The sequence below is a fragment of the Limnohabitans sp. genome (genome assembly GCF_031539175.1).
Lineage (GTDB): Bacteria > Pseudomonadota > Gammaproteobacteria > Burkholderiales > Burkholderiaceae_C > Limnohabitans.
On record NZ_JAVKLQ010000060.1, the window covers coordinates 1 to 56621 of the forward strand.

Genomic DNA, 56621 nt, shown 5'->3' on the forward strand with positions numbered 1-56621 from the left:
GACGGATGGCACGGGTGGCTTGGCCTCGAACTACACGTACACGACGCTGCGTGGCACAGACAACAGCGTGAGCTTGAGCCGAGCCAACTTGACGTTGGCTCCCGTCACGGACACCAAGATTTACGACGGCACACAAACCTCCACGCAAGCGGTGGTGGTGACCAACACCAGCGGCAGCGGTGATGTGGTGGTGGCGCAGCAGGAGTTTGCAAGCAAGAACGCCTTGGGTTCTGGCGGCAGCACGCTGCAAGTGAAATCGGGCTACAGCGTTGTTGATAACCAGAGTGCCGACATGAGCGGCAACTATGTGATCACAGCCAACGGCGCAGCCGCTGGGACGATCACGCCCAAAGCGCTGACGGTTGCAAACACCAGTGTGGCAAACAAGGTCTATGACGGATCAACTACGGCCACGTTGAGCAACGGCATCTTGGTCGGCGTGATCAGCACAGACGCAGCGAACGTGACGTTGACGCAAGCAGGCGCATTCGCAGACAAGAACGTGGGCATGTCCAAAACGGTGAGCGCTGCGAACACGATTGCGGGCAGCGAAGCCAGTAACTACGTGTTGACGCAACCCACAGGACTGATGGCTGATATATCGCAATTGACTCCGACCACTGGGACAGGAAATACAGGAAGCACAGGCGGCAATTCGATCGACTCGGGTATTACGGCTGTGACAGCGTTGACGCCTTCACAAGTCAGCGCTTTGAGCGTGACGCAATTGGCGGCGCTGTCTGTGACGCAAACGCAGGCGTTCACGCCAAGCCAAATTGCAGCACTGAGCGCAGCTCAAATTGCGTCTATGCCTACGGCTAACTTGACCGCGCTCACCCCCGCTCAGTTGGCGGTCTTGAGTGCGAATCAATGGATGGGCATACCGTCGTCATTGATGTCGAGTTTCAGTACCCAGCAACTGAGCGCATTGTCTGCGTCGCAATTGGCCGGTTTGAGTAACAGCCAGTTGTCTGGCATGACCTTGCAACAAGCGGCTTCTTTGTCGGGATCGCAATTGAGCGGATTGACATCCGCGCAAATCACGTTGCTGTTGAAAACTGAAGTGACTTCGCCCAATCCACCCGTAGTGCTGCCACCCGCAGTGCCCACACCCACGCCCGTTGTGCCAGTTGTGACTGCGCCAGCGTTTACAGCGCCGGTTTCGACCGCTGGTTTGACATTGAATCCAAGTCCCGTGACGGTTGATGTTGCGCCTATGGCTGTGCCAGCACCCGCACCAAGTGCGGCGACGGTGACGCCTAGCAAGGATGCAACAGCGCCTAGCGACAGCAGCAAAGACGCTGTGGTGGCCTTGTCTGTGCCTACCTCTCTCGCTGCAACGCCAGTGCCCGCTGTGACCTCGGTGAACAGCAGCAGTGTTCAGATCACACCTGTTCCTGTGGCCGCTGCCGCGACCAGTGCCAGTATTGAAAAGAGTGGCAGCTCTTCTGGCGGCGAGGTCGCTGGCTCCACAAGCTCGAGCAGTGGCGTGGTGGTGAACACCATTCGCGTCCCCAATCGTCAAACCACGGGTGTAGTGGCTGTGTTGGTGCCCAAGGGCAGTTCAAGCAGTGGCTCAGGCATGGTGATTTCGTTGCCAGAAGAAACCACCACGCTGTCCAACGCCACGCAAGAGACGGTCAAGGTTTCGCTGGTTAACGGCGCAGCCTTGCCGTCGTGGATCAAATATGCACCAGCCGAAAAAGGCTTGGTGTTGGGGGCCGTTCCTGAAGGTGGGTTGCCTGTTCAGGTCATGTTGATGGTCGGTAATCAGCGCACCATCGTGCAAATTTCAGAGTCTCAAATCGCCAAATGACAGAGGCAAACGAAATGATTTGATGACTGTGTCAGAAAAAGGGTCTTTGTAAGCACACAGTTATGATGACCTTTATATATAGGGAAATCAAATGTTTGCATTGATTCAGTCTTTGAAAATTCGAACCAAGCTCATGCTTTTGGTGCTGCCCTTGTTGGTGGCTTTGGGATGTTTGTCGTTCAGCAAGGTGTGGGACTTTTGGACGGAAAAGAACCAATACGAGGCCAGTGCTGCGGTGGTTTCAGAGGTGGCCGTTTTGGGTCAATTGGTGCATCAGTTGCAATCTGAGCGCGGCATGTCTGCTGGCTTCTTGGCTTCGGGCGGCAGTGAGGCTGCTGCGAACGCGCTGAAAGAACAACGTGTCAAAACAGACGCCACGCTGACGCGGGCGACCAGCACGGTGCAGCGTTTGATGGCGAGCAGCCCCGAGGCTGGCAACAGTGCGCAGCCTGTGGCGAAGTTGCCTGCGTTGCGCGAAGCTTTGATGGCGCAACGTCAAGCGATCGATGCCAAGGCCATGTCGGGTGGCGCCGCGATCAAGTGGTATTCGGAGCGCATCAATGCCTTGGTCGAGACTGTCTACAGTGCCGTGGCGCTTTCGCCTTCGGTGGATTTTGCGCAACGCATCCGTGCCTACGCTTACTTGATCAGTTTCAAAGAATATGCTGGACGTGAGCGTGCAGCGGTGAACGCGACCCTCTCGGCTGACAAAGCGCTGGACTCAGCGACTCAAGCGCAACTCATTGGCAACATTGCACGTCAAGATAACTTTGACGCGCTGTATCGCCAGACAGCCAGCGCCTCTGACGTGCAAGCGTTGACCTTGGCGTTAGACAAGCCTGCGGTGAAAGAGTCTTTGCGCATGCGCAATGAGGTGTTGGCTAAGGCCGCGCAAGGCGGCTTTGGCATTGCCCCCACCGATTGGTGGTCAGCGGTTTCCGAAAAGATGAACATCCTCAAAGCACACGACGACAAGTTGTCGAGTCAGTTGATTGAGAACGCACGCAGCCTGTCTGACGAGGCCAGTCAGAGTTTTGTGATCGCCAGCACCTCGGTGTTGGTGCTGACACTGCTTTTTTTGACCTTGACGTTGTGGATCACGCGCAGCATTCAGATGCCGTTGCAGGCCTTGCAAACATCGATGAATCAGATTGCCAACAGTTTTGATTTGTCGCAGCGTGTGAGTGTGCACGGGTCAGACGAAATCGCACTGACTTCGGCGTCTTTCAACCGCATGATGCAAGTCATTGGGGATGCTTTGAGCGAAGTGAATGCTGTGATGGCATCTCTGGCTGAGGGCGATTTTTCTAAGCCCGTGCAGGCTTCGCTCAAAGGCGACATGGACACTCTTAAAAACTCGGTCAATGCGAGTTTGGCGCGTGTTGAGGCCACCATTGCCACGTTGAACAGTGCCATGTTGGCGTTGCACGAGGGCGACTTCTCCTACAAAGTGGAAGTCAACGCGCAGGGCGAGTACCGCAAGGCGCTCACCAGCGCACAGCGTGCGATGGCTTCATTGCAGAAGATGTTGGGTGATGTGGGGCAGGTCATGCGTTACGTGGCAACCGGTGATTTGAGTCGTCGCGTGCACGAGACTGGGTTGGGCGATTTGAATGTGCTGCGAGAGAACATCAACGCATCGTTGGATGCCATGGTGAAGTCACTCAAAGAAATCAACGTCAACACCCGCCAGCTCGCCACGGCCTCGAATGAAACCTCGTCCGCCATTGGCCAAATTGCCGATGGTGCGCAAAATCAGACCGTGGCCATCAGCCAAGTTTCGACTGCGGTGCGTCAGACCAGCGTTGCGATTTCGGATGTGTCTAAGAACACCGAAATGGCGTCGCAGAAGTCACGCGAGTCGGTGCAAATTGTTCAAGCTGGTGTAGAAAAAATGGCCGTCATGGTCGAGGTGGTCAGCGCGATTGCGAGCAACTCAGAAAAGATCAGCAAGATCACCGAGGTGATTGAAAAGATTGCCAACAAAACCAATTTGTTGTCACTCAACGCGGCCATTGAAGCCGCCCGCGCAGGCGAGCATGGCAAAGGCTTTGCCGTGGTGGCTGATGAGGTGGGCAAGTTGGCGATCAGCAGTGCGGCCAGTTCGCAAGAGATTGCGATCTTGGTGCAAGAGGCGGCCAGCGAAACGGCCAAAGCCGTGTCAGCGGTGAAGGCCGTCAGTGAGGACATGGCGCATGTGGGTGAGAGCGCACAAGTGACCGACAGCTTGCTGCAACGCGTGTCGGCTTCTCTGGAAGAGCAAGCCAGCGCGATCGAACAAATCAATGCCAATTTGTCAGAGCTGGACCGCATCGCGCGAAGCAACGCGGCCGCATCCGAGGAAATGACAGCCAGCGTGATGGAGTTGTCGAGCACCGCTGACGCCACGCGCCGTGAGGTGGCTCACTTCACGTTGGCAGCTGCTTAAGGCGGATCAAGGCTCAATGCTTGGGCGTGGTGCCTTGCACCCAATCTAAGCCTTGTGCCATCGAGAAGTTGGCAGCCGCTTCATGGGTGGCGAAGTCGTCGGTGAAGCAAATCACGCGGTCTGTACTGGCACTGCCGCGTCCGCTGGCGACCGAGACTTGGGCGGCAAAGCGACCGCTGGGCAAAGCACGCGGGCAAGCGGCAATGCGGTATTTGCCAAATGTGATGGCATGGTTTTGGAGTTGAATAGCTGGAATCATGGATAGCTCAAAAATAAAACGACACAAATTGACCCTGTGTATGGGCCAATGAAATACGCGAAGAAGTGGGAATTTACTTAAACACCCTCTCTGCTGAGAGGGCTGCACGCGCGTTGTAGAGGCGCGTGCTAGAAGTCGACTAAAGCGATCGACTATTGTATCAGCATCAGTCCACCTTGCCAATGCGCTGCACAAGTGCTGCCATGTCTTTGGCGTCGGCTTGCACATAACGCTCGAACTCGGGCATGTCTTGAAACATGAACGAAGTGCCTGCAGCAACCAGCGCTTGGTTCGCACGTGGATCAGCGGCTGCAAATTTGGCGGCTTGACGCAACTTCTCGACCACCGCAGCGGGGGTGTTGGCCGGCACAAACATGCCCGACCATTGTGCGTAGCTGATGGGCACGCCGAGTTCTTTCAAGCTCGGCACATCGGGCATAGCAGTCAATCGGCCATCGCCCCAGTGGGCTAAGGCGCGCAGTTTGCCTGCTTTGATTTGTTGCGTCACGCTCGCAGGGCCTGTCGACAAAGCTTCGATTTGCCCTGACAGCAAGGCCATCACCGCAGGGCCTGCGCCTGTGTAGGGCACATGGAGCATGTAGCTCGCGGTGGCGGCCTTGAGTTGCTCCATGGGCACGTGCATGGTGCCGTAGTTGCCTGATGAACCAAACGACACCTTGGCGGGGTTGGCTTTGACGTAGGCCATGAACTCAGCGTAGGTTTTCCAAGGGCTCTCGGCTTTCACCACCAACACGGTGGGGTCGGCGCTGAAGCGTGCGATGGGTTTGAGCTGGTCGAGCTGAAACATGGGGGCCCGTTTGAGCACTTTGTCCGCTTCAGGCAACACCACCAATGACGACAGCGCCATCAACACGGTGTAGCCGTCTGCTTTGGACTTGGCGACTTGTGCCATGCCAATGCCGCCGCCCGCACCGCCTTTGTTTTCAATGACCACGGCTTGTTTGAGGTAGCGACCCATGGCTTCGGCCACAGGACGACCCACGGTGTCCGCCACGCCGCCGGGTGGGAAGGGCACCAGCATCGTGATGGGCCTTGAGGGGTAGTCGTCCTGTGCGAACGCAGGCCATGCAGCGGCGGATGCCAGCAAGCCCGCGGCCAGCCCACGAAGCACGATGTGGCGGCGTATGGTCATGTGTATCTCCTGTCTTTGGGCGTGACGTGGACGCTCAGACGAATTTGTTTTCGATGTGGCCGATGCCGTCAATCTCGACGCGCACCACGTCACCGGCTTTCAAATAGCGCGGTGGCTTCAAGCCCATGCCCACACCGGCTGGTGTGCCCGTCGCAATGATGTCGCCAGGGTAGAGCGTGATGCCGCGAGAGATGGTTTCGATCAGCGTCGGAATGTCAAAAATCATGTTCTCGGTGGGACCATCTTGGCGTTGTTCGCCGTTGATGATGCCGCGCACGCGGGTGTGTGTGCCGTCGAGTTCGTCGGCGGTCACCAACCAAGGGCCCATGGGGCAGAAGGTGTCGAACGACTTGCCCATGTCCCATTGCTGGTGGCGCATTTGCACATCGCGTGCCGTCACATCGTTGACGATGGTGTAGCCGTAAATGTGTTTCATGGCGTCAGCCGCAGCGATGTTTTTGCCGCCGTGGCCGATGATGACGGCCAACTCAGATTCGTAGTCAATTTGGTCTGACACCGCAGCGCCTGGCAGCACCACGTCGTCAAATGGACCCACCACGCATTCGGGCACCTTGGTGAACACGATGGGCCATGCTTGCGTGTTGGTGTTGCTGTCTTTGAAGACCGAGGTGGACAGCTCTTTTGCGTGCTCGTGGTAGTTGCGGCCCACGCACCAAATGTTGCGGCGGGGCAGGGGAATGGGGGCTTCGAGTTTCACATCGGCCACAGCCACCGTTTGGCGAGTCAATGCGGGCAAGGTGCCGCCGGCCATCAACGTTTCGATCAAGCGCAGTGCGCCGTGCTGGGCCACATCGGCAGGCACGTCAAAGGCGGTGACGGTTTGACCATCGGCAGACACTTGGCCCACATGGCGTTGATCTTGATAGCGGTAGGTGGCAATGCGCACAGAAAACTCCTTGTTCAAATTGAATGGTTAGCATGCTAATGCTTACCCAGCCATTTGAAAACTAGGGTTTGTCTTGTGCGAGTCAGTGCATAGTGTGACTCAGTCGGCGCGGCGTTGAATCCATCCCGAAGCCAAAGCGGTGCCCAGCACAATAACCAGGCCGCAACCCAGCATCCACGGTGTAACGACCTCATCTAAAAAGACCACGCCCACCAGATTGGCAAAAACGGGAATGAGGTAGGTCACGGTCATCGCGCGTGCGGGGCCTGTGCGCGTCATCAGGCGGAAATACAGCACATAGGCGAAAGCGGTGCACATCAAGCCTGCAATGGCCAGTGCCGCCCAAGCGCGCAGGGGTGGCCACACCTCCGGCCAAGTGAGCAAGGCAGGGACGCACAGTCCCACGCTCACGCCCCACAAGCTGCCGCTGGTGGTCACCATGGAGGGAATGCCTTGCAAGTAGCGCTTGGTAAAGCTGCCCGCCAAGCCATAGCAAAACGTCGCCACCAAACAAGCGACCACCGCCAGCCCCGAGCCGCCCGCTTTGAACGAGATACCGCCCGGCACGCCGAGTGCCAGCAGCACCACGCCACCAAACCCAAGGGCCAATCCGAGCGCACGCAGTGAGTTGAGTTTGTCGCCCAGCCAAAACCAAGCGATCACCGCGCCAAAGAGCGGCGTGGTGGCATTCAAGATGGACGACATGCCCGTGCTGATGTGCAACAGCGCGTAGGCATATAGCGCGAAGGGAATGCCTGAATTCAGCATGCCCACGATGAACGTGGGTCGCCAATGCTGGCGCAGCAGCCCCGCCTCGCCACGCCACACCAACACGGGCGTGAGCATGAGCGCCGCCATGCTGATGCGCACCCACGATGTCGCAAACGGGCCGAAGGCGTGTGCGCCTTCACGCATGAACAAAAAGGAGGTGCCCCACAGAATGGCAAGCAACACAAACTCAGGCACCCATTGGCGCCAAGGCAACACGGTTTCGGTCATCGGATGGGACTGTTCATGCGGGCTTCTAAGGCCAACAGGTGTTCTTTACGATCCAGCCCACCCGCATATCCGGTGAGTGAGCCATTGGCCCCCACCACACGGTGGCAAGGCACCACCACGCTCCACGGGTTGCGCCCAATCGCCGCGCCCACCGCCCGCACAGCTTGGGGGTTGCCGATGCGTTGGGCGATGTCGCCATAGGTGGTGGTGTGGCCGAAGGGGATGTTTTGCAGCGCTCGCCAGACCGCTTGTTGGAAGGGCGTTCCTTCGACGAATTGCAAGGGCAGATCAAAGGTTTGAAGGTCGCCCTCGAAGTAGGCCGTCAACTGCGCATGCGCCTCGTGTAGCACGGGGTGTGCGTCATCGTGTGTCCAATCCGCGGGGTCTGGAAAGTGTTGTTGACCGACAAACCAAATGCCACTCAAGCCTTGTGGTCCTGCGGCTAAAAGCACAGGCCCTAGCGGGCTGGGGCGCACGGTTTGAACGAGTCGTGGCAGGAGTACGCGGGGGTTCATAAGAATTGATCATAGTGCGGACTAATTACAATCTGTTCATGCAACTCAACGCCTCCATCTTCAAAGCCTACGACATCCGTGGTGTCGTTCCTTCCACCCTCAACACCGATGTGGCTGAAGCCTTGGGTCGTGCCTTTGGCACCCATGCCGCAGCGTCTGGCGAAACCACGGTGGCGGTTGGCCGCGATGGCCGTTTGAGTGGACCTTCATTGGTTGACGCGTTGATTCGCGGCTTGGTCGCTGCGGGTGTGCAAGTGATCGATGTGGGCGCAGTCACCACGCCGATGCTGTACTTTGCAGCCAGCACCTTGTGCAAGAGTGGCATTCAAGTCACAGGCAGTCACAACCCCAAGGATTACAACGGGTTCAAGATGGTCCTCGGCGGCCGCGCCATCTATGGCGACGAAATTCAAGGTTTGCGCCACATCATGGCGCTTGAGAGCTGGACACTCAAAGCAGGCGGCAGCGTCAAGCAGGTGGATGTGACTGCCGATTACGTGGCCCGCATCGTGGGCGATGTGCGTTTGAGCCGCCCCATGAAAGTGGTGGTCGATTGCGGCAACGGCATTGCGGGTGCCACGGCACCCACCATCTTCCGTGCGTTGGGCTGCGAGGTGGTGGAACTGTTCAGCGAGGTGGACGGCAACTTCCCCAACCATCACCCTGACCCCAGCAAACCTGAAAACCTCAAAGACTTGATCGCTGCCCTGAAAACCTCCGGTGCTGAGTTGGGCTTGGCCTTTGACGGCGATGGCGACCGTTTGGGCATCGTCACCCAAGGCGGCAACAACATTTACCCCGACCGCCAAATGGCCTTGTTCGCCCGCGATGTGCTGTCGCGTGTGCCAGGCGGTGCGATTGTGTTTGACGTGAAGTGCTCGCAGCGTTTGGCCCCCGCCATTCGCGAAGCCGGCGGTCAAGCGCTGATGTTCAAAACGGGCCACTCGCTCATCAAAGCCAAGATGAAAGAAGTCGATTCACCTTTGGGCGGTGAGATGAGCGGCCACATCTTCTTCAAAGAGCGTTGGTACGGCTTTGACGACGGCACTTACGCCGGTTGCCGGTTGCTCGAAATCGTGAGCCGCAGTCCCGATGCCAATGCGATGTTGGACGCGTTGCCCACCAGCTTCTCCACGCCTGAGTTGAACGTGGGTTGCGCTGAGGGCGAACCCCACCGCTTGAGCGCGGAGCTGCAGCAGCTGGTGTCTTCTGGCGAACTGCCTTCGCCTGAGTTCAAGCCCGAAGCCTGTGTGATTGACGGCCTGCGCATCGACTGGGCCGACGGTTTTGGTTTGATCCGCGCCTCCAACACCACACCGGTGTTGGTGTTGCGCTTTGAAGGCCAAACGCAAGAAGCGCTGACGCGCATTGAGCACGACATGTTGGCGCTGTTGCGCCGTGTCAAACCTGATGCGGCGTTTCAAGAGGCGGCGCATTGAGCTTGCCTGATGTATTTTTAGAGATTGATCGTCAAGCACCCATCAAGGTGCTGATCGTCAAGCTCTCGTCCTTGGGCGATGTGGTGCACACCATGCCCGCCGTGATGGACATTCAAGCCGCGTTCCCACATGCCCAAATCGACTGGGTGGTTGAGCGTGGCTTTGCTCCTTTGGCCGCACGTTGTGCCGCTGTGCAACGTGTGATTCCATGTGAGTTGCGTCGCTGGCGCAAGGCATTTCTCAAGTCAGACACGCGCGCGCAAACCCGTGCCGAGTGGCAAGCGTTCAAAGCCGATTTGCAGCGCGATGCCTATGACGTGGTGATCGATCTGCAAGGCCTCACCAAGTCGGCGCTGGTGGCTTGGTTGGCGCGAACGACACCGACCGGCAAACGCGTTGCCATGGCCAATCGCACCGACGGCTCGGGCTACGAGCGCCCCACGCGTTGGGTGGCCGATGTGGCCATTCCCATCACGCCGCACATTCATGCGGTCGAGCGCGGGCGTGTGCTGTGTGCGAAAGCGTTGGGCTATGCGGTGCCCACGGCGGTGAACTACGGCTTGGGTCAAGCCGCTGGCCAACGCAAGCCTGTGGTGGTTTTGGTGCATGGCACCTCGCGCGCTGACAAAGAATGGCCGTTGTCACACTGGTATGCCTTGGGACAGCGTTTGAAAGAAACCGGCTTAGACGTGGTGCTGCCTCACGGCAACGAAGAAGAGCGTTTGCGCAGCGAGGCCTTGGCGGACATGTTGCCGGGTGCCGTCGTGTGGCCCCGCCTGTCGTTGGACCAACTCACGACCGAGATGGCGCAATGCATTGGCGTGATCGGGGTAGACAGCGGCCTGAGCCACATCGCGGTGGCCCTTGACTTGCCGCATGTGCAGATTTACAACTTCGACACCGCTTGGCGCACCGGCCCTGAAGGCTTGCGTCGCCAAATTAGCGTCATGGACTGCCCCACCCCCACGGTCGATGCGGTGTGGCGAGCTTGGCAGCAATGCCTCCAAGCCTAAGAGGTGTGTTGTGACAACACGGACGTTTTACAGCTGGGTTCTGCACGCATTGCAGCCCTTTTTACGCCGCAAGCTCCAGCGCCGTGGCGTGGAAGAGCCCGGCTATCTCGAGGCCATCGACGAGCGTTTTGGGCACTACACCCAAGCGTGCGCAGCGCAAAGTGGCGTGGCTTATGTGTGGGTGCATGCGGTGTCGCTGGGCGAGACCCGTGCGGCCGCCGTGCTGCTGCAGGCCTTGCGCGAGGTCATGCGTGATGCACAGCTTGACCTGAAAATCTTGCTGACCCACGGCACGGCCACGGGGCGTGCTCAAGGCCAAAGTCTGCTGCACGATGGTGATGTGCAGGTCTGGCAACCGTGGGACACGCCAGCGGTGGTGCAGCGGTTTTTGCAGCATTTCCAGCCCCGTGCCGCCATTGTTTTAGAAACAGAGGTCTGGCCCAATTGGGTGGCCTTGTGCCGTCAAGCGCAGATACCCATGCTGTTGGTCAATGCCCGCATGAGCGAGAAGAGCATGCGCCAAGCCCAGCGTTTGGCTTGGCTCTCGCGTCCGGCCTACCAAGGCTTGACCGCGGTGTTCGCCCAAACCCAAGCCGATGCCGCACGTTTACGGCAATTGGGTGCCAACGTCGACGGCGTGTTGGGCAATTTGAAGTTCGATGCCAAACCCGATGCGCAGCAACTGTTGCAAGCCACGGCGTGGAAGCAAAGCCTCACGCGTCCGGTGGTGTTGCTCACCAGCTCACGCGAGGGAGAAGAGGTCATGTGGCTCGACACCTTGCAGGCGCTCAAAGATGCGCCGCTCGATGCGCAGCACCATTTCCATGCGGTGCATTGGCTGGTGGTGCCCCGTCACCCGCAGCGCTTTGACGAGGTGGCAGCGCTCATCACGCAACGTGGTTTTGCCTTGTCACGCCGCAGCGAATGGGCGAATGGCCCTGAGACTGCCCCAGCCGATGACACCATTTGGCTGGGCGATTCGTTGGGCGAAATGGCGCTGTACTACGGCTTGGCCGATGCCGCGTTGTTGGGCGGCAGTTTTGCGCCATTAGGCGGGCAAAACTTGATTGAAGCCACGGCATGCGGTTGCCCCGTGGTGATGGGCCCGCACACGTTTAACTTTGCCGAAGCGGCTGACTTGGCTGAAGCCGCGGGGGCTGCGTTACGCGTGGCCGACATGGCGGAGGCCGTGGTCACCGCTTTGCAAATGGTCGGCTCAAGCGCCGATGAAAACGCACATGTCCAAGCATGTTGGACGTTTTCACAAGAGCACAAGGGGGCAGCGCTGCGCACGGCACAGGCGCTGCTGCCTTACCTCAAGACGTGATTAAGGTGCCAACAAGGCGTTGATTGGCTGCAAGTCTTGTGGCGTCAAGGTGCCGCTGGCTTGGCGCAGCTTGAGGTTGCCCACCAACACGTCGTAGCGTGCTTTGGCCAAGTCGCGCTTGGTTTGGTAGAGCTGGCTTTGTGAGTTCAGCACGTCGATGTTGATGTTCACGCCCACTGAGTAACCCAGTTTGTTGGCATCCAACGCGCTTTGTGTGGAGGCTTCTGCCGCCTCTAGCGCTTTGACTTGGCTCAGGCCCGCGACCAAACCGAAGTAAGCCGTGCGCGTGGCTTGGGCGGTGTTGCGGCGTGCGTTTTCGTAGTCAGAGCGGGCTTTGTCTTCTAAGGCCACCGTTTCTTTGACGCGGTATTGCGTGGCAAAGCCCGCGAAGATAGGCACGTTCAAGACGATCGCAGCGGAGGGGTTCATGATGTGTGAACTGGTGCCGCTGGTGGGGTTTGTGGATGAGCCAGACACGTTGCGCACGCCTTGGTAGTTCAGCTGTGCATCCAGTGTGGGCTTGTGTCCGGCGGTTGCTTTGTCCACTTCGAGGTTGGCCACTTCCAAGCCCAATCGGGCCTGACGTACGGCGGGACTGGCAGATTCAGACTGAGACACCCAGCTGTCCACACTGTCGGCAGGAGGCTCGATGAGTTTGGAGTTGTCCACCAAGCGTTTGGGTTGGGTGTTGCTCATGCCGACGGCCAAATCAAGGGCCAAGCGCTTGATGCGAAGGTCGTTAGCTGCTGCAATTTCCTGTGCGGTGCTCAGGTCAAAACGGGCTTGTGCATCGCGTACGCCGGTGATGGTGGACGTGCCCACTTCAAAGTTGCGTTTCGCCGAGGCCAGTTGCTCTTGCACGGCTTGCTTTTGAGCTTGCACGGAGGCCAAGCTGGCTTCGCTGGTGAGCACGTCAAAGTAAGCTTGCGAGACACGGACCAACAAGTCTTGCTCGGCGGCTTCAAATTGAGCTGCCGCTTGTTGCAACAGGGGGCCCCCTTGGCGATAGGCTGCCCATGCAGCAGGGCGGTACAGCGGTTGAACCAAGGTGATCGCTGCAACACCACTGCCGTAAAAGTAGCGAGCTGGATTGGGCTGCCCATCTGGGCGAAGATCAAAACGTGTCCGCGAAGCACTCGCCGACAACGCAATGTTGGGCAGCACGCCGCCCAACGTTTGGTTGGCTTTGGCCAAGTTGGCTTCAAACTGGGCTTTGGCAGAAATGAAGCTCGCGTCGTAAGCACGCGCAGCCTCGTACATGTCGACCAAGCTTTGGGCTTGTGCGGCGCTGGCGAATGTCAAGGCGACAGCAGCGGCGAGGGGCAATGTGCGAAACAGGGTGCGCGAGAGCTTCATAAGTGTCTTTCTGTCAATCAATATCTGGGCACGGTGGCATCCACCTGCGCCGACCAAGCGTCAATACCGCCCGCAATGTTGGCCACATGGGCAAAGCCTTGTTGGGCCAAAAATGCGGCCACTTGCATGCTGCGCGCACCGTGGTGGCACAGGCAAGCAACGGGGCGGTTGCGGTCGAGTTCATTCAGCCGAGCTGGGACGGTGTGCATCACCATCTTGACCAGTTCAAACCCTTGCGGCGTCACACAAGCGGTTTGAATTTCCCAAGGTTCGCGCACATCCAACACAACGGTGTTGCCGTCGGTGGCATGTGCGGCGATCCAGTCTGAAAGCTGGACCGGTTGAATTTGATCGATCATGCCGAACTTTTAGAACTGGAAACGACTTGGCTCTGTAAAGCCTTGTAAACGTGGTGCGGTGGTGTCCCACAAGGCTTTGCTGCTCCATGCGGCATCGCCAGTGCGGGTGAACAGCGTGGCGCACATCACGGGGTCTTGGCCCACGATGGCCATCAGTCGACCACCCACTTTGAGCTGTTTCAGCAGGGCTTGTGGCACTTCAGCCACGGAGCCGCCGAGCACGATGGCGTCGAAGGGGGCATCGCCCGCAGCACCTTGGCTACCGTCAGCGAGGCGCACGTCCACGTTGGTCACGCCAGCGCGTTGCAGGTTGTCGCGTGCGGTGGCGGCCAATTCAGAATCCATTTCCAAGCCGATGACGCGCTGGGCACGGCCTGCGACCAAGGCGCACAAATAGCCGCTGCCCACACCAATCGCCAACACTTTTTCAGTGCCAGTCAGTTCGAGGTCGTGCATCAAGCGGGCATCCACGCGGGGGGGCAGCATGCTGTGGCCGTTGGTCAACGGCACTTCGGTGTCGGTGTAGGCCAGGGCTTGGTAGACCTGGGGCACAAACAATTCGCGAGGCAGCTGCGACAACACGTTCAAAGCGGCTTTGTCGAGCACTTGCCAAGGGCGAATTTGTTGCTCGACCATGTTGAAGCGGGCTTGTTCGTGGGTATTCATCTCAAAACTCCAAAATCGGTAAGTAAAAGCTGAGCAAAATTTTAACGGGCCGTGCTGTCAGAGCCTGACGCCCATTTGCGCTGCAGCCATTGGGCCAAATCGTCCAGATAGCAATACACCACGGGCACGACCACCAAGGTCAGCAGTGAGGAGGTGATGACGCCGCCGATCACCGCTTGGCCCATGGGCGCGCGCTGTTCTGAGCCCTCCGACAAGGCGAAGGCCAATGGCACCATGCCAAAAATCATGGCGAGGGTGGTCATCAAAATCGGGCGCAATCGAACCTCGGCGGCCAGCAGCAGGGCTTCGTTGCGGCCGAGCCCGGGTTTGAACGTGCCATCCGCTTGTAACTGGGGCTCGCGTGCACGGATGGCAAAGTCGACCAACAAAATGGCATTTTTGGTAACCAAGCCCATCAGCATCACCATGCCAATGACCGAGAACATCGACAGGCTGGAGCCAAACATCAACAAGGCCAGCACCACGCCAATCAGCGTCAGGGGCAGGGCCGTCATCAGCGCCATGGGTTGCAAGAAGCTTTTGAACTGACTGGCCAAGATCATGTAGATGAACACAATCGCCAGCACCAAGGCGGAGATGGCGTAACCAAAAGACTCGGCCATGTTTTTGGTGGAGCCGCTGAATTGGTAGCGATAGCCGGGTGGCAACTGGATGCCGTCCATGATTTTGCGAATATCGCCTGAGACTTCGCCCGCCGAGCGGTTGTACACGTTGGCGTTGATGGCCACTTCGCGCATCAAATCGCGGCGGTTGATTTGGTTGGAGCCTGTGCCTTCCACCACCTTGGCAAATTGGTTCAAACGGGCCACGCGCGGGCTGCCGTCGGCTTGTGTGCCAATGGTGAAGGGCAGACGCTCCATATCTTGCAAATTGTTGCGGGCGTTGGGGTTCAAGCGCACGTTGACGTCGTAGGTTTGGTCGTCTTCGGCACGCCAATTGGTGACGGTGGTGCCCGCCACCAAGGTGCGCAGTTGGTTGCCCACGGTGCCCAGTGACAGGCCAAAGTCATTCGCTGCCTCACGTTGCATTTGCACGTCAACGGTGGGTTTGTTGGGCTTGATGCTGGAGTCCAAGTCCACCAAGCCAGGCACGGTGCGAACCTTCTCCATGACTTGCACGGTCAGCCGTTCAAGCTCGCGCAAGTCACGGCCTTGTAATGAGAATTCCACTTGTTTGTTACCGCCCACCGAGTCGAGCAAGCCCGCATGCGTGACGGTAATGCCCGGCACATCGAGCAGTCGCGTGCGCAGCGCAGCGGACATTTGGTCGACGTTGCGTTGTCGGTCTTTGCGGTCGACCAAGCGCACGTAAACGTTGGCGTAAATTTTGCCGTTGGCTGTGCCCGTGTTGATGGTGGACAGCGTGTAGCGCACCTCCGGAAACTCACGAATGATGGCTTCGACTTGCTGCGCTTTGGCTTCGGTCACCTCCAGCGAGGAGCCCACAGGGGTGTAGAAGTTGACCGAGGTTTCTGAGAAATCTGCCTTGGGCACGAACTCGGTGCCCAGCAGTGGGACCATAAAAATACTTACCACAAACGTGCCTACAGCCAGCGCCACCGTGGCACGCTTGTGATGCAGCGACCAGCGCAAGATGTGTTGATACAGCGCCACCAATCGGTCGGTGCTGCGTTCAAACCAAGCGGTCACGCGTCCAACCGTGCGGTCATAAAACGCATTTGATGTGCCGTGCTCGCCATGTGCATGGATGGTGGGGTCGTGCCAGATGGACGACAGCATGGGGTCGAGCGTGAAGCTGACAAACATCGAGATCATCACCGCGGCCACGATGGTCAAGCCAAACTCATGGAAGAACTTGCCGATGATGCCGCCCATGAAACCGATGGGTAAAAACACCGCCACGATGGACAAGGTGGTGGCCAGCACCGCCAAGCCAATTTCTTGTGTGCCGTCCATGGCCGCTTGGTAGGGCGTTTTGCCCATTTGCACGTGGCGCACGATGTTTTCGCGCACCACAATCGCATCGTCAATCAACAAGCCCACGCACAGCGACAGGGCCATCAGCGTGATCATGTTGATGGTGAAGCCAAACATGTACATGAACAAAAACGTGCCGATGATGGCAATGGGCAGCGTGAGGCCTGTGATGACGGTGGAGCGCCACGAGTTCAAAAACAAGAACACGATCAGCACCGTCAGGACGGCGCCTTCAATCAAGGTTTGACGCACGTTGGCCACCCCCACGCGAATGGGGCGTGAGCCGTCTTGCACTTGTTCCAAGCGCACGCCCGCAGGCAATTGCGATTGCATCTCGGCAATGGTTTTGTTCAGCCCATCGATGACTTCGATGGTGTTTTCATCTTGCGACTTTTGCACGGTCATCAGCAAGGTGCGTTGACCGTTGTAGAGCGCCAAGCTTTCCACCTCTTGTGCCCCGTCATTGACGGCGGCGACTTGGTTCAGGCGAATGGGCGTGGTGCCTTTGCGTGCCACGATGATGTCGCCAAATTGCTCAGGCCGCAGCATGCGTCCTTGGATTTGAATCACGCGGTCTTGTTGCAACGAGCGCAAGCTGCCCACGGGCAAGTCTTGGGCCTCGGTTTTGACCGCATTCACCACTTGGTCGGCGCTGATGCCCAACGCCTCCATGGCTTGCGGGTTCAGGTACAGGTTGATTTCGCGCTTGGTGCCCCCCACCAGCGACACCGAGCCCACGCCCCGCACGTTCTCGAGGCGCTTTTTCAGCACTTGATCGGCCCAGTTGGTCAGCTCGACGGCCTGCAGCGCTTTCGCCTTGTCGCCCGACGCTGTGGCACTCAAAGGCGCGTCAGGCACGACCGCCAGTGACCAGATGGCGCGGCTCGAGGGGTCAAAGCGCAGGACTTTGGGCTCTTTCACGTCGGTGCGCAAGGTGGGGCGCAAGGCCGCCACTTTTTCTCGCACGTCTTCTGCGCCTTTGCGGCCGTCGATTTGCAGTTGAAACTCGACCACCACCACCGACATGCCTTCGTAGCTGCGTGAGGTGAGGGCGTTGATGCCCGCGATCGCGTTCACACCTTCTTCGATTTTTTTACTGACTTCGCTCTCGACAATCTCGGGCGACGCGCCTGGGTATTCCGTGGTGATGACCACCACTGGAAAGTCAATGTTCGGGAACTGATCGATCTTGAGGCGCTGGTAAGAAAACATGCCCAGCACCACAAAGGCGAGCATCACCATGGTCGCAAAGACCGGATTTTTAAGACTGACTTTGGTGAACCACATGCTGAGCTTTATGAGGGGGGAACGGTGCTTACTTGGCCACAGCGCTGGCCGACGACGCTGCGGCTGCTGGCGCGGTGGTGTAAGTCACCGCCAAACCTTCGCGCAGAGCACCCACTTGGCCTGTGAGCACGGTGCTGCCTGCGGCGATGCCCGTCACGCCGACCAGTGGCTCTGCTTCGGGTTGCGCGAGGTCGATGCCGGTCACGCCCACGACCACGTTTTTGTGGGCGACTTGAAAGCGTTCGCCTACTTTTTCAACCACTTGGACATAGGGCTGCGGGCGGTCGCTGCGCACGGCCGACAAGGGGACGGCGATCACTTGATGCTTGCCCAAACCCAAAGTGCCTTTGGCAAACAGACCGTGGCGCAGACCTTGTTGTGGGTCAAGGCGCAGGTAGACCATGACGCTGCGGCTGCCCGTTTGCGCGCTGGGGCTGATGCGCTGAACTTTGGCTTGGACGAAGCTGGGGCGGTCTTCGAGTTGCAGCATGGCCACTTGGCCCACGCGCACGTCGATCGATTCGCTGGGACTGAGAGGGGCTTCCACTTCAAGCTGGCGCAGGTCCACCAGTTCCAAAATCTTGGCATCAATGCCCACGCGTTCGCCCAGTTGTGCCGCGCGCAAGGCGATCACACCTGCAAATGGGGCCACCAGCGTGGCGTCATCCAGCGATTTGCGGGCGACATCGGCACCTGCGATGGCCGCCTTGTGGCTGGCCACTGCGCCTTGGTAGCTGGCGAGAGAGTTGTCTGACGCAAGTTTAGAAATGAAGCCCTGCGCCACCAAGCTTTGGTTGCTGTCCCATTGGCGTTGCGCAATGTCCATTTGGGCTTTGGCGGCGACGGCTTGTTCTTGCGCTTGCTGCCAGCGGCGTTGGTACTCGGTCGGGTCGATGCGTGCCAGCACTTGGCCAGCGACCACCGCATCGCCTTCGCGCACGGTGATGTCTTTGACTTCACCCGCCACCCGAGCTTTGATGATGGCGTAGTTCAGCGCTTTGACCGTGCCCGAAATGGCAAGGCCTTGGGTAATCTCGCGCATGTTGGCTGTCAACACGTCGCTGTTGGCCAACTCAATGTGGGTTTGCACGGCTGCAGGCGCAGCTGCCGCTTCTTTTTGAACACGCTTGGATGCCAAGGCGCGCCAAATGCCCGCCACGAGGGCCAGCACAATGACAGTGATGATGAGCCAACGGGTTTTGTTTTTCATGAGGCGCTCCGAGCGAGCATGCCGTTGAGCAGCATGTCGACTTGCATGTGTATAAATTTTTGTGGGTCAATGATGTTGGCCGAGGCAGCACAGGCGCCCATGGAGTGTTTCCACATCATCAAAAAAATCATGGGGGCGATGAGGGTGTAAACCGCTTTGTCGGTGTCCATCGCCCGAAATTCGCCGCTGTCGACGCCGCGCTGCAAGATGCGGTGCAGCAGCTTTGTGCCCGGCACCACCACATCGGCTTGGTAAAACGCTGCCACGTCGGGGAAGTTTTGGGCTTCGCTCATGACCAACTTGGCGATGCCACTGGCCGCTGTGTTGCCCACGCGTTCCCACCAAGCGTTCATGGCGTACTTGACCATGTCGGCGCTGCTGCCCTCAAAGGTGTTGAGTTCTTCGTTCCATGCGGGAAACAGGCTGCCAATGTTTTCGCGAATCACCGCTTTGAACAGGTCTTCTTTGCTCTGAAAGTACAAAAACAAAGTGCCTTTAGACACGCCAGCGCGTGCAGCCACTTCTTCAGAGCGCGTCGCGGTGAAGCCCTTTTCTACAAAGAGGGCCAAAGCCGCGTCCAACAGCTCGCGCGGACGCGCTTCTTTGCGGCGCTCGCGTTTGGGCGTCGGTTCAAGGCTGGTGGACACGGGTTCGTTGGACATGGTTCTTAATGACTAATGGGTTAGTAATGTAGCCGAACATGCGTCTCCTTCAATGACTGTTTTGTCACAAAGCCAACCCTAAAATCGCCCCCATGCCAACATCACCTCACACCGCCTTGCCAAACGCCCGCGTGATCACTTTAGGTGGGGGTTGCTTTTGGTGCACAGAGGCTGTGTTTGTGCGCGTACAAGGTGTGTTCGATGTGGAGTCGGGGTATTGCAACGGCCACGTGCTGAACCCCACCTACCCGCAAGTGTGCGAGGGCACGACAGGGCACAACGAGGTGGTGCGCTTGGTGTACGACCCGTCTGCGATTGATTTGCGGGCGTTGTTGGAAATCTTCTTTGTCATCCACGACCCCACCACGTTGAACCGTCAAGGCAACGACGCAGGCACGCAGTACCGCAGTGGCATTTACCTCAGCGACCCTGCCGACCGTGTGGTGGCGCAGCAGGTGTTGGACGAGGTCAATGCCAGTTTGGGCGGTCAAGTGGTGACGGAGTTACACATGCTCAGCAACTACTCAGCGGCCGAGGCCTATCACCAAGATTATTTTCAAAACCACCCCGACCAAGCTTATTGCGCTTACGTGGTGACCCCCAAAGTGCAGAAGTTTTTGAAGACTTTTGCAGATCGGGTCAGGCGTGATTGATTTTCGGCATGCCACGGCTGTCGCCGTGGCCACTTTTTTATCAAGTCATGTGGGTGGGGTTGGGGCTCAGGCGCTGGCTGAAGTCACCATCACAGCACGCCCAGAGGCTGCGGGTACTTTGACGGCGCCTGTGCAACAGCTCTCGGGCGCGGCGCTGACGCAACGCCAAGGCAGCACCTTGGGCGACACGCTTGACAGCTTGCCTGGCGTGGCGAACAGCGCGTTTGGGCCCAATGTGGGACGACCCGTCATTCGTGGTTTGGACGGCGACCGCATTCAGATTTTGCAAAACGGCGGCGCCAACATGGACGTGTCGGGCCTGAGCTTTGACCACGCCGTACCGATAGACCCTCTGACCACGGAGCGCATTGAGATTTTGCGCGGTCCCGCCACTTTGCTGTATGGCAGCAGTGGCTTGGGCGGTGTGGTGAATGTGATCGACAACCGCATTGCCCGTGAACCTGCTTTTGAGGCACAAGGCGGCGCCATGGGCAAAGCCGAGCTGCGCGCAGGTGGTGCGGCCGACGAGCGCAGCACTGGCGCGATGGTGGAGGCTGGGAACGACCGCTTCGCCTTGCATCTGGATGCCTTTGACCGCCACACCGGCAATCTGCGTGTTCCGCAAACCATGGATTGCACGGTGAATGGTGTGACCACCCGCCAGACGCGTGTGTGCAATTCGTCCAGCCACACACAAGGCGGCGGCGTGGGGGGCACCTTGCTGTTGGACAGGGGTTATTTGGGTTTGTCGACCAGCGAATACCGCAGCAGCTATGGCACCGTGGCAGAGCCGGATGTGACCATTGGCATGCAGCGCCGCCACACGGTGATGGAAGGCGAGTGGCGTGAAGGCGGAGCGTTGCTGCAAGCGCTCAAGTTTCAGTGGGGTTACACGCAATACACCCACACCGAATACCCAGGTGAGCAGGTGGGCACTCGTTTTGACAACGCGGGCAACGCCTTGCGTGTCGAAGCCCGCCAGCAAGCGCGCGCTTTAGGGCAAGGCTTGCAATTAGACGGGGTGGTGGGCTTACAGCGCGAAGGCAACCGCTTGACCGCGCAAGGTGCTGAGGCGTTTGTGCCGTCGAGCCGCACCCAAAGCTCTGCCTTGTTCACGTTGCAAACCTTGAAAACAGCATGGGGTCATGTCAGCGCGGCGGCACGCACCGAAGGCGTGGTGGTGGCGTCGCTGGATCACACGGACCCCACGCGATTCCCTTCGGAAGAAAAACGCTTCACACCGCACAGTGTGGCGCTTGGGGTGTTGCGTAACTTTCGCCAAGGTGAAGCGCAAAACGGTTGGCAACTCACCAGCAACCTAGGTTGGAGCCAACGTGCGCCCAAAGATTACGAGTTGTTTGCCAACGGCCCGCACGCTGCCACAGGCACCTACGAACAAGGCGATCACCGCAGCGCCCTCGAAAAGGCCACGCAGTTCGACGTGGGGGGCGCATGGAAAGCGGGCCCGCATGCGTTTGGCGTGACGGGCTTTGTCTCGCGCTTTGCCAACTATGTGTCGCTGCAACCCACGGGTGAGTTCAAAGATGCCAGCGGTGCCCTCGTCAGCGCGACCAGCTCAGACCGCTTGCCCGTGTACCAGTACGAGAGCGTGCAAGCCCGTTTTGTGGGTTTGGAAACGACCGCAAAGCTGCGCATGGTGGGCGGCCAACAAGCGTTTTGGACGTCCAATGCCGCGCACGGCAACCTAGATTTGGAGTTGCGTGGCGACATGGTTCGTGCCGATGACTTGACCTACCACCGCCTCTTGCCCCGCATCGCGCCCATGCGTTTGGGCGCGGATTGGGTGTGGACCCAAGCCGCTTGGGGCGCCCGCCTTGGTGTGTTGTATGCGGGGGCGCAAAACCGTGTGCCCCATGCGGGCGACGTCACCACCGCCAGTTACACCTTGTTGAATGCTTCGCTGAATTACCACACCCACACCGGTGCCGTGCATTGGATGGTGTTTGCCAAGCTGGATAACTTGACCAATCAATTGGCTTATTCCGCCACCTCCGTGCTCACCCAAACCATGGGAACCAACGCGCCACCCTTGGCTGGGCGCAGCTTGAAGCTAGGCTTGCAAGCCAGTTTCTGACGTGGCGGGTTAGGGCGCCAAACGTTCGCGAACCCATGCTGTGGCGGATTCTGCGTGCGTTGCGTTGTTGCTGCGGTAGCGCAAACGGTCGTGCAAGCGGCTCTTGCGGCCTTGCCAAAACTCCCACTGCTCGGGCACCAAGCGGTAACCACCCCAATGCGGTGGGCGGGGTGGGTTGAGCAAAAACTGTGCGCCGTATTTGGCGGCATTGCTGACCAAGGTCATGCGCCCGTCAATCACTTGGCTTTGTGGGCTGGCCCAGGCGCCAATGCGTGAGTCGAGGGGGCGGCTGTTGAAATAGGCATCGCTTTCTGCCTCGCTGACTTTTTCCACGCGGCCTTCGATGCGCACCACACGCTCCAGTTCTACCCAATGAAACTGCAGGGCGGCAAAGGGGTTGCCCGCGAGTTGCTGGCCCTTGCGGCTGTCGTAGTTGGTGAACCACACAATGCCGCGCGCGTCGTAGCCCTTGATCAAGACCACGCGTGTGCTGGGACGCAAGTCGCTGCCCACGGTGGCCAAGGTCATGGCGTTGGGCTCGGGCACTTCGGCGTTGATGGCTTCTTTGAGCCATTGCTCGAATTGCTGCATGGGGTTGGCCGCCGATGCCGATTCGTTGAGCTCAGCGCGTTCGTAACTTTTACGAAGATTGGCAATGTCGTTCATAAGTAATCGCACTAGGTGCGCTGTTTCAATGTGAGAAAGATTGAGCTTTGAGGGACTGAATCTAGGGTAAGCCTCATTTTGAACGCATCTGTGGCCACTATGCTTGCGCCGTTCTGGAACTTTTTTAAAAACAGGAGACCTCGATGAGCGTTGACTTCTCAATCAACGGCAAAGCCGCCAAGGCCAATGCCGAAACTGACACCCCGCTGTTGTGGGTGATTCGCGATGAGCTGGGCCTGACTGGCACCAAGTTTGGCTGCGGTGCGGCCTTGTGTGGCGCGTGCACTGTGCACGTGGATGGCCAGCCCGTGCGCTCGTGCCAGACACCGCTCTCGACCGTCTCTGGCAAAAAAGTGGCCACCGTGGAAAGCTTGTCTAAAGACAACACCCACCCCCTGCAAGTGGCGTGGATCAAGCACGATGTGCCCCAGTGCGGCTACTGCCAATCGGGCCAGTTGATGAGCGCAGCCGCCTTGCTTGCCAAAAACAAGAACCCCAGCGATGCTGAAATCGACCAAGCCATGAGTGGCAACCTGTGCCGCTGCGGCACCTATACCCGTGTGCGTGCTGCCATCAAAGATGCCGCCGCCACGATGCGCAAAGCTTGAACGGACGGAGAACCCACATGACACAGACACACACTTCGCGTCGTTCCTTCCTCAAAGCCTCTGCTGCCGTTTCTGGCGGCTTGATGCTGGGCTTTAACTTGCCCGGTACCCAAGGCGAAGCCATGGCGGCTGGCACCGTGTACACCCCCAACGCATGGGTGCACATTGCCGACAACAACGTCATCACCTTGCTGTCGGCCCGTTCCGAAATGGGTCAAGGCGTGTACACCTCCATGCCCATGTTGATCGCTGAAGAGCTCAACGTCGACATCAAGCAAATCAAAGTGGTGGCAGCGCCTCCTGCTGCGGTTTATGTGAACGCCTTGTTGGGCGCACAAATCACCGGCGGCTCGACCTCGGTGCGTGATGGCTGGGAAAAGCTGCGCATCGCGGGCGCCCAAGTGCGCGAAATGCTGCTGACTGCTGCTGCCGCACGTTGGGGCGTTGACAAAGACTTGCTCAAGGCCGACAAAGGCGTGATCACGGGCCCCAAAGGCCTCAAAGCCACCTATGGCGAGTTGGCTGAGTCGGCTGCCACCATGCCTGTGCCAGAGAAGCCCACCCTCAAGTCACCCAAAGATTTCAAAATTGTTGGCAAGCGCACCAAGCGCGTGGACACGCCCGTCAAAGTCAACGGCACGGCCGAGTTCGGCATTGACGTGAAGTTGCCAGGCATGGTGTACGCTTCGCTGGCGCAATGCCCTGTGATTGGCGGCAAGGTCAAGAGCTTTGACGGATCCAAAGCCAAGGCCGCTGCCGGTGTGATCGACGTCGTGCAAATCAGCGACGGCGTGGCCGTGGTGGCCAGCAGCTGGTGGCAAGCCAAGAAAGCCCGTGACCTGCTGAGCATTCAGTGGGACGAGGGCGCTGGCGCTGCTTTGAGCGATGCCAGCGTGATCGACGGCACCCGTCAAGCGCTGAAAACGGGCAAAGTGTTGGAAATCATCAAGCCTCAAGGCGATGTGTCTGCTGCGTTCAAGAGCGCTGCGAAAGTGATTGAAGCCGAGTACGTCATTCCCATGCAAGCGCATGCGCCCTTGGAGCCGATGAACTTCACGGCCCATGTGCAAGGCAACAAAGCCCTGTTGATTGGCCCAACCCAGTTCCAACAAGGTGCACAAGGTGCGGTGGCTGGCGCTTTGGGTCTCAAGCCCGAAGACGTGACACTGCAAACCACCTTCTTGGGTGGCGGTTTTGGCCGTCGCTTGGAGCTGGATTTCATCGTTCAAGCTGCCGAAATCTCGAAAGCCGTCAACAAACCCGTCAAGCTGGTTTGGACGCGTGAAGATGACATGACGCATGACTTCTACCGTCCCGTGGGTGTGAACCAGCTCAAAGCTGGTTTGGATGCATCGGGCACGCCTGTGGCAATGCACTTCAAAGTGGCCTCACAGTCGATCACCCAACGCGCGTTTGGTCTGCCCAAAGAGACGCTGGACCCCTTCATGGCCGAAGCCGCGGTGACGGGCTACAACATTGCCAACACCCAGCATGATTTGGTGATTCACGACACGGGTGTTCGCGTGGGTTACTGGCGTGCGGTGAGCCACAACATGAACGCCTTCGCCAATGAAAGCTTCATCGATGAGTTGGCCAAAGCTGCAGGCAAAGACCCTTACGCCTACCGCATGGGTTTGTTGGCTGGCAAGCCCCGCTTTGCCAATGTGCTGAAACTGGCCGCTGACAAAGCTGGCTGGGGCAAGCCCTTGCCCAAAGGCCATGCCTTGGGCATCGCTTTGATGGAAGGCTATGACACCTACATGGCCCAAGTCGCGGAGGTGAGTTTGGATGCCAATGGCGAAGTGCAAGTGCACCGCGTGTCGGTGGCGGCTGATTTGGGCCACATGGTCAACCCCGATACGGTGGAAGCGCAAATCCAATCCAGCATCATCTTTGGTATGGGCGCCGCGTTGAAGCACCAAATCACCATGACTGGTGGCCGCGTGCAAGAGACCAACTATCACAACTTCCAGCCCGTGCGCATGCACGAAGCACCGAAGATTGACATTGTGTTGGTCCAAAGCTCCGAAAAGCCAGGCGGCATTGGCGAACCCGCCACCGCGGTGGTGGCACCTGCCATTGCCAACGCGGTGGCCAAGTTGACAGGCAAGCGCGTGCGTCGCTTGCCCATCACGGCGCAAGTGTTGAAAGACACCGCCCAAGCCTGAACCTAGCCTGACATCAGGTCGCGCCATAAGGGCCATTGATGCGAATCAATGGCCCTTGTTTTCAGTGTCGCTAAGATAGCGCTTGCCAGCATCTTCTGGCCCTCTTTTGAAATCACACCATGACTCAATTCACTCACACCCCAACCAATCGCCGTGTTTTCATCATGCAATCTGTGGCTGCTGCTGGCGTCGCCGCTTTGGCAACGACTGCCCAAGCGCAAGCCATGGTGGCCGAGTCTGATCCACAAGCGGCTGCTTTGAGCTACAAGGCGGATGCCACCAAAGTTGACAAAGCCAAGCAACCCAAATATGCCGCAGGTCAGCAATGCACCAACTGCGCTTTGTTCCAAGGCAAGGCCGATGCGGCTGCCGGTGGCTGCCCTCTGTTTGCTGGCAAGCAAGTGGCTGGCAAAGGCTGGTGCTCGGCTTACGCCAAGAAGGGCTAAGCCTTTTCTGTTGAACGGACCTTGCCAAGCGGCGGGGTTTGAAATGGTTGGACAGATGTCCAGCAAAAAAGGGAGCTTGTAGCTCCCTTTTTTACGTTTCAATCGGGTGTTTACAGGGCGGGACGTTCGATCAACTCGATCTTGTAGCCGTCGGGGTCTTGCACAAAGGCGATCATGGTGGCGCCGCCTTTGACAGGGCCGGGGGCGCGGGTGATGGTGCCGCCCGCTTGCTCGATCTGTGCACAAGTGGCCACCACATCAGGTACACCGATGGCGATGTGGCCATAGGCGGTGCCCAAGTCGTAGCTGCTGACGCCGTAGTTGTAGGTCAATTCAATCTCGGCATGGTCGGGGTTGGTGCCGTAGCCGACGAAGGCGAGGTCGTAGTTTTGCTCGGGCCTGTGGGTTTTGCGCAGCAGTTGCATGCCCATGGCTTTTGTGTAGAAGTCGATGGATTTTTGTAAATCGCCGACGCGCAGCATGGTGTGAAGCAGTCTCATGGTTTGGGTTGTCCAGGTAAATCAAAAACGAAACAGGTGGTGGTGGCATGCGCATACAGCGTGCCGTCGGGACCTACCAAGCGAGCTTGCGCGGAGGCCACTTGTCGCCCGCAGTGGATGATTTCGCCAATGGCGCGCACGCGTTGAACTTTGGGCGTGATGGCTTTGAGCATTTTGACGCTCAAATCGGTGGTGGTGTAGGCGCGACCTTGCGGCAGTAGGGTGTGCACAGCGCAGCCTAATGCCGAGTCCAGCAAGGTGGCGAACCAGCCACCGTGCACGCTGCCCATGGGGTTGAGGTGAGCGTCGCTGGGCGCGCCCTGAAACACCACATGGCCTTCACGCGCTTCGATCAAGATGAAGTCCATCGTGCGGCCGATGGGCGAGGGCGGTAATTCGCCGTTGAGCATGCCTTGCATGAGCTGCAAGCCCGTGCGTGGCAGCACCTCGTTGAACGGTGTGATACCAACGGGCAGCAAGCGTGCGCGAACGGCGGCTTCTTCGGCGAGCCATGTGGCGAGGGTGTCTTGCGGTGAGGTCATGGACGCTTTCAATGGCAGGTGGGTCAACGACCCGTGAATTGCGGCGTACGGCGTTGTGCAAAGGCGGCGCGGCCCTCGGCGAAGTCAGCGCTGTGCACGGATTGGCGTGAACGCTCTTTGAGCAACGGTTCGCAATATAGCCCTGCGCCGATCTCGTTGAGGCTCTTTTTGGTGGCTTGCAGTGCCAAAGGCGACATGGTTTTCAGAGTATCAGTGATGCTTTGCATCGCCGCTTCAAAGTCTATGGCGGGCACCAAGGCTTCAAACAGGTCGAGCTTGGCTAGGTCTTCAAAACGCAATGACTGGCCCAATAAGAAGGCCCGTTTGCTGGCGTTGAGCCCGAAACGACTGACGTAGCGGCGCAGGCCGCTGGGGTAGTAGTGCAAGCCCAACGCGCAGGCGGGCATGCGCCAATGCAAACCTTTTTGCGCCACGGTGAAGTCGCAGGCCAAGACCAAGTCGGTGGCGCCGCCGTAGACGCTGCCATTCAAGGCGCACACCGTGACGGGGCGCAAGCGTTGCAGTGCTTCAGGGATTTTTTCAAAAAACAGCGGAGCCATGGGGTCGTTGTCAAAACCGCCGACGTGGTACCCCGCACTGAACACGGGATGTTTTTGACCCTGCGTGTCTGCCCGCAGCACCACCGCGTGCACATCGGGGTTGGCGTTGATGGCCTCGAAGTGGGCGAGCAAGGTGTTGAGGTCGTCGTCGTTGAGGCTGTTGCGCAGCGAAGGGCGGCGCAGGGTGAGCTTGGCCAAGGGGCCGTTGAGGTCGAGTGTGGGGGTGCCTTCAGTCATGTGCAGGATGTTAGCCAATGAAGAGGTAGAGTTAGCGCATTGAAACAATTTGCGGGAGGCACGCAATGACCCAACACCTCATGAAAGTATCGAACTTGCCTGTGTTCTTGACGAACGCCTTGCAGCAAGAGGACTACATCGTGCACGACCATGCCCACATCATTGACCCTGAAGCGTTGACCAAAGTGACCGCGCTGGTGGGCACGGGCAGCGAATCGAAGGTGGATAAAAAATTGCTCAGCATGTTGCCCAACGTCAAGCTCATCGCGTTGTGCGGTGTGGGTTACGACGGCATAGAGATGGACGCCATTCAAGAGCGCGGCATCGTGGTGACGCACACGCCCGGCACCATGACCGCCGACGTGGCCGACCTCGCCTTGGGCCTCATGCTCGCCGTGGGCAGACGCATTCCGCAGGCCGATCATTTTTTGCGCAATGGCGATTGGGCAATGGAGCCGTTTGCCATGACCCGTCGTGTGTCGGGCAAGCGGGTGGGCATTCTGGGGTTGGGGCGCATTGGGCGAGCCATTGCCAAGCGCGCCGAGGCGTTTGAGATGACCGTGGCCTATTGCGGTCGCACGCCCAAGGCCGACGTGCCTTACGCTTTTCATGCCGATGTGGCGTCTTTGGCCGACGCGGTTGATTTCTTGGTGGTGGCCACCCCCGGTGGCGCACAGACCAAACACTTGGTCAATGCCGACGTGCTTCAAAAGCTAGGGCCCAAAGGTTTTTTGATCAACATCGCACGCGCTTCCGTGGTCGACCAAGCTGCGTTGGTGCAAGCCTTGAAAGACAAAACCATCGCAGGGGCGGGCCTTGATGTGTTTTGGGACGAACCTCGCGTGCCCGCTGAATTGCGCAGTTTGACCCAAGTGGTGCTCACCCCCCATATTGGCAGTCACACCGAAGAAACGCGCCGCGATATGGCAGATTTGACGATGGCGAATTTGCGGGCGTTTTATGTCCAAGAGGCATTGCCGACGCCTGTGCCTGAGTGCCGACCCGAAAGCGCGTCTGCATGACTTGACAGGTTTCGCCCTCGCCCATGAAAAAACCCGCTGAGGCTGGCGCCCAAGCGGGTTTTGACAGTTAGGGTTTGGGTTTAGCGACCGTAGCCACCACCGCCGCCGCCAAATCCACCGCCGGAACGGCCACCACCGCCACCTGAGCGACCACCGCCGCCACCGCCACCAGGACGGCGGCCATAGCCACCACCACCGCCGCGTTTGCGCTCGGTCATCAGGTCCACGCTGGTGCGTGTGGGATCAGGCTGGCGCTGACCGCCACCTTGTGTTTTGTGACCAAAAGCGTTCACGCCGCTTTGGGTGCCCAAGTGCGCATTGGCACGGGGTTGGAACTCGTCGTCATCGCGACGGGGTGCGCGGGGCGCATCGAAGTCACGCGGTGGGCGTGGTGCGTCGTTGCGTGGACCGCGGTTGTCGAACTGGCGGGGGGGACGAGCACCTTGGCCCTGTGGACGATTTCCATCACGGGCTGGACGCTGTTCACCACTGCGCGGGGGACGGTCACCGAACTGGGCGCGTTCACCATCGCGTGCGGGACGATCGCCCACGCGGTCACGGCTCACATGGCCGCTGGGGCGAGGGGCGCGACCTTCAGAGGCACCGCCCTGGCCACCACGACCACCACCTGCATTGCGACCGCCGCCCGTAGCTTTGGTGTCGCGAATGCGTTGCATCATTTCGCCGCGCGCAGCTTTGGCAGCCGCAGCCATCACGTCACGACCTGGGGGCTTGCCCAAACCACCCCACAGGGTTTGACGGCCCATGGCGATGGGTTCGGCTTTTTCATCGGGTTCAGGGCCAAAGCCTTCGACGTTCACCACAGGCACTTGCTGTTTGGTGAAGTGTTCGATGTCTTTCATGAAGCCCTCTTCATCCAACGACACCAAACTCACGGCTTCGCCGCTGGAGCCGGCACGACCGGTGCGGCCAATGCGGTGCACATAGTCTTCGCTGATGTTGGGAATTTCGTAGTTCACGACGTGTGGCAACTCGTCGATGTCAATGCCGCGTGCGGCAATGTCGGTGGCGACCAAAGCGCGGATGTCACCGCTCTTGAAGCCAGCCAAGGCTTGGGTACGTGCGGTTTGGCTCTTGTTGCCGTGCAACGCCATGGCGCTGATGCCGTTCTTGGTCAAGAACTCGGCCACGTTGTTGGCACCAAATTTGGTCCGCGTGAACACGAGCACTTGGCTCCAGTTGTGCTCGTTGATGATGTGGGCGAGCAAAGCCTTTTTCTTGCCGCGACCCACGGGGTGAACCACTTGCGTGATGCGTTGCACCGTGGTGTTGCTGGGCGTGACTTGAATGCTTTGTGGGTTCTTGAGCAAGTTGCCCGCGAGTTCGCGAATTTCGTCGCTGAAGGTGGCGGAGAACAACAAGCTTTGCTTGTCTTTGGGCACCAAGGCCAAGATTTTCTTGACGTCATGGATGAAGCCCATGTCCAACATGCGGTCGGCTTCGTCGAGCACCAAGATTTCCACAGTGGATAAGTCGAGCAAGCCTTGCTGTTGCAAGTCGAGCAAACGGCCAGGGGTGGCCACCAAGATGTCCACACCTTTTTTGATGCGGGCCACTTGGGGGTTCATGCCCACGCCACCAAAGATGACGGTGGAGGTGAGTTGCAGGTATTTGCCGTAGTTGCGCACCGACTCTTCGACTTGGGCGGCGAGTTCACGGGTGGGGGTCAGCACCAAGGCGCGCACGCCGTAGACGCCAAATTTATTTTCGGTGCTGCGGCTCATGGTGAGCTTGTGCAGCAAGGGCAGGGTGAATGCGGCTGTTTTGCCCGTGCCGGTTTGGGCGCCTGCCAACAAGTCATGGCCCGCCAAGACGGCCGGAATGGCTTGGGCTTGAATAGGGGTTGGCGTTTCGTAGCCTTGCTCGAGCACGGCTTTCAGGATGGCCGGAGCCAGATTCAATTCTTCAAAGTTCATTTGGATAGAGCGCCATGTCCGGCGCATTTATCGACTCATTCAACTGCGGGTGGCAGTTACCAGTGTTGGCCGATAAGTTTTAAGGTGGGCATGGAAACCGCAGGCGCTTGTTTTGAGCGTTGCCTAGGTCAGGCCCCAGCAGAAGTGCTGATGTTGCAACTACTGGAGGCTGCAACGGCTTGCATTGTGGCACAAAGCCGAGCGATGCTGTGGTTTCACCGTTTTTTGGCAGTGTGATCGCCTGTGGGGTATGGGTTCAAACCCCAATGTCAAGGTGCACGTGTCCCGCCTAGACTGGAATCGAGAAATGACTATTTATATCAACAACAGATTCGAGACAACGATGCCAAACAACAACAATCGCCGTCAATTTTTAAAGGCCGCAACGGCGGTCACGGCCACCACGTTGGGCAGCACCGCGCTCTTGGGGCCAGCTTGGGGGCAAACACCCAAGTGGCCGGCCAAGCCAATCAAGATCGTGGTGGCCTTTCCCCCTGGCGGCTTAACCGATGCACTGGCGCGCAGCTACGGCGAGCACCTGTCGGTCAAATTGGGCGTGCCGGTGTTGATTGACAACAAACCCGGCGCGGGCGCCATCATTGGCATTGACTTGGTGGCCAAATCGCCTGCAGATGGCTACACGCTGGTGATGAGTACTTCGGGCACTTTTTGGCAAAACCGCATTCTTTATTCCAAGCTGCCTTACAACCTCGACAAAGACCTCACGCCGGTCACCGTGTTTCCATCGGGACCGTTGGTGGTGGGCATTAGCGACAAGATTCCTGCGCGCACCATGGCTGAATTCGTCGAATGGGCCAAAAAGAACCCCACGTCGATGGGCACCTACGCCCCGGGCTCTTACCCGCACATGGTGGCTGACCAAACGAACCGCACACAAGGCACCCAAATCCAATCGGTGCACTACCGCGGGGAAGCCCCCATGTGGCTGGATGTCGCGTCGGGTCAGCTTCAAGTTGCGGTGGGCAGTTTCCTCGCCTTCAATTCCGTGGCCTCGCGCGGTGTGCGCCCCATTGGCGTCACGGGCAGCTACCGATCCCCCAAGCTGCCCAATGTGCCGACCCTGATGGAGCAAGGCGACACGGCCAAGCTGGTCACCCTAGAGGGGGGCTTGCCGCTGATGGCGCCAGCGGGGACGCCTGAGTCGGTGTTGAAACTTTTGGCCGACGAAGCGGTGGCTTGGTCCAACACAGACAGGGCGGCTAAGTTGCGCGACACCTTCGCCATCCCTAACAAGCCCAAAAATTTGGCGGAGACCCGCAAAGACTGGGAAAGTGAAGTGCCCGTTTGGATCAAACTGGCGGTCGATTTGGGCATCAAACTCGATTGAGATAGGCCGCGCCGGGCCCCTGCCTCCATAAGCTGGGATAATAAAAGGTTGCACAGACACAGCCAGCCCATGCGGCTTCGGTTGTGGTCTTGAGCTGGCACCCGCGGGGTGGCCAGTTTCAGCTCATTTTTATTCAGGGTTACAGATGGCTCAATACGTATTTTCGATGAACCGCGTCGGCAAGATCGTGCCGCCTAAGCGTCAAATTCTCAAAGACATTTCTTTGTCTTTCTTCCCCGGCGCCAAGATCGGCGTGCTGGGCACCAACGGTTCGGGCAAGTCCACTTTGCTCAAGATCATGGCCGGTATTGATACCGAGATCGAAGGCGAAGCCATTCCGATGGCCGGTCTGAAGATCGGATATTTGCCCCAAGAGCCCCAGCTCAATGCCGAGCACACCGTGCGCGAAGCCGTCGAAAGCGGCATGGGCGACATCAAGGCTGCACAAGCCCGCCTCGAAGAGGTGTACGCGGCCTACGCTGAAGAAGATGCTGACTTTGACGCCTTGGCCGCAGAGCAGGCCCAACTCGAAGCCATCATTTCGACCTCGGGTGATGCCTCAGACCACCAACTCGAAATCGCCGCTGACGCGCTGCGCTTGCCACCGTGGGACGCTGTCATTGGCAATCTTTCGGGTGGCGAAAAGCGCCGTGTGGCCTTGTGCCTTTTGTTGCTGTCTAAGCCCGACATGTTGTTGCTTGACGAACCCACCAACCACTTGGACGCCGAATCGGTGGACTGGCTGGAGCAGTTCTTGGCCCGCTTCTCAGGCACGGTGGTGGCGATTACCCACGATCGTTACTTCTTGGACAACGCGGCCGAGTGGATTTTGGAACTCGACCGTGGCCACGGCATTCCCTACAAAGGCAACTACTCCACTTGGTTGGAGCAAAAAGAAGCCCGTTTGGCCACCGAGCAGCGCACCGAAGACGCCCGCGCCAAGGCCATGAAGAAGGAATTGGAATGGTCGCGTCAAAACCCCAAAGGCCGACAAGCCAAGAGCAAGGCCCGTTTGGCCCGCTTTGAAGAGTTGTCTGATCACGAATACCAAAAGCGCAACGAAACCCAGGAAATTTTCATTCCTGTGGCCGAGCGTTTGGGCCATGAAGTGTTTGAGTTCAAGAACGTCAGCAAGTCGTTTGGCGACCGCGTGTTGATTGACAACCTGAGCTTCCAAGTGCCTGCGGGCGCCATCGTCGGCATCATCGGCCCCAACGGTGCAGGTAAATCAACCTTGTTCAAGCTGATTGCAGGCAAAGAGCAGCCAGACAGCGGTGAAGTGAAGATTGGCCAAACCGTCAAGATGGCGTTTGTGGATCAGTCACGTGACGACCTGAACGATGACAAAACCGTGTGGGAAGACATCTCCGGCGGTTTGGACATCATGAACGTGGGCAAGTTCCAAATGCCAAGCCGTGCGTATTGCGGCCGCTTCAACTTCAACGGTGGCGACCAACAAAAGAAAGTCGGCATGTTGTCAGGTGGTGAGCGTGGCCGCTTGCACTTGGCCAAGACCTTGATCGAAGGCGGCAACGTGTTGCTGCTCGACGAGCCATCCAACGACTTGGACGTGGAAACCTTGCGCGCTTTGGAAGATGCGCTGTTGGAATTCGCAGGCTCTGTGATGGTGATCAGCCATGACCGCTGGTTCCTTGACCGCATTGCCACACACATCTTGGCCGCTGAAGGCGACAGCCAATGGGTGTTCTTCGACGGCAACTACCAAGAGTACGAAGCCGACAAGAAGAAACGTTTGGGCGAAGAAGGTGCCAAACCCAAGCGCGTGCGCTTCAAGGCTTTGAAGTAATTTTTGCTTGCTTCGTCAAAGGCTCAGTCCTGAAGGCCCCGTCTGAAAGGACGGGGCCTTTTTTCATGGCGTCATGGCTGGCCACCAGTGTCTGCCGACTCGCAACTCTTGGGCGGCTTTGATGGCGTTCACCACGGCCATGGCGGTGACTTCGGCGGCCAAGGTGCTGAGCAGCATCATGTCTGCTGTTTGGCCGCTGGTGCCTGTACCCAGTGCAAACAACGTGTCGCCATCCATGGGCGTGTGCACGGGGCAGATGCTGCGGGCCAAGCCGTCGTGGGCCACTTGCGCCAAACGATGGGCCTGGGGTTTGGTGAGCACCGCATCGGTCGCGATCACGCCGATGGTGGTGTTGCTGCCAGCCTTGGGGCTGGTTATCGCTTGGCCTGTGAGTTGGGCTTGTCGAATATCGAGCAGTTCGCGGCTGTTGGGGGCGATGCGTGCGCCCGCCAAGAGTTGGCCTGTGTGTGGGTCGATCACGTCACCCAAGGCATTGCAAACGATCAAGGCCGCCACGGTGATGCCGTTGACGGTGAGTGCAGCGCTGCCCACGCCGCCTTTCATGGCGCAGTGCGGGCCATTCATCTTGCCAATCGTTGCACCCGCGCCCGCGCCCACATTGCCTTGTGGCACAGGCGCGCTGCTGGCTGCGAGGCAGGCTTGGTAGCCCGCATGGGCATCAGGGCGCACACGTTCTCCGCGTTGGTAGGCTGCACTCTCAAAGTCATCAACCCACAGGTCAAACACCACGGCGGCGGGCACGATGGGCACGCACACGGGGCCGACGGGCAATCCGTGGCCTTGTTCTTCGAGCCAACGCATCACGCCAGAGGCCGCGTCTAAGCCAAAAGCGCTGCCGCCACTCAAAACCAAGCCGTGTATGTGTTGCACCGTGTTGCTTGGGTGCAACAAATCAGTTTCTCGTGTGCCGGGCGCTGCACCTCGCACATCGACGCCTGCAACGCTTCCAAATGGCGTGAGTACGACTGTACAGCCCGTGGGGCGGCGCTTGTCAGTCTGGTGTCCGACCTTGATCCCCTGAACTGCAGTGAGTGTGTTGTTGTTCATGATTTGTTAAGTATTCATTGATGAAGCTGTAAATCGACTAAAATAATACGAAATATGTAAAAACGCTCAATTTAGGAGTTTTCTATGAGTCTGACAACCAATAAAGAAGCCTACGACGGCTATTGCGGCACCAGTTATGCAGCCAAGGTGCTGGGCATTTCGGTGGGCACTGTACAGGGCTTGGTCGAAAAGAACGATCTCAAGGCTTGGAAAACCCAAGGCGGGCACCGTCGCATTTCATTGCAATCGATCCAAGATTACCAGCGTCGCCACAATTTGGCACCTGCTTCTTTGATGCTCAGCGAAGACCGCTTGCGCGTGTTGGTTGTGGAAGACGACGACGAAACCCGCGTCATGTTGCAGGCCAACTTTGACAAATGGGGACTGCCACTGGATGCCGTGATGTACTCATCCGCGATGGAAGCTTTGTTGGACATGCCCAGCTTGCAACCCCAAGTGCTGTTGACCGACTTGCGCATGCCCAATGTCGATGGCTTTCAGTTCTTGAAAACGCTCAGCGAACACGCCTTGTTCAGCAACTTGGCTGTGGTGGTCATCACGGGCATGAGCGCGGATGAAGTGAAAGCCAAAGGCGGTTTGCCTGACGGTGTGCAAATGTTACAAAAACCAGTCGACATGGATTGGTTGCGTGGGTTCTTTGATGCCTTGATGTCGGTGCGTCAAATCAACCGCCGCGCACGATCGCAGGCTGCTTGAACGGGGCGTCTTCACGACGGCGTTGAGGCCAGCAGCTGACGCCCAAGTGACCCCCTGCGCCTTGTCCTAGGGCCTTTCCCCGATGTGCTTGGCAGAGCACAAGCGCTACCCTAGCGCGCATGAAATCACACCACCGTTTTTGGCCCGCTCGCGTGCCGCATGCCATTTCTCTGCCTGATACCTCGTTGTGGGATAACTTAGAAACCAGTGCACGCCGGTTTCCAAGAAAAACAGCGCTGATTTTTTTAGGTACGCGCATCTCCTATGCCGAATTGAAAGCAAAGGCAGAAACCTTGGCGGCGCATTTGCAAAGCTTGGGTGTGCAAAAGGGCGACCGCGTGGTGCTCAACATGCAAAATTGCCCGCAGTTGGTGATTGCGCACTTTGCAATTCTGCGTGCCAATGCCGTGGTGGTGCCGGTCAACCCGATGAACCGCGCCGAAGAGCTCAAGCACTACATCACCGATCCCGACGCCAAAGTGGCCATCACCACTGCCGATCTGGCCGCTGAGTTGGCCAGTGCCAGCAACCAATTGCCCGCAGGGCAGGGTTTGGCCCATTTGGTGGTGACGCACTTCACAGACACGTTTGACCCACAGGTGGAGGGTGACAACGCCCCGCCCGTGTCGTGGCACGACTGGTTGTTCACCCAACACCCCTTACCCAGCCTCAACGGTGGTGAAGCACACAGCTGGCAAGAGGCATTGGCCAGCACGGCGCCCTTGGGGCCCTTGACCGTTGGTCCGGATGATTTGGCCGTGTTGCCCTACACCAGTGGTACCACGGGCTTGCCCAAAGGCTGCATGCATCCGCATCGCACCCTCATGCACAACGCCATGGCCTCCGCCATTTGGGGTAACGGCACCCACGAAAACGTGGGCTTGTTGGTGGTGCCCATGTTCCACATCACGGGCATGACCAGCGTCATGCATTCCGGCATTTACTTGGGGGCCACCTTGGTGTTGATGCCGCGTTGGGACCGCGAATTGGCCGGCCGTTTGATCTCGCTGTGGCGCGTCACGCACTGGACCAACATTCCCACCATGGTGATCGATTTGTTGGGCAGCCCCAACTTTGACAAGTTCGACCTCAAAGGCTTGGTCCACATTGGCGGTGGTGGTGCGGCCATGCCGCAAGCGGTGGCGCAGCGTTTGTTTGAGTTGTATGGTTTGCGTTACAGCGAAGGCTACGGCTTGACCGAAACCGCGGCACCGTCACACAACAACCCGCCCGATGCGCCCAAGCAGCAGTGCTTGGGCATTCCGTTTCTCAGCACCGATGCCCGCATCGTCGATCCAGAAACCTTGCAAGAGCTGCCACAGGGCGAGTCGGGCGAGATCGTCATTCACGGGCCTGAAGTGTTCAACGGCTATTGGAAACGTCCTGATGCCACCGCCGCTGCTTTCTTTGAGTTGGAAGGCAAACGTTTCTTCCGTTCTGGTGATTTAGGTCGCGTGGACGAAGACGGCTACTTCTTCATCACCGACCGTTTGAAACGCATGATCAATGCTTCGGGTTTCAAAGTGTGGCCTGCCGAGGTGGAAGCATTGATGTTCAAGCACCCCGCCATTCAAGAGGCGTGCATCATCTCCTCGCGCGATAGCTACCGCGGTGAAACCGTCAAGGCCGTGGTGGTGCTGCGCGCCAGCCACAAAGGCGTGGTGGTGGAGCAAGACATCATCGACTGGTGCCGTCAAAACATGGCGGTTTACAAAGCGCCCACGCAAGTGCAATTTGTCGATGTGTTGCCTAAGAGCGGTAGCGGCAAAGTGATGTGGCGTTTGCTGCAAGAGTCTGAAGGACAAAAGGCTTGAGCCATCGCCGCTTTGTCGTGCGAAGTGCGGATGTGAATACCTGGCCCACAAGCAGGACATCTGTCTGAAGGTAAGCTCACGCCCGTGCTTAAAAAATTATCTGTTCTCGATCAATCCGCTGCTGCGTCTGGCCGAAGCCAAGACGCCAGCATCCGTCAAACTTTGGCGCTCGCCACGCAATGCGAGGCTTGGGGCTACCACCGCTTTTGGGTGAGTGAACACCACAGTCACCCCAGTATCGTGGGCTCAGCGCCCGAGGTGTTGATGGCCGCCATTGCCGCACGCACCACGCGCATTCGCTTGGGCAGTGCGGGTGTCATGTTGCCGCATTACGCCCCCCTCAAAGTGGCTGAGCAGTTTCGTGTGCTCGATGCGCTGGCCCCAGGTCGCATTGACCTTGGCGTCGGCCGCGCGCCCGGCAGCGATGGCCGTACCGCGCAGTTGCTCAACCCCGATCGCCACGCCTCTGACAACTTTCCGCAGCAAGTGATGGAACTGCAAGCGTGGGTGACCGGCGAGCCCTTGCCCGCTGGCCATCCCGGGTATGGCGTGTTTGCCTATCCCAGTTGCCCCACCTCACCCGATGTGTGGATGCTGGGCAGCTCCGATTACGGCGCACAACTCGCAGCTCACTTAAGCCTGCCGTACGCCTTTGCCTACTTCATCACCGATGGGCAAGGCGCAGACAATGCCCTGAACCTATACCGTGCCAACTTCCGCGCCACTGACGCCAGCCCCAAGCCTCGCGCGACCGTGTGTGTTTGGGCTTTGGCCGCAGACACCGAAGACGACGCTTGGCGTTTGTTCCAAAGCCGTGCACGTTGGAAGCTGGACCGCAACACCGGCCGCATTGGTGCGCTGTTGCCGCCCGACCAAGCCGTGGGCGACTACACCCCGTCGGAACACGTGGCATTTGCCGAGTTGCGCGCCAACGCTTTGGTGGGCAGCGCACCGCAAGTGGCGGACAAACTGCGCCGCTTGGCAGACCGTTTGCAGGTCGACGAAGTGGTCATCATCACTTGGACACATGAGCCTGCCGCACAAGCCCGTTCGTACGAGTTGCTGGCGCGAGAGTTTGCGCTGGCAGACGCTCAAGCTTGATATTTCAATTCTCAAACCCCTCACTGGAGCCTCCCTATGTTTTCAACCGCCATCGCCGGTAGCCTTCCCAAACCCGAATGGTTGGCCGAGACCAACAAACTCTGGCCCAAGTGGCAAGCCGAAGGTGACGCGCTTTTGCAAGCCAAAGCCGATGCCACGCTGTTGTGGATCAAAGCCCAAGAAGACGCCGGTCTCGATGTGGTGGGCGACGGTGAGCAATCGCGCCAACACTTTGTGCACGGCTTTTTAGAGCAGGTCGAAGGCATCGACTTTGAAAACAAAGTGACGATGGGCATTCGCAACAACCGCTACGACGCGCAGGTGCCGCAAGTCATCGCGCCGCTACGCCTCAAAGGCCGTGTGCATGCGTTTGAAGCGCAGCTCGCCCGCGCCCACACGAAGAAGAAACTCAAGTTCACCTTGCCCGGCCCCATGACCATCGTCGACACCGTGGCCGACCGTTTCTACGGCAAAGGCAAAGATGCGGTGCAAGGCCGTATTGACATGGCGTTTGCCTTTGCTGAATTGCTCAACCAAGAAGCCTTGGCCTTGCAAGCCGATGGTGTGGACATCATTCAGTTCGACGAACCAGCGTTCAACGTCTACTTGGACGAAGCTGCAGACTGGGGCGTCAAAGCGCTAGAGCGCGCTGCACAAGGCTTGACCTGCACCACGGCCGTTCATATTTGCTACGGCTACGGCATCGAGGCCAACAACAATTGGAAAAAGACTTTGGGTGACGAGTGGCGTCAATACGAAAAGGTATTGCCCGCTCTGGCCAAGAGCAGCATCCAGCAGGTGAGCTTGGAGTGTTACCACTCGCATGTGCCGCCCGAGATGATGGCGTTGTTGGAAGGCAAAGACGTGATGGTGGGTGTGATTGACGTGGCCAGCGATGTGATTGAAACCGCAGAGCAAGTGGCTGACACGATTGGCATGGCGTTGAAGTACGTGCCTAAGAACCGTTTGATTGCTTGCACCAACTGTGGTTTGGCGCCTATGAGCCGCGAGGTGGCGGTGAGGAAGCTTGAGGCCTTGGCTGCGGGGGCTGCGTTGGCGCGTACTCGGTACGCTTAAGTTTCTTGTCTTTGCTGGGGGACATTCGCTGCAGCAGATGCCCAAGTTGCAAGCACCGCCCAAGCCAAAGCAAAAGCAAAAACCAAAGCAGCTTAAGAGCAGGTGTCCCCACCACAGCCGTGAATTTCGCCCTCAGGCAAGGCTTCAGGTGCCGACACAATCCCTGTCTCGGCGTCATAACCGACACGACGCAAGTGCAGGGCCAAGGCGGCGTCCATGGTTTGGGCGTGTTGGGGGAACCAAATGCCCAGCTCGTGCGCCATTTGACGAATCATCGCCAAGTCGCCTTTTTCCTTGCCACGCTTTAGACCTTCGCGCATCACCTGCAAGACCACATCGTGTTGCATGGCGTGGCAGTTGCTGGATGAAAACTGCGTGTCTTTCATCCACTGGTCTTCGCGGCCAAAGTGGTCGTCGGTGTGGTCGATCAAGGCGCTGAAGCGCTCTACCAAGGTCTCGTCGTCCGCCAATTCGGTGGCGGCCAAAAGGTCCACAAATTCGCGGTGGGTGTCGTCCATGAAGTCGAGCTCCAACGACAGCGCGTCAGACCAAGCGAGGGTGACTTCGCGGGTGGCGATTGGTGCGGTGAGGGTGTCAGTCATGGCAGAACTTTCAAATCAAGGGCGTCGCAGCGGGGTTGAGAGCCGTGCGCGGCATGTCAAGGTGATTGGGAGCTTAATGGCAAATGGCGACCGCATGCTTGCGTTGTGTCAAACAGAGCGCAGCCATCCGGCAAAGCGTTGCAGGTACAAAGGCTCAGCCATGAAAATCGCCAGTGTGACCACCGCGTTGGCGACGCCCGTCCAGAAGATCACTTCGGGGATGGTCATGCCTGCGCCCAGCAGAGCCCCTGCGATCAGCGAGCTGGCAATCATGAACAGCGCGTTGATGATGTTGTTGGCCGCGATGATGCGGGCGCATTCTGCCGTGTGGCTTTGTTGCTGAATCAAGGCGTACATGGGCACGCTGTAAATGCCAGCAAACAAACTCAGCAACACCAAGTCAGCCATCACCCGCCAGTGGGCGCTGTTTGCGACGAAGGTGGTGATGTCCATCATGGGCACGTCGGGCAAGCCGCATGAAGCCAAGTACAAATCGACCGCAAACACGGTCATGCCGATGGCCCCGAGCGGCGCCAAGCCCATTTCCACGCGCTGGCGGCTCAGGCTTTCGCACCACAGCGAGCCCGCGCCAATACCGACCGAGAACAACACCAACAGCAGCGATGCCACTTGTGCATCGCCATGCAGCACTTCTTTGGCGAAGCTGGGGAATTGGCTCAAGAAGATGGCGCCGAAAAACCACATCCAACTGATGCCCAGCAGGGCGCGAAACACCGTCGGGTTGGCCCGCGCCAAACGTAGGTTGTGCAGGGTTTCGGTGATCGGGTTCCAATTGATTTTTAAATCAGGCGCGGTCGCAGGTACTGAGGGAATTGCGCCGCTGAAGAGTCGGCCCAACACGGCCACGGCCACGCACGCCACAGCGACGGCGGTGTGACCGACCTCAGGCATAGCCACCAGCAGACCGCCCGCCACATTGCCCAGCAAAATGGCCACAAACGTGCCCATTTCGACCATGCCGTTACCACCGGTGAGCTCGTGCTCTTTCAGCACTTGGGGTAGGTAAGCGAACTTCACGGGGCCGAACAGCGTGGAGTGCAGGCCCATCAAAAACGTGCACAGCAGCAGCACCGCCACTTGCTGCGTAGCAAAGCCCACGGCGGCTAAGGCCATGATGCCGATTTCTAAGTTCTTCACGAGGCGCATCAGCGCGGCCTGGTCCAGCTTGTCAGCCAATTGGCCGCTCGTGGCAGAAAACAACAAGAAGGGGAGGATGAACAGTGCCCCAATCACCAAGCCCGCCAAGGAGACGGGCAACCAGCTCACGCTGAGCTGGTAGGTCACCATCACGGTGAACGCAAACTTGAACAAGTTGTCGTTCGCCGCCCCCGAAAACTGCGTCCAAAAGAAAGGTGCAAACCGACGTTGCCTGAGTAAGGCAAATTGGTTGGCGTGGGTGTCGCGGCTTTCAGGGATGGGGTCGTGCATGTTGCCTATTTTGGCTTACATGCGTTCAAAGATGGCCGCAATGCCTTGGCCACCGCCGATGCACATGGTCACCAGTGCGTACTTGCCTTGAATGCGTTGCAACTCGTACAAAGCTTTCACGGTGATCAACGCGCCTGTGGCACCAATGGGGTGACCCAGCGAAATGCCTGAGCCATTGGGGTTGACTTTGGCGGGGTCTAGGCCGAGCTCTTTCGTCACGGCGCAGGCTTGCGCAGCGAAGGCTTCGTTGGCCTCGATCACGTCCATGTCGTTCGTGGTCAAACCTGCTTTTTGCAGCGCGAGGCGCGAGGCCGACACAGGGCCCATGCCCATGATTTTGGGGTCGAGACCGGTGTGGGCGTAGGCCACCAAGCGTGCCAAAGGCTTGGCACCGCGTGCTTGGGCGGTTTTGGCTTCCATCAACACCACGGCTGCGGCAGCGTCGTTGATGCCCGAGGCGTTACCGGCGGTCACAGTGCCGTTTTCTTTGACGAACACAGGCTTGAGCTTGGCCATGTCTTCGAGCTTGCAGTTGGCGCGGAAGTGCTCGTCGGTGGCGTAGGCCACATCGCCCTTTTTGCTCTTCAAGATGACGGGCAAGATTTGGTCTTTGAACAAACCTGCTTCGGTGGCGCGTTGGGCGCGGTTGTGGCTCTCGACCGCCAAGGCGTCTTGCATCTCGCGGGTGATGCCAAATTTGGCGGCCACGTTTTCAGCGGTCACGCCCATGTGGATGGTGTGGAAGGGGTCGTGCAAAGCACCGACCACCATGTCGACCAGCTTGGTGTCGCCCATGCGAGCGCCCCAGCGTGCGCTCAAGGAGGCATAGGGGCCACGGCTCATGTTCTCAGCGCCGCCGCCAATGGCCACGTCACAGTCGCCCAGCATGATGGATTGGCTGGCCGACACAATGGCTTGCAAGCCAGAGCCGCACAAACGGTTCACGTTGAAGGCTGGGGTGCCTTCGGCGCAGCCGCCGTTCACAGCGGCTAAGCGCGACAAATACATGTCTTTGGGCTCGGTGTTGACCACATGGCCAAACACCACATGACCCACATCTTTGCCCTCTACGCCCGCGCGGGCCAACGACTCGCGCACCACTTGGGCGGCCAATTCGCTGGGGGGAATGTCTTTCAGGCTGCCACCATAGGTACCGATGGCTGTACGAACACCACTCACGACGACGACTTCACGCATGTTTGTCTCCAGTTGTTAAAAATAAAACCAAATCAGTGTGCGCCGTGTTGGCTACAGATCGCTTACGGCATCACAAAAGGGGCGTCAGCCGACCAATGAATGGGCGCGCTGAACATCAGCGGCGCTTGGCTGAACGGGTGGGGAAAGCCAATGTCTTGGGCATGCAGCATCAACCGTGGGGTGAGTGCCAAGATGTTGGGCGGCGCATACAGCGAGTCGCCCAGCATGGGGTGGCCAATGCTTTGCATGTGCACCCGCAGTTGGTGGGTTCGGCCGGTGAAGGGCTCTAACTCAATCAAGCTGGCTTCTTGCCCCGCTTGCACACAACGCCACAGGCTGCGGCTGGGCTTGCCGTCGGGGTGAATGATGTGGATGGGGCGACGTTCCCAGTCGAGCAGGATGTTGCCCTCAATGGTGCGCCAACCGTCTTCGTTTGTCTCGGCATGCGCTTGGCTGAGCAGCGGGTTGCCGGCCACCACCGCCATGTAGCGTTTGCTCACTTGGCGGGTTTCAAACAAGCGGCTGATGCGGCGCTGGGCTTCAATGCCGCGTGCCATCACGATCAGGCCAGAAGTGTCTTGGTCGAGTCTGTGCACCACCAAGGCGTCGGCGTAAATATCTTGCACGCGTTTGGAGAGGCAGTCTTGCTTCTCGGGGCCACGGCCGGGGACGGACAGCAGGCCGCTGGGTTTTTCAAACACCAGCAGGTGTTCGTCTTCATAAATCGGGGTCATTGATCGGTGCCTTTTGGCCCCAATGTTACGTGGCGCGGGCTTCGGGCTGCTCGATCACCACGTTCGAACGCGGGCGCGCCACGCAGGGCAGCACATAGCCTTCGGCTTTTTCTTCGGCGCTCAAGCCCGGCCACTCGACGGTGTAGCTCACTTCACCGCTCACCAAGCGGCAGATGCAGGTGCGGCAGGTGCCGTTTCGGCATGAGCTGGGCAGCTCAATGCGCGACATCTCGGCCGCTTCGAGCAAGGTCAAGTCGCCCTCTACGTCGTACTGCAAATCGGCGGGTTGAACTTGAACGGTGAAGATCGAGAAGGCGTCGGGTGAGGTCATACGTGGGTCAGGCATCACCGCGCACATGCGTCACGCCACCGTCGACCACCAAGGTGTGGCCCAGCACGTAGTCGCCTGCGTGAGAGGCTAAGTAAATGGCGGCAGCCGCCATGTCTTCGGGTTGGCCCACGCGCTTGGCGGGCACACGTTCGGCCACGGTGTCGCCGTGGTCGCGGGCTTCTTTGTTCATGTCGGACGCAAAGGGGCCGGGGGCGATGGCGTTGACCACGATGCCGTCTTCAATCAAACGCGTGGCCATGCGGCGGGTGAGGTGAATCAGGCCCGCTTTGCTGGCGGCGTACGAATAGGTTTCCCAAGGGTTGACCGAAATACCGTCGATGGAGGCAATATTGATCACCTTGGCGGCGTGTGTCTTGGCCGCTGCGCGCAGCAGGGGCGCAAAGGTTTGGGTCAAAAAGAAAGGGGCCTTCATGTTGAGGTCCACTACTTTGTCCCAGCCGGCTTCGGGGAATTCGTTGAACGGCGCGCCCCAAGCGGCGCCAGCGTTGTTGACCAAGATGTCGAGTTGGCTTTCGTGCTGGGCATACGCCGCTAGCAAAGCCTTGGCGCCGTCCAAACTAGACACATCCAGCGGCAGCGCCACGCAGTGGCCCAAGGCCGACAACTCTTTGGCTGTTTGTTCGCACGCTTCAGCCTTGCGCGCGGTGATGTACACCCGCGCGCCTTGGCGCACAAAGCCTTCGGCAATCATGCGGCCAATACCGCGCGAGCCACCGGTCACGATGGCGGTGCGGCCTTGCAGCGAAAACAGATCTTGGGTGTTCATGGGGGAAGGTCTCCAAAGGTGTGAATTTTCAGAGCCTCAGTGTGCCGCGCTCTGCGTGACGGGCTCGTCACGCAGGCGTCAAGTCCAATTTATTTCGACTTGATTTTGCCGCGAGGTGCGACGTAGGTCGCGGGTGGGTTGGGACGATCCGAGGTGGAGGTCTTGGGGGGTGACGTGTCCTTTTTGGGCTTTTTCGTCATCTTGTTACTGTGTTGTTCGCCTTTGGCCATACATCCCTCCTTAGGATTCATCTCGGAGTGAGATGTACAGGCATGGTAATTCACGCCGCATGCCTGATCGCTTATTTGGCCAATGTTTCGCGCCAAGTGCCGGTGGGCAAATCGTCCAAGTTGTGGGGGCCGATGGCGGTGCGAATCAGGCGCAAGGTGGGCAACCCGACGGCGGCTGTCATGCGTCGTACTTGGCGATTGCGGCCTTCGCGAATGGTGAGCTCTAACCAAGATGTGGGTTTGTTTTGACGCTCGCGAATGGGCGGTGTGCGCGGCCACAGATCGGTGGGGGCCTCCACCGCGCGGGCTCGGGCGGGCAGGGTGGGGCCGTCGTTGAGCAGCACGCCACGCTGCAGGGCTTGCAAGGCCTCGTCCGTCACCACGCCTTCGACTTGCGCGAGGTAGGTTTTTTCCATCTTGAAGCGCGGGTCGGCAATGCGGGCTTGCAGTGGACCGTCGTCGGTGAGCAGCAGCAGACCTTCGCTGTCGGCGTCCAAACGGCCCGCCACGTAGACGCCAGGCAGTTGAATGAAGTCTTTCAGGCCTTGCCAGCGGCCTTCGGCGGTGAATTGGCTCAGCACGCCGTAGGGTTTGTTAAATCGAATCAGCATGGGGTTTCAACAGTCAAGCCTAGAGCGTAGCAGGCACTCAGCTAGCATCGCCCGCATGACTGCTCATTTTGAAAGCGTGCACAACGCCGCCCTGTACCCCGATGCCTTTGACGTGGCCGCCCCAACCCAAGCCTTTGAACGTGATGTGTGGCCCCGCAAAGCGGGGGTGTTTATCCGCAACGCGGCTGCAACATCGCATCCCGCAGCCCCCATTGCCGATGCAACGCCTGCCTTGCCGCTCCAGCGTGAGCTGGGTTACGGCCAATTTGGGTTGGTGCCGCCGTGGGTCAAGTCGGCTTCAGACGCCAAGCTGCGTTCGACCAAGTTGATCAATGCACGCTCCGAGACCGTCACCACCTCGAACAACTTTCGCGATGCTTGGCTCAATGGCCAACGCTGCATCGTGCCGATCATGGCTTTTTTTGAAGACGATTGGCGCAGTGGCAAAGCTGTGCCGACCCGCATTGCGCGTGTGGATGGCAAGCCCATGGGCGTGGCGGGCTTGTGGGAGCGTTGGGAAAAAGAAGGTGTGGAGATCGTCAGCTTCACCCTGTTGACCGTGAACGCCAACAGCCACGCTTTGCTGCATCGCTACCAACAAAACGGCAATGAAAAACGCATGCCCGCCATTTTGGGTGAGGGTGCCTACGCGGCATGGCTGAACACCCACCCTGAAAAAGCCCGCGAGTTCATGCGCGCTTATCCAGCCAATTTGTTGACGGCCAATCCTGTCGAGAAAAAATAGGGCCTATGCCCACCACAAACTGCCTATAAAAGCAGCACGCTGTTCTAGCCCAAGCTGGGTAAGGCTTGGCGCTGATATCCCTAGGGTTATGCACAGGGTCATTCACAATCGCGCAGAACAACTTATTTCTTGTGGAAAACGGCTATTTTGTTGTCAATTTTTAAATTGACTACGTTCTATTTTTACGCATCTTATGTGACATTTTTATTAGTTTTCTTGCCTTTGAATGTCAATTGTTAAAGGTGCTTTATTTTTAAGCACCGTGTCGAAAGTCAATAGCCGTAAGGGTTTCAAGCGCTATCCACGGAGTTTCCCACAGGGTCATTCACAGTCTGTGCGCATAACTTGTTGGATTCGTTACATACAAATTTAGATGCTGTGTTGCCTCTTTTGAAGGCATTCTGTTCTAGCCCCCGTAATGTAAGGGTTTGCGCTGATATGCATAGGGTTATGCACAAGGTAATTCACAGTCTGTAAGGATAACTTCTTTCAGCTAGGTTTTTTGTTTTTTTGATCGTTAAAAATGCCGCTTCTGTGGCCCAGACCTTGAGGCCCAACATCCATCGCGTGTGTACCTTGTCCTACTCGGGTAAGCGTTAACAAAATTTAATATGGATGTACGTCTAATGATTATTAATATTTAAGTATTCTTTTTTAAAAGGCGGAACACCATGCAACCTCTTCAGCAGTTTGTGATCAAAGATGGCCAGATCATGGAGGCCCCCCCCGGGGCCTCAAGTGCTGCAACTGGGATGAGCAGCACGCCCATTTATCTCGGTGTGGCGATGGTGTTTTGCATGATGGCGACGGGTTTTGGTGGCTATTGGTATGGCAAATTCAACGTCTTAGATCAGATGATGCAAAACGGCGGCAGAGTCGCCATGTCCCCGTCGGGGGGGAATGCTGGGGGCGGCTTTAATTTACAAAGCGCCGCGTCAGAGCCGACCAAGGCCACGAAGTCCAGCAGGCCTGAAGGCAAAAGATCGGAGCGAACTCAGCAAACGAGTGTGCGCACGTCCCCAGCAACGCCTGCGCAGAGTCGCCCAGCAGAGTCGGCGAATGCCGTAAGCGCCTCTCAGGAGAGTGTGAAAAATCAACTCAAAGACGGTCTAGAGCGCGATGCTTCAGGCAAGGTTTATGAAGTTCGATCCGGCGACACCTTGGGGCAAATTGCGAATCGGGTCTACGGTGACCCCAGCCAGTTCCCACGCTTGTTTGAAGCCAACCCACGCGTGCTGGCATCACCTGACAACATTGTTCCTGGGCAGGTGCTGAGGGTGCCGGATTAAGGGCGTTTGTGACGTCTGTGAGCAAGCACGCTTTCGTGTCATTCATTTTGAATGTAATGAAGCATGTCGATGATGTTGCTTGCTGCCGAAGAGCTTTGCGATTTGGCTTCTTTTTGTAAATCAAATAAGACTTGCTTGTATGGAATGAGGGTAACCCCCAAATCTTTCATGAAATTCAGTTCGACTGGTTCTCTGACTACGCCATGGACGAGAACATAGTGCCAATTTGCGTTCTGCACAATCGCATTACGTCGGTTGACCTTCTTGGCAGAAGTGAATTTCTTTTCTACCCAAGCACGGACACCTTCTTGGATTTCAGTTGGGCTACGTTTGCGGGCGTTTGAGTCGCCCCCGATATAGCCGATGGGTCTGTAACTGATTTGAACTTCAACATGCCAGAAGTCGTTGCCTGATGGTGAATGACGAATGCCAAGTAAATCGATTTCATCAACACCTTGCTTGATACCTCGCATGGTGAAAAAGTTCTGACGATTCAGCCACTCATCGACCAATTGTTCATCAAGCAGGGCCATGATTTATTTGACCCAAGTGTCCTTGAGCCCCGTGATTTTGTTAAACACCAACTGTCCCCCCGCATGGTCCACGCGGTCGGTCACAAAGTAGCCGTGGCGTTCAAACTGAAAGTGTGCGCTGGCGGGCACGTGGGCCAATGATGGCTCCACATACGCGGTTACCACTTTCAGGCTGTCGGGGTTGAGCGCTGCAAGAAAGTCTTTGCCGCCTGCATCGGGTTGTGCGTCGGTGAACAATCGGTCATACATGCGCACTTCTGCCTGCAGGCCGTCGCTCACGCCCACCCATGTGATGGCGGCGCTGGCCTTGACAGTGGCGCTGCCGGGGGTGCCGCTCTTGGTGTCGGGGATGACGGTGGCTTGTACTTCTGTGATGTTGCCAGCAGCATCTTTGGTGCAGCCTGTGCACTCAATCACATAGCCGCCTTTGAGGCGTACCTTGTTGCCAGGGTAGAGGCGTTTGTAGCCTTTGGGTGGCACTTCGGCGAAGTCGTCACGTTCAATCCACACTTCTTTGCCAATTTTGAAATGGCGTGTGGGTACTTCCGCACCTTCCTCGGCGTGTGGCAAAGCAGGTTGTGTGCAAGGCTCTAAGTGGCCCGTACCCATCACATCGTCCCAGTTGGTGAGCACGAGTTTGACGGGGTCGAGCACAGCCATGGCGCGGTGTGCGGTGTTTTCTAGGCTTTCGCGCAGGCAGCCTTCCAGCGTGCTGTAGTCGATCCAGCTGTCGCTCTTGGTCACGCCGATGCGGTCGGCAAACAGGCGCAGGCTCTCGGGCGTGTAGCCCCGGCGGCGCAGGCCCACGATGGTGGGCATGCGGGGGTCGTCCCAGCCGCTGACTTTGCCATCACCCACCAGTTGCGCCAGCTTGCGTTTGCTGGTGATCACATAGGTCAGGTTCAAGCGGGCAAATTCGTATTGTTTGGGGCTGGGCGCGGCCAGCAACTTGCATTCGCACAGGCGCTCCATCAGCCAGTCGTAAAACGGGCGCTGGTCTTCAAACTCCAGCGTGCAGATGCTGTGGGTGATCTGCTCCAGCGCGTCTTCGATGGGATGAGCAAAGGTGTACATCGGGTAGATGCACCATTTGTCGCCTGTGTGGTGGTGGGTGGCGCGGCGAATGCGATAAATCGCAGGGTCGCGTAGGTTGATGTTGGGCGAGGCCATGTCGATCTTGGCGCGCAGCACGGCCGCGCCGTCGGCCAGTTGGCCGTCGCGCATTTCGCGGAATCGCGTCAAGTTCTGTTCTACCGTTCGTGTGCGGAAGGGGCTGTCCACGCCGGGCTTGCCAAAGTCGCCCCGGTTGGCGCGCATGTCTTCGGCGCTTTGTTCGTCCACATAGGCGTGACCTGCCTGTATCAGCGCCTCGGCGGCGCGGTACATGAAGTCAAAGTAGTCGCTGGCCTGGTAGGGCGCGGCGCTGCCTGCGGCCTGGCCCATTTGCGCCCAGTCAAAGCCGAGCCATTTCACGGCGTCGATGATGCTGTTGACGTATTCGGTGTCTTCTTTTTCTGGGTTGGTGTCGTCAAAGCGCAGGTGGCACACGCCGCCGTACTCTTTGGCCAGCCCAAAGTTGATGCAGATGCTTTTGGCGTGGCCCACGTGCAAATAACCGTTGGGCTCGGGCGGGAAACGCGTGCGAATCTTGGCGGGGTCGGGCTCGCCTGCGGCGTGGTGCGCTGCGTCACCGGGGCTGCCTGCCCAGCGACGGCTGGCGTAAGTGCCTTGGGCCAAATCGTTTTCGATGATTTGGCGCAAAAAGTTGCTGGGCTTGTGGTCTTGTTCTGTCGCGGGGGTGGCGGGTTTCGTCATCCTTGGATTTTAGGCGGGGCAATGTGCCATCTTCGGCTGGCCATACCCTTTGTCGATCGCGACGCTTAAATTTTGCGACCCAAGCGTTTTTCGACTTCCTTTTTTTCCCATTCAGCGCCAAAAGGGTTGAAGCGTTCAAACACGCGCAGGCCATGAAACAGCACGCCAATGCCCCAGCCGAGCGCGACCCACAGCACCCAAAGGTACTGTGGGTGAGTCCATAGATTGATGGCCAGCAAGAGGCCCAGGGTGAAAACGTATTGGGCCAAGTGCAGGTAAAAGCCTTTGAGCTTGCGGACTTGGGCAAACACCAAAGCTTCGTCGGCGTTAAAGGTGGCGGATGATGCGGGGGCGGTTGCGGTGTTCATGTCGGGCTCCTGAAGTGTTGAGAAATCAATTTCAAACACGGCAGCCAAGGACTTCAACGATTCGGTGCTTGCCACTTGCCCTTGTTCAAGGCGTTGGATGGTGCGCACGCTCAAACCGCTGAGGTCTGCGAGTTGTTGTTGCGACCAACCGCGTTGGAGTCTGAGTTTTTGAATCAACATATGAAGTTCCTGTTTGCCGAGGGCCGTAATCTAAGTGTTTGCCTCTCAGTTGAACACGCCAGCAGGGCGACATGGGTACGACAGCGCCACGACATGGATGTTGGGCGCCACAAAATTTGAGAGGCTGTGAGGCCAAGAGGGATAATTCAAGGCTGTTTTAGGAGCTTGTGTGGATATCGTTTTGTTACTCAAAGCCGCCGTGATGGGCGTGGTTGAAGGTTTGACCGAGTTTTTGCCTATTTCATCAACGGGTCACCTCATCTTGGCGGGTGCCTTGCTTGGCATGGACGATGACAAAGCCAAGGTGTTTGACATTGCCATTCAAACTGGCGCTATCTTGGCCGTGATCATTGTGTATTGGCAAAAGCTGGCGGGCACTGTGGTGGCTTTGCCCACGCAAAAAGCAGCCCGTCGATTCGCTTTGAATGTGCTGATTGCTTTCTTGCCCGCTGTGGTGCTGGGGTTGTTGTTTGGCAAGTTCATCAAAGCGCATTTGTTCACACCAACGGTGGTGGCGAGCACGTTCATCATCGGTGGCTTCATCATTTTGTGGGCCGAGGGCTGGGGCCGCGCCAAGCCAGAAGATGCACAAGTGCATCCCAACGACAACGCCCGCATCGTGAATGTCGAAAGCATGTCGCCCCTAGACGCCTTGAAGGTGGGTTTGGTGCAGTGTTTGGCCATGATTCCTGGCACCAGCCGCAGCGGTGCGACCATCATTGGTGGCATGTTGCTCGGTTTGTCGCGTAAAGCGGCGACTGATTTTTCGTTCTATTTGGCCATTCCGACGCTGATCGGCGCTGGCGCTTACAGCCTCTACAAAGAGCGTGCTTTGCTGAGCCTCGCAGATGCGCCCATGTTTGCCGTGGGCTTGGTGATGTCGTTTCTCAGCGCTTGGGTTTGTGTGCGTTGGTTGTTGCGTTACATCGCCAGCCATAGTTTTGTGCCGTTTGCTTGGTACCGCATTGTGTTTGGCATGGTGGTGTTGGCGACCGCATGGACTGGCGCGGTGACTTGGGCGGCATAACCCAACTCACCCAACGCTAAGCTGGCTGCGCTCAATCGCTCAGCGAAGGCCAAGTTAGCCGATCAAATTTAGCAGCGCTGTTTCAACGGCGCTCGCCGCGATCAACGGGTGTTCCATCGGAAACAGATGCGTGCCGTCAATGTTCATCACGCGGCCATGCGTGATGCGACGGCTGAAGTCCAAACCCACTTGCTTGAGTTCACGTGATTGCAACCCCCCAATCAAGCTGGCTTTGCATTGCAAGGGCTTGCGTTTGAAATAGGCTTCTAAATGGTCGGGCAGGCCGTTGTAAATGTTGCTCTCCACATCACGGTCAAAGCTCAACACGCGGCGAGTGCCTTGCGCGGTGATTTCGTCATGTGTGCCGAAGGCCACGTAATCGCGCAGAACTTGTGGATCCCACTTGGCGAAGACTTTTTTGTGCTGAAAGTGTTCCAACGCCGCAGCTTCGGTGGGCCACGTGTTGCGACGCTTGCGACTGACCGAGGCGGGTGACAGCGCCTCAGCGCCCGGAATACGCTTGCCCACTTTGAGCAGTTTGGCTTTCCAGCCACCCAGCATGGGCGCGTCCAACAACACCACGCCACGCACGAGTTGCGGTGCCTTGGCCGCCATCATCATGCTCAAGATGCCGCCCAACGAATGCCCCACCAAAAACACCGGTCCGTTGGCGGCAAGGGGCGTCGTGAAGTCGATCAACTGTTGCACCAAATGTGGCCAGTTGTCGGTCACCGGGTAACGCGGGTCATGCCCAAACTTCTCAATCGCCTCCACGCGAAAGCCGCGTGCGCGAATGGCATCCAGCATCACGCCGTAGGTGCTGGCGGGAAAACTGTTGCCGTGCGAGAAGACGATGAGGGGGTCTTGGCGCATAGGGGCTTAGATGAGCTTTTCGTCGGGAGTCATGATTTTCTTGAGTGCAGGGGCCCGAGCCGCAGGCTGCATCAAGGGGGTGGCGGTGGAGCCGCCGTCCCACATGGGGTCGTCGATGCTGTCAAACACTTCGCGCAGTTTTTCGCCCCAGGTGTTGTGCATCATTTGGAAATAGGGGTTGTGCTCGTCGATGCACACCACTTTGTCGCTCTCGAACTTGTCGGCTTCGTACACCACCATGTCGAGGGGCAAGCCAACTGAGAGGTTGGATTTGAGGGTGGAGTCCATCGACACGAGCGCGCACTTGGCCGCTTCGTTCAGTGGGGTGTCGGGTTGCAGCACGCGGTCCAACACGGGCTTACCGTATTTGGATTCGCCAATTTGGAAGTAGGGTGTTTCAGCCGTGGCTTCGATGAAGTTGCCGGGTGAGTACACCTGAAACAAGCGCATGCCTTCGCCTGCAATTTGTCCACCAAAGATGAGCGACACATTGAAGTCCACGCCCGAGGCTTTGAGGGCCGCGGCATCGCGCTCGTGCACGCGGCGAATGGCCGCGCCCAACACACGCACCGCATCAAACATGCTCTTGGCGTTCCAGATGGTGATGGGTTCGCTCTCAGGGGTGTCTTTGAGCTGCTCGACTTGCAAAATTTCGCGCACCGATTGCGAGATGGACAAATTGCCCGCTGACAACAAGACCATGAAGCGGTCGCCCGGCTTCTCGTACACGATCATTTTGCGGAAGGTGCTGATTTGGTCGAGGCCCGCGTTGGTGCGCGAGTCGGACAAGAACACCAAGCCCGCTTTGAGTTTGATACCGACGCAGTAGGTCATAAAAGTTTTTTCAATTGATACAGAGCATCCAACGCATCGCGTGGACTGAGTTTGTCGGGGTCGATCTCGGCCAGTTTGGCTTGTAGCGGGCTGGGGCCAGCGTCGTCTTGCAACGGTGGTGGGGCAAAGAGATCGACTTGTACCTTTGATGCATCGGCACCCGCTTCGAGCGAGGCCAACGCATGGCGGGCATGGCTGAGTACAGCAGAAGGCATGCCAGCTAAGCGGGCCACTTGAATGCCGTAGCTGCGGCTGGCGGGGCCTGGCTGAATTTCGTGCAAAAACACAATGCTCGCGCCCGACTCGGCCGCACTCACATGCACGTTCACCGCCGCCCGGTGGTTGGCAGGGAATTCGGTGAGTTCAAAGTAATGCGTGGCAAACAGCGTGAAGGCTTGGGTCTTGTCATGCAAATGGGTGGCAATGCCGCTGGCCAAGGCCAAACCGTCAAAGGTCGAGGTACCACGGCCAATCTCGTCCATCAACACCAAGCTGTGCGGCGTGGCAGCATGCAAGATTTGCGCGGCCTCGGTCATCTCGAGCATGAAGGTCGATTGCGCGTTGGCCAAGTCGTCGGCCGCGCCAATGCGGGTGTGGATGGCGTCAATCGGCCCCAGTCGGCACGATGTGGCAGGCACATGGCTGCCTAGGCTGGCCAGCAACACAATGATGGCCACTTGGCGCATGTAGGTCGATTTACCGCCCATGTTGGGACCGGTGATGACTTGCATGCGTTGTTTGTGGCCCAGCATGGTGTCGTTGGCAATGAAGGTTTTGGCCGCACTGCCAGCCACCACACCATGCGTTTCGGCCAAGCGGGCTTCCACCACGGGGTGACGGCCTTGCACGATTTCAATGCAAGGTGTTTTGACAAACTCGGGCGCGCACCAGCCCAGCGTGAGTGAGCGCTCGGCCAAAGCGCACAGGGCGTCGAGCGTGGCCACGGCTTGGGCCAAGCGGGTGAGGGCGGGCACAAACTGTTGCAAGGTATCGAGCAGTTGCTCGAACAAAAACTTCTCACGGGCCAAGGCGCGTTCTTGGGCGCTGAGGGCTTTGTCTTCAAAGGTTTTGAGCTCGGGCGTGATGAAGCGCTCGGCATTCTTCAAAGTTTGACGGCGCGTGTAGTCGGCCGGCACTTTGTCGATCTGGCCTTGCGTGACCTCGATGTAAAAGCCATGCACCTTGTTGAACTGCACACGTAAGTTGGCAATGCCGGTGCGCTCGCGCTCGCGGGCTTCGAGTTCGAGCAAGAAACCGTCGCAGTTGTTTTGGATGGCGCGCAGCTCGTCCAAGTCGGCGTCGTAGCCGTGACCGATGACACCACCATCGCGCACCAAGACGGCGGGTTCGGGCAGCAATGCTCGCTCTAGCAATGCACCGCATTCGGGCGGCACGCACATATGTTGGGCGATCTGCACCAGCAAAGAGGGAGACAGAGCGCTCTGCGGAGGTAAAGGAGGAGCTGGCGAAGCCAGCGGGGGACACGCAGCAGAGTGCTCTGTCTCCCTCTTTGCCGAGGTCGAGGAGATGGGAATGAGCGGCTGAATGCGAAGCGCCTTTTGCAGCGCTTGGCCGAGCGACACCAATTCACGCGGGCGTACTTGGCGCAGCGACACGCGGGCGCTGATGCGCTGCACATCGCCCGAGCCTTTGAGGGCGTCGCGCAGCACTTTGTAGCTTTGCGTGCGGTTGTCTTGCAGCGCTTCAATGGCTGCTAAGCGTTGGATGGCTTGCGTGCGGTCGCGCTCGGGCGAGAGCAGCCAGTTTTTCAGCTGGCGGCTGCCCATGCCCGTCATGCAGGTGTCGAGCAACGAGAACAAGGTGGGTGAGTCTTCGCCGCGCAGGGTTTGGGTCAGCTCAAGGTTGCGGCGGGTGGTGAGCGGCAGGTCAATCAGCGCATCGTTGCGCGCCACGTACACGCCGTGCACGTGGGTGAGGGCGCGGCCTTGGGTATGTTCGGCGTAGGTCAGCAGTGCGGCGGCGGCGGCATGGGCTTGCACCACGTCTTGTGCGTTCCATGCGTTCAGGGAGGCTGCTTGCAAATGCTCCAGCAGCTTGCGGCCACCCAAAGCGGCATCAAACTGAAACGCGGGGCGCACTTGGGCGGGCAGGCCGAGGTTGCTGCAAAAGCTTTTCAGTTGTTGCTCAAACGCGGGACTGACTTCGGCGCTGTAAATAATTTCGCTGGGGGCCACGCGGGCAATCCAGTTGGGCAACTCCGATGTCTCGCATTCGGCCAAATGCACCAACCCTTGCGTGACACTGAGCCATGCCAAGCCACAACCATGGCGGTCGCTTTGGTGAATGGCCAACACATAGGCTTCGGTTTTGTCGCTGAGTAGCGCACTGTCGGTCAGCGTGCCCGGCGTGACCACGCGCACCACTTTGCGCTCGACGGGGCCTTTGCTCGCGCCCACATCGCCCACTTGCTCGCAAATCGCCACGGACTCGCCCAGCTTGATGAGGCGTGACAGATAAGTTTCGAGGGAATGAAATGGCACACCGGCCATCACCACAGGCTCGCCGTTGGACTGGCCACGTTGCGTGAGCGTGATGTCGAGCAGGCGCGTGACCTTCTCGGCGTCCGCAAAGAACAACTCGTAAAAGTCGCCCATGCGGTAGAACAACAGCGTCTCGGGGTGGTCAGCTTTGAGCCCCAAGTACTGCTGCATCATAGGGGTGTGCCCAGATGAGTCCGGAGCGGATGCCTTGGGCAATAAATTCTCTTTTGACATCAATAACGGGGCTGAACTGGAACGACTTGAAATAATGAGCGACTGACGTGTATCAGCGATATTTTGACATTGTCGAGCATGGCGACTGCCTCGACGTCTGGCGAGGCCCTTGGCTGGGGCCTTGAGTCCGCCGAAGTTCAGAAGTCGCGGGTTTGATGGATGGGGTCGTCAAACTTTGCCACTTGCCCCGCTTGGGCGGCGGCGCAGGCAATGCGTGCACCCTGGCGTGCAAAGAGGGGCAATTTGTTCATGGGCGCTGGCACGGTGTGGGTTTGACCTGCCGCAAAACGTTCGCCAGTTTCAAAGTCAAACCAACATTCGCCTTGGGCCAGCTGGGGCAAATACACCTCACGCGTGGTTTGGCCTGCATGCACCACGGGCGCGACCAGCAGCCATGGGCCCAGCATGAAATCGTCAGAGTCTTCAAAGCACTGCATGTCTTCGTGAAAATCGTAAAACGTGGGACGAATGATGGGTTCGTGGTGAGACGACGCCCGCTCAAACAAAGACCACAGGTACGGCATCAGGGTGTAGCGCAATTCGATGGCGCGAATCACATCG

At 58.3% G+C, this 56621-nt stretch carries 52 protein-coding genes and 1 pseudogene (1 of these 53 running past the window's edge); 21 read left to right on the top strand and 32 right to left on the bottom strand.

The genetic code is table 11. The features are described from left to right. On the top strand, positions 1-1816 hold a 1816-nt coding region (locus tag RMS95_RS10920; protein WP_310646106.1), incomplete at its 5' end, for a YDG domain-containing protein. 91 nt (positions 1817-1907) lie between these two features. Next, positions 1908-4244 carry a nitrate- and nitrite sensing domain-containing protein gene (locus RMS95_RS10925; RefSeq protein ID WP_310646108.1) on the top strand — a complete coding sequence of 779 codons (2337 nt, stop codon included), beginning with the start codon at positions 1908-1910 and terminating at the stop codon, positions 4242-4244. A gap of 13 nt (positions 4245-4257) precedes the next feature. On the opposite strand, the gene RMS95_RS10930 is transcribed toward RMS95_RS10925, so the two are convergent. The 5 genes from RMS95_RS10930 to RMS95_RS10950 all read right to left on the bottom strand — a co-directional run bounded on the left by RMS95_RS10930 (position 4258) and on the right by RMS95_RS10950 (position 8077). Further along, the gene (locus RMS95_RS10930; protein WP_310646109.1) at positions 4258-4503 is read right to left on the bottom strand and encodes a hypothetical protein; all 246 of its coding nucleotides are present in this window, start codon (positions 4501-4503) and stop codon (positions 4258-4260) included. A gap of 166 nt (positions 4504-4669) precedes the next feature. Continuing rightward, entirely contained in the window at positions 4670-5656 is a 987-nt protein-coding gene (locus RMS95_RS10935; RefSeq protein ID WP_310646110.1) for a tripartite tricarboxylate transporter substrate binding protein, read from the bottom strand. 34 nt (positions 5657-5690) lie between these two features. After that, entirely contained in the window at positions 5691-6563 is an 873-nt protein-coding gene (locus RMS95_RS10940) for a fumarylacetoacetate hydrolase family protein (RefSeq protein WP_310646112.1), read from the bottom strand. 99 nt (positions 6564-6662) lie between these two features. After that, positions 6663-7562, bottom strand: coding sequence for a DMT family transporter (locus RMS95_RS10945; protein ID WP_310646114.1), 900 nt, complete (start codon positions 7560-7562; stop codon positions 6663-6665). Then, positions 7559-8077, bottom strand: a complete 519-nt coding sequence (locus RMS95_RS10950; protein WP_310646116.1) for a methylated-DNA--[protein]-cysteine S-methyltransferase — start codon at positions 8075-8077, stop codon at positions 7559-7561. The genes RMS95_RS10945 and RMS95_RS10950 overlap by 4 nt, the downstream gene beginning before the upstream one ends. A 38-nt stretch (positions 8078-8115) precedes the next feature. On the opposite strand from RMS95_RS10950, the gene RMS95_RS10955 reads away from it, so the two are divergent. Genes RMS95_RS10955 through RMS95_RS10965 form a run of 3 tightly spaced genes read left to right on the top strand, consistent with a single transcriptional unit; the run spans position 8116 to position 11856 of the window. After that, entirely contained in the window at positions 8116-9516 is a 1401-nt protein-coding gene (locus tag RMS95_RS10955) for a phosphomannomutase/phosphoglucomutase (RefSeq protein WP_310646117.1), read from the top strand. Next, a complete protein-coding gene (waaC, locus tag RMS95_RS10960; protein WP_310646118.1) occupies positions 9513-10529 on the top strand; it encodes a lipopolysaccharide heptosyltransferase I in 1017 nt (338 codons plus the stop codon). The genes RMS95_RS10955 and waaC overlap by 4 nt, the downstream gene beginning before the upstream one ends. After that, on the top strand, positions 10489-11856 hold the full coding sequence (locus tag RMS95_RS10965) for a 3-deoxy-D-manno-octulosonic acid transferase (protein ID WP_405023385.1): 1368 nt from the start codon (positions 10489-10491) through the stop codon (positions 11854-11856). The genes waaC and RMS95_RS10965 overlap by 41 nt, the downstream gene beginning before the upstream one ends. Here RMS95_RS10965 and RMS95_RS10970 read toward each other — a convergent pair whose 3' ends face one another. From RMS95_RS10970 to RMS95_RS10995, 6 genes are read right to left on the bottom strand one after another with little or no spacing between them, the layout of a single operon-like run. Further along, entirely contained in the window at positions 11857-13212 is a 1356-nt protein-coding gene (locus tag RMS95_RS10970) for a TolC family outer membrane protein (RefSeq protein WP_310646121.1), read from the bottom strand. Positions 13213-13229: 17 nt separating this feature from the next. Then, on the bottom strand, positions 13230-13571 hold the full coding sequence (locus RMS95_RS10975; protein WP_310646123.1) for a rhodanese-like domain-containing protein: 342 nt from the start codon (positions 13569-13571) through the stop codon (positions 13230-13232). 9 nt (positions 13572-13580) lie between these two features. Beyond that, on the bottom strand, positions 13581-14237 hold the full coding sequence (locus tag RMS95_RS10980) for a protein-L-isoaspartate O-methyltransferase (RefSeq protein WP_310646125.1): 657 nt from the start codon (positions 14235-14237) through the stop codon (positions 13581-13583). A gap of 41 nt (positions 14238-14278) precedes the next feature. Then, positions 14279-17482: an efflux RND transporter permease subunit gene (locus RMS95_RS10985; RefSeq protein ID WP_310646127.1), complete on the bottom strand. Its 3204-nt coding sequence runs from the start codon at positions 17480-17482 to the stop codon at positions 14279-14281. A 28-nt stretch (positions 17483-17510) separates the two neighbouring features. After that, the gene (locus RMS95_RS10990) at positions 17511-18692 is read right to left on the bottom strand and encodes an efflux RND transporter periplasmic adaptor subunit (protein WP_310646129.1); all 1182 of its coding nucleotides are present in this window, start codon (positions 18690-18692) and stop codon (positions 17511-17513) included. Further along, the gene (locus RMS95_RS10995) at positions 18689-19354 is read right to left on the bottom strand and encodes a TetR/AcrR family transcriptional regulator (protein WP_310646132.1); all 666 of its coding nucleotides are present in this window, start codon (positions 19352-19354) and stop codon (positions 18689-18691) included. Before RMS95_RS10995 ends, RMS95_RS10990 begins: the two co-directional genes overlap by 4 nt. 92 nt (positions 19355-19446) lie before the next feature. On the opposite strand from RMS95_RS10995, the gene msrA reads away from it, so the two are divergent. Both msrA and RMS95_RS11005 read left to right on the top strand, forming a co-directional pair. After that, positions 19447-20007, top strand: a complete 561-nt coding sequence (gene msrA / locus RMS95_RS11000; protein WP_310646133.1) for a peptide-methionine (S)-S-oxide reductase MsrA — start codon at positions 19447-19449, stop codon at positions 20005-20007. Further along, the gene (locus tag RMS95_RS11005; protein WP_310646135.1) at positions 20000-22102 is read left to right on the top strand and encodes a TonB-dependent receptor domain-containing protein; all 2103 of its coding nucleotides are present in this window, start codon (positions 20000-20002) and stop codon (positions 22100-22102) included. The genes msrA and RMS95_RS11005 overlap by 8 nt, the downstream gene beginning before the upstream one ends. Before the next feature lie 9 nt (positions 22103-22111). Here the strand turns inward: RMS95_RS11005 and pdxH are convergent, their stop codons facing one another. Continuing rightward, positions 22112-22768, bottom strand: a complete 657-nt coding sequence (gene pdxH / locus RMS95_RS11010; protein WP_310646136.1) for a pyridoxamine 5'-phosphate oxidase — start codon at positions 22766-22768, stop codon at positions 22112-22114. A gap of 143 nt (positions 22769-22911) precedes the next feature. Between pdxH and RMS95_RS11015 the strand changes: the two genes are divergently transcribed. The 3 genes from RMS95_RS11015 to RMS95_RS11025 all read left to right on the top strand — a co-directional run bounded on the left by RMS95_RS11015 (position 22912) and on the right by RMS95_RS11025 (position 25990). After that, positions 22912-23376, top strand: a complete 465-nt coding sequence (locus RMS95_RS11015; protein ID WP_310646138.1) for a 2Fe-2S iron-sulfur cluster-binding protein — start codon at positions 22912-22914, stop codon at positions 23374-23376. Between the two features lie 17 nt (positions 23377-23393). Further along, the gene (locus tag RMS95_RS11020) at positions 23394-25544 is read left to right on the top strand and encodes a xanthine dehydrogenase family protein molybdopterin-binding subunit (RefSeq protein WP_310646139.1); all 2151 of its coding nucleotides are present in this window, start codon (positions 23394-23396) and stop codon (positions 25542-25544) included. Between the two features lie 119 nt (positions 25545-25663). Further along, positions 25664-25990: a high-potential iron-sulfur protein gene (locus RMS95_RS11025; protein WP_310646141.1), complete on the top strand. Its 327-nt coding sequence runs from the start codon at positions 25664-25666 to the stop codon at positions 25988-25990. A gap of 110 nt (positions 25991-26100) precedes the next feature. Here the strand turns inward: RMS95_RS11025 and gloA are convergent, their stop codons facing one another. From gloA to RMS95_RS11040, 3 genes are read right to left on the bottom strand one after another with little or no spacing between them, the layout of a single operon-like run. Beyond that, positions 26101-26490 (bottom strand): lactoylglutathione lyase, encoded by a 390-nt coding sequence (gloA, locus tag RMS95_RS11030; RefSeq protein WP_310646143.1) that lies wholly within the window; start codon positions 26488-26490, stop codon positions 26101-26103. Next, positions 26487-27032: a PaaI family thioesterase gene (locus RMS95_RS11035; protein ID WP_310646144.1), complete on the bottom strand. Its 546-nt coding sequence runs from the start codon at positions 27030-27032 to the stop codon at positions 26487-26489. The genes gloA and RMS95_RS11035 overlap by 4 nt, the downstream gene beginning before the upstream one ends. A 23-nt stretch (positions 27033-27055) precedes the next feature. Continuing rightward, positions 27056-27829 carry an enoyl-CoA hydratase/isomerase family protein gene (locus RMS95_RS11040; RefSeq protein ID WP_310646146.1) on the bottom strand — a complete coding sequence of 258 codons (774 nt, stop codon included), beginning with the start codon at positions 27827-27829 and terminating at the stop codon, positions 27056-27058. A gap of 65 nt (positions 27830-27894) precedes the next feature. On the opposite strand from RMS95_RS11040, the gene RMS95_RS11045 reads away from it, so the two are divergent. Beyond that, a complete protein-coding gene (locus RMS95_RS11045; protein ID WP_310646148.1) occupies positions 27895-28851 on the top strand; it encodes a 2-hydroxyacid dehydrogenase in 957 nt (318 codons plus the stop codon). An 80-nt stretch (positions 28852-28931) separates the two neighbouring features. Here RMS95_RS11045 and RMS95_RS11050 read toward each other — a convergent pair whose 3' ends face one another. Beyond that, complete coding sequence (locus RMS95_RS11050; protein WP_310646205.1) at positions 28932-30788, bottom strand: DEAD/DEAH box helicase; 1857 nt, start codon at positions 30786-30788, stop codon at positions 28932-28934. Positions 30789-30878: 90 nt separating this feature from the next. Between RMS95_RS11050 and RMS95_RS11055 the strand changes: the two genes are divergently transcribed. From RMS95_RS11055 to ettA, 3 genes are all read left to right on the top strand, one after another. Then, positions 30879-31025: a hypothetical protein gene (locus tag RMS95_RS11055; protein WP_310646149.1), complete on the top strand. Its 147-nt coding sequence runs from the start codon at positions 30879-30881 to the stop codon at positions 31023-31025. 106 nt (positions 31026-31131) lie between these two features. Continuing rightward, on the top strand, positions 31132-32136 hold the full coding sequence (locus RMS95_RS11060; RefSeq protein WP_310646151.1) for a tripartite tricarboxylate transporter substrate binding protein: 1005 nt from the start codon (positions 31132-31134) through the stop codon (positions 32134-32136). Positions 32137-32281: 145 nt separating this feature from the next. After that, the gene (ettA, locus tag RMS95_RS11065) at positions 32282-33943 is read left to right on the top strand and encodes an energy-dependent translational throttle protein EttA (RefSeq protein WP_310646153.1); all 1662 of its coding nucleotides are present in this window, start codon (positions 32282-32284) and stop codon (positions 33941-33943) included. A 63-nt stretch (positions 33944-34006) separates the two neighbouring features. Here ettA and RMS95_RS11070 read toward each other — a convergent pair whose 3' ends face one another. Continuing rightward, on the bottom strand, positions 34007-35011 hold the full coding sequence (locus RMS95_RS11070; RefSeq protein WP_310646155.1) for a P1 family peptidase: 1005 nt from the start codon (positions 35009-35011) through the stop codon (positions 34007-34009). Positions 35012-35095: 84 nt separating this feature from the next. Between RMS95_RS11070 and RMS95_RS11075 the strand changes: the two genes are divergently transcribed. From RMS95_RS11075 to RMS95_RS11090, 4 genes are all read left to right on the top strand, one after another. Further along, a complete protein-coding gene (locus RMS95_RS11075; RefSeq protein WP_310646157.1) occupies positions 35096-35728 on the top strand; it encodes a response regulator in 633 nt (210 codons plus the stop codon). A 119-nt stretch (positions 35729-35847) separates the two neighbouring features. Continuing rightward, positions 35848-37542 (top strand): long-chain fatty acid--CoA ligase, encoded by a 1695-nt coding sequence (locus RMS95_RS11080; protein WP_310646158.1) that lies wholly within the window; start codon positions 35848-35850, stop codon positions 37540-37542. Between the two features lie 84 nt (positions 37543-37626). Then, on the top strand, positions 37627-38643 hold the full coding sequence (locus tag RMS95_RS11085) for an LLM class flavin-dependent oxidoreductase (RefSeq protein ID WP_310646160.1): 1017 nt from the start codon (positions 37627-37629) through the stop codon (positions 38641-38643). A 36-nt stretch (positions 38644-38679) separates the two neighbouring features. Continuing rightward, positions 38680-39720, top strand: a complete 1041-nt coding sequence (locus RMS95_RS11090) for a methionine synthase (RefSeq protein WP_310646162.1) — start codon at positions 38680-38682, stop codon at positions 39718-39720. Positions 39721-39812: 92 nt separating this feature from the next. On the opposite strand, the gene RMS95_RS11095 is transcribed toward RMS95_RS11090, so the two are convergent. The 8 genes and pseudogenes from RMS95_RS11095 to RMS95_RS11130 all read right to left on the bottom strand — a co-directional run bounded on the left by RMS95_RS11095 (position 39813) and on the right by RMS95_RS11130 (position 45661). Continuing rightward, positions 39813-40322 (bottom strand): hemerythrin domain-containing protein, encoded by a 510-nt coding sequence (locus tag RMS95_RS11095; RefSeq protein ID WP_310646163.1) that lies wholly within the window; start codon positions 40320-40322, stop codon positions 39813-39815. Positions 40323-40436: 114 nt separating this feature from the next. Next, positions 40437-41771: pseudogene (locus RMS95_RS11100) on the bottom strand (MFS transporter); the annotation flags it as partial. 15 nt (positions 41772-41786) lie between these two features. Continuing rightward, positions 41787-42968 (bottom strand): beta-ketothiolase BktB, encoded by a 1182-nt coding sequence (bktB, locus tag RMS95_RS11105; protein ID WP_310646165.1) that lies wholly within the window; start codon positions 42966-42968, stop codon positions 41787-41789. A gap of 62 nt (positions 42969-43030) precedes the next feature. Further along, positions 43031-43702: an RluA family pseudouridine synthase gene (locus RMS95_RS11110; protein WP_310646167.1), complete on the bottom strand. Its 672-nt coding sequence runs from the start codon at positions 43700-43702 to the stop codon at positions 43031-43033. Between the two features lie 25 nt (positions 43703-43727). Then, the gene (locus tag RMS95_RS11115) at positions 43728-44048 is read right to left on the bottom strand and encodes a 2Fe-2S iron-sulfur cluster-binding protein (RefSeq protein ID WP_310646169.1); all 321 of its coding nucleotides are present in this window, start codon (positions 44046-44048) and stop codon (positions 43728-43730) included. Further along, positions 44041-44820, bottom strand: coding sequence for a glucose 1-dehydrogenase (locus RMS95_RS11120; RefSeq protein WP_310646170.1), 780 nt, complete (start codon positions 44818-44820; stop codon positions 44041-44043). Before RMS95_RS11120 ends, RMS95_RS11115 begins: the two co-directional genes overlap by 8 nt. Positions 44821-44909: 89 nt before the next feature. After that, complete coding sequence (locus RMS95_RS11125; RefSeq protein WP_310646172.1) at positions 44910-45050, bottom strand: hypothetical protein; 141 nt, start codon at positions 45048-45050, stop codon at positions 44910-44912. 71 nt (positions 45051-45121) lie between these two features. Then, positions 45122-45661, bottom strand: coding sequence for a pseudouridine synthase (locus tag RMS95_RS11130; protein ID WP_310646174.1), 540 nt, complete (start codon positions 45659-45661; stop codon positions 45122-45124). Positions 45662-45716: 55 nt separating this feature from the next. Between RMS95_RS11130 and RMS95_RS11135 the strand changes: the two genes are divergently transcribed. Further along, a complete protein-coding gene (locus RMS95_RS11135; protein WP_310646176.1) occupies positions 45717-46406 on the top strand; it encodes an SOS response-associated peptidase family protein in 690 nt (229 codons plus the stop codon). A 671-nt stretch (positions 46407-47077) separates the two neighbouring features. Then, entirely contained in the window at positions 47078-47695 is a 618-nt protein-coding gene (locus tag RMS95_RS11140) for a LysM peptidoglycan-binding domain-containing protein (RefSeq protein ID WP_310646178.1), read from the top strand. 38 nt (positions 47696-47733) lie between these two features. Here RMS95_RS11140 and RMS95_RS11145 read toward each other — a convergent pair whose 3' ends face one another. The 3 genes from RMS95_RS11145 to RMS95_RS11155 form a co-directional block, all read right to left on the bottom strand. After that, on the bottom strand, positions 47734-48228 hold the full coding sequence (locus RMS95_RS11145; RefSeq protein ID WP_310646180.1) for a hypothetical protein: 495 nt from the start codon (positions 48226-48228) through the stop codon (positions 47734-47736). A gap of 3 nt (positions 48229-48231) precedes the next feature. Continuing rightward, complete coding sequence (locus RMS95_RS11150; protein WP_310646182.1) at positions 48232-50043, bottom strand: glutamine--tRNA ligase/YqeY domain fusion protein; 1812 nt, start codon at positions 50041-50043, stop codon at positions 48232-48234. A 65-nt stretch (positions 50044-50108) separates the two neighbouring features. After that, positions 50109-50591 (bottom strand): helix-turn-helix domain-containing protein, encoded by a 483-nt coding sequence (locus RMS95_RS11155; protein WP_310646184.1) that lies wholly within the window; start codon positions 50589-50591, stop codon positions 50109-50111. A 169-nt stretch (positions 50592-50760) separates the two neighbouring features. On the opposite strand from RMS95_RS11155, the gene RMS95_RS11160 reads away from it, so the two are divergent. Further along, on the top strand, positions 50761-51618 hold the full coding sequence (locus tag RMS95_RS11160; RefSeq protein WP_310646185.1) for an undecaprenyl-diphosphate phosphatase: 858 nt from the start codon (positions 50761-50763) through the stop codon (positions 51616-51618). Between the two features lie 54 nt (positions 51619-51672). On the opposite strand, the gene RMS95_RS11165 is transcribed toward RMS95_RS11160, so the two are convergent. The 4 genes from RMS95_RS11165 to RMS95_RS11180 form a co-directional block, all read right to left on the bottom strand. Then, positions 51673-52491 (bottom strand): alpha/beta hydrolase, encoded by an 819-nt coding sequence (locus RMS95_RS11165; protein WP_310646187.1) that lies wholly within the window; start codon positions 52489-52491, stop codon positions 51673-51675. A 6-nt stretch (positions 52492-52497) separates the two neighbouring features. After that, positions 52498-53325, bottom strand: coding sequence for a proteasome-type protease (locus tag RMS95_RS11170; RefSeq protein WP_310646189.1), 828 nt, complete (start codon positions 53323-53325; stop codon positions 52498-52500). Further along, positions 53322-56000, bottom strand: coding sequence for a DNA mismatch repair protein MutS (gene mutS / locus RMS95_RS11175; RefSeq protein ID WP_310646191.1), 2679 nt, complete (start codon positions 55998-56000; stop codon positions 53322-53324). The genes RMS95_RS11170 and mutS overlap by 4 nt, the downstream gene beginning before the upstream one ends. A gap of 197 nt (positions 56001-56197) precedes the next feature. After that, on the bottom strand, positions 56198-56621 hold the final stretch of the coding sequence (locus RMS95_RS11180) for a glycoside hydrolase family 31 protein (protein WP_310646193.1). Its footprint extends 1715 nt past the window's final position; only the last 424 of its 2139 coding nucleotides appear in the window; its start codon lies off the right edge, out of view; the stop codon is at positions 56198-56200.

What these genes read in the sequence shown, in the direction of transcription:
- RMS95_RS11090 (WP_310646162.1), top strand. Translation starts at nt 38,680, where the DNA reads ATGTTTTCAACCGCCATCGCCGGTAGCCTTCCCAAACCCGAATGGTTG.
- RMS95_RS10970 (WP_310646121.1), bottom strand. Translation starts at nt 13,212, where the DNA reads ATGAAGCTCTCGCGCACCCTGTTTCGCACATTGCCCCTCGCCGCTGCT.
- RMS95_RS11170 (WP_310646189.1), bottom strand. Translation starts at nt 53,325, where the DNA reads ATGACCTACTGCGTCGGTATCAAACTCAAAGCGGGCTTGGTGTTCTTG.
- RMS95_RS11165 (WP_310646187.1), bottom strand. Translation starts at nt 52,491, where the DNA reads ATGCGCCAAGACCCCCTCATCGTCTTCTCGCACGGCAACAGTTTTCCC.
- RMS95_RS11060 (WP_310646151.1), top strand. Translation starts at nt 31,132, where the DNA reads ATGCCAAACAACAACAATCGCCGTCAATTTTTAAAGGCCGCAACGGCG.
- RMS95_RS10980 (WP_310646125.1), bottom strand. Translation starts at nt 14,237, where the DNA reads ATGAATACCCACGAACAAGCCCGCTTCAACATGGTCGAGCAACAAATT.
- RMS95_RS10955 (WP_310646117.1), top strand. Translation starts at nt 8,116, where the DNA reads ATGCAACTCAACGCCTCCATCTTCAAAGCCTACGACATCCGTGGTGTC.
- RMS95_RS10990 (WP_310646129.1), bottom strand. Translation starts at nt 18,692, where the DNA reads ATGAAAAACAAAACCCGTTGGCTCATCATCACTGTCATTGTGCTGGCC.
- RMS95_RS11015 (WP_310646138.1), top strand. Translation starts at nt 22,912, where the DNA reads ATGAGCGTTGACTTCTCAATCAACGGCAAAGCCGCCAAGGCCAATGCC.
- RMS95_RS11070 (WP_310646155.1), bottom strand. Translation starts at nt 35,011, where the DNA reads ATGAACAACAACACACTCACTGCAGTTCAGGGGATCAAGGTCGGACAC.
- RMS95_RS11075 (WP_310646157.1), top strand. Translation starts at nt 35,096, where the DNA reads ATGAGTCTGACAACCAATAAAGAAGCCTACGACGGCTATTGCGGCACC.
- RMS95_RS11080 (WP_310646158.1), top strand. Translation starts at nt 35,848, where the DNA reads ATGAAATCACACCACCGTTTTTGGCCCGCTCGCGTGCCGCATGCCATT.
- RMS95_RS11115 (WP_310646169.1), bottom strand. Translation starts at nt 44,048, where the DNA reads ATGCCTGACCCACGTATGACCTCACCCGACGCCTTCTCGATCTTCACC.
- gloA (WP_310646143.1), bottom strand. Translation starts at nt 26,490, where the DNA reads ATGAGACTGCTTCACACCATGCTGCGCGTCGGCGATTTACAAAAATCC.
- RMS95_RS10935 (WP_310646110.1), bottom strand. Translation starts at nt 5,656, where the DNA reads ATGACCATACGCCGCCACATCGTGCTTCGTGGGCTGGCCGCGGGCTTG.
- RMS95_RS10925 (WP_310646108.1), top strand. Translation starts at nt 1,908, where the DNA reads ATGTTTGCATTGATTCAGTCTTTGAAAATTCGAACCAAGCTCATGCTT.
- RMS95_RS11145 (WP_310646180.1), bottom strand. Translation starts at nt 48,228, where the DNA reads ATGGCCCTGCTTGATGAACAATTGGTCGATGAGTGGCTGAATCGTCAG.
- bktB (WP_310646165.1), bottom strand. Translation starts at nt 42,968, where the DNA reads ATGCGTGAAGTCGTCGTCGTGAGTGGTGTTCGTACAGCCATCGGTACC.
- RMS95_RS10930 (WP_310646109.1), bottom strand. Translation starts at nt 4,503, where the DNA reads ATGATTCCAGCTATTCAACTCCAAAACCATGCCATCACATTTGGCAAA.
- RMS95_RS10965 (WP_405023385.1), top strand. Translation starts at nt 10,489, where the DNA reads ATGCGGTGTGGCGAGCTTGGCAGCAATGCCTCCAAGCCTAAGAGGTGT.
- RMS95_RS11135 (WP_310646176.1), top strand. Translation starts at nt 45,717, where the DNA reads ATGACTGCTCATTTTGAAAGCGTGCACAACGCCGCCCTGTACCCCGAT.
- RMS95_RS11120 (WP_310646170.1), bottom strand. Translation starts at nt 44,820, where the DNA reads ATGAACACCCAAGATCTGTTTTCGCTGCAAGGCCGCACCGCCATCGTG.
- RMS95_RS11150 (WP_310646182.1), bottom strand. Translation starts at nt 50,043, where the DNA reads ATGACGAAACCCGCCACCCCCGCGACAGAACAAGACCACAAGCCCAGC.
- RMS95_RS11050 (WP_310646205.1), bottom strand. Translation starts at nt 30,788, where the DNA reads ATGAACTTTGAAGAATTGAATCTGGCTCCGGCCATCCTGAAAGCCGTG.
- RMS95_RS11040 (WP_310646146.1), bottom strand. Translation starts at nt 27,829, where the DNA reads ATGACTGAAGGCACCCCCACACTCGACCTCAACGGCCCCTTGGCCAAG.
- ettA (WP_310646153.1), top strand. Translation starts at nt 32,282, where the DNA reads ATGGCTCAATACGTATTTTCGATGAACCGCGTCGGCAAGATCGTGCCG.
- RMS95_RS10950 (WP_310646116.1), bottom strand. Translation starts at nt 8,077, where the DNA reads ATGAACCCCCGCGTACTCCTGCCACGACTCGTTCAAACCGTGCGCCCC.
- RMS95_RS11125 (WP_310646172.1), bottom strand. Translation starts at nt 45,050, where the DNA reads ATGGCCAAAGGCGAACAACACAGTAACAAGATGACGAAAAAGCCCAAA.
- RMS95_RS11140 (WP_310646178.1), top strand. Translation starts at nt 47,078, where the DNA reads ATGCAACCTCTTCAGCAGTTTGTGATCAAAGATGGCCAGATCATGGAG.
- RMS95_RS11045 (WP_310646148.1), top strand. Translation starts at nt 27,895, where the DNA reads ATGACCCAACACCTCATGAAAGTATCGAACTTGCCTGTGTTCTTGACG.
- RMS95_RS10995 (WP_310646132.1), bottom strand. Translation starts at nt 19,354, where the DNA reads ATGTCCAACGAACCCGTGTCCACCAGCCTTGAACCGACGCCCAAACGC.
- RMS95_RS11095 (WP_310646163.1), bottom strand. Translation starts at nt 40,322, where the DNA reads ATGACTGACACCCTCACCGCACCAATCGCCACCCGCGAAGTCACCCTC.
- msrA (WP_310646133.1), top strand. Translation starts at nt 19,447, where the DNA reads ATGCCAACATCACCTCACACCGCCTTGCCAAACGCCCGCGTGATCACT.
- pdxH (WP_310646136.1), bottom strand. Translation starts at nt 22,768, where the DNA reads ATGAACGACATTGCCAATCTTCGTAAAAGTTACGAACGCGCTGAGCTC.
- RMS95_RS10975 (WP_310646123.1), bottom strand. Translation starts at nt 13,571, where the DNA reads ATGATCGATCAAATTCAACCGGTCCAGCTTTCAGACTGGATCGCCGCA.
- RMS95_RS11035 (WP_310646144.1), bottom strand. Translation starts at nt 27,032, where the DNA reads ATGACCTCACCGCAAGACACCCTCGCCACATGGCTCGCCGAAGAAGCC.
- RMS95_RS11130 (WP_310646174.1), bottom strand. Translation starts at nt 45,661, where the DNA reads ATGCTGATTCGATTTAACAAACCCTACGGCGTGCTGAGCCAATTCACC.
- mutS (WP_310646191.1), bottom strand. Translation starts at nt 56,000, where the DNA reads ATGATGCAGCAGTACTTGGGGCTCAAAGCTGACCACCCCGAGACGCTG.
- RMS95_RS11110 (WP_310646167.1), bottom strand. Translation starts at nt 43,702, where the DNA reads ATGACCCCGATTTATGAAGACGAACACCTGCTGGTGTTTGAAAAACCC.
- RMS95_RS10945 (WP_310646114.1), bottom strand. Translation starts at nt 7,562, where the DNA reads ATGACCGAAACCGTGTTGCCTTGGCGCCAATGGGTGCCTGAGTTTGTG.
- RMS95_RS11055 (WP_310646149.1), top strand. Translation starts at nt 30,879, where the DNA reads ATGGAAACCGCAGGCGCTTGTTTTGAGCGTTGCCTAGGTCAGGCCCCA.
- RMS95_RS11155 (WP_310646184.1), bottom strand. Translation starts at nt 50,591, where the DNA reads ATGTTGATTCAAAAACTCAGACTCCAACGCGGTTGGTCGCAACAACAA.
- RMS95_RS11020 (WP_310646139.1), top strand. Translation starts at nt 23,394, where the DNA reads ATGACACAGACACACACTTCGCGTCGTTCCTTCCTCAAAGCCTCTGCT.
- RMS95_RS10985 (WP_310646127.1), bottom strand. Translation starts at nt 17,482, where the DNA reads ATGTGGTTCACCAAAGTCAGTCTTAAAAATCCGGTCTTTGCGACCATG.
- RMS95_RS11025 (WP_310646141.1), top strand. Translation starts at nt 25,664, where the DNA reads ATGACTCAATTCACTCACACCCCAACCAATCGCCGTGTTTTCATCATG.